Source organism: Actinomadura rifamycini DSM 43936 (assembly GCF_000425065.1).
Lineage (GTDB): Bacteria > Actinomycetota > Actinomycetes > Streptosporangiales > Streptosporangiaceae > Spirillospora > Spirillospora rifamycini.
Genome location: NZ_AULB01000003.1, coordinates 513,000 through 570,670 on the forward strand (window position 1 = coordinate 513,000; position 57,671 = coordinate 570,670).

General features: G+C 75.5%; 43 protein-coding genes and 1 other RNA gene (2 of these 44 cut by a window edge). 18 read left to right on the forward strand and 26 right to left on the reverse strand.

The features are described from left to right. Positions 1–213, reverse strand: the start of a protein-coding gene (locus tag H505_RS39390) for a HEAT repeat domain-containing protein (protein WP_051300045.1). The gene continues 3,930 nt to the left of window position 1, outside the view; only the first 213 of its 4,143 coding nucleotides appear in the window; its start codon is at positions 211–213; its stop codon lies beyond the left edge, outside the window. Positions 214–263: 50 nt separating this feature from the next. Here H505_RS39390 and H505_RS0102220 point away from each other — a divergent pair, with 50 nt between their 5' ends. After that, positions 264–965, forward strand: a complete 702-nt coding sequence (locus tag H505_RS0102220; RefSeq protein WP_026400660.1) for a PIG-L deacetylase family protein — start codon at positions 264–266, stop codon at positions 963–965. Between the two features lie 126 nt (positions 966–1,091). Here the strand turns inward: H505_RS0102220 and H505_RS0102225 are convergent, their stop codons facing one another. Beyond that, positions 1,092–1,928, reverse strand: coding sequence for a DUF3710 domain-containing protein (locus H505_RS0102225; RefSeq protein ID WP_026400661.1), 837 nt, complete (start codon positions 1,926–1,928; stop codon positions 1,092–1,094). A 17-nt stretch (positions 1,929–1,945) separates the two neighbouring features. After that, positions 1,946–2,407 (reverse strand): dUTP diphosphatase, encoded by a 462-nt coding sequence (gene dut, locus H505_RS39395; protein WP_034516383.1) that lies wholly within the window; start codon positions 2,405–2,407, stop codon positions 1,946–1,948. Positions 2,408–2,609: 202 nt separating this feature from the next. Between dut and H505_RS0102235 the strand changes: the two genes are divergently transcribed. Beyond that, positions 2,610–3,881: a cytochrome P450 gene (locus H505_RS0102235; protein WP_026400662.1), complete on the forward strand. Its 1,272-nt coding sequence runs from the start codon at positions 2,610–2,612 to the stop codon at positions 3,879–3,881. A gap of 78 nt (positions 3,882–3,959) precedes the next feature. On the opposite strand, the gene H505_RS0102240 is transcribed toward H505_RS0102235, so the two are convergent. Beyond that, positions 3,960–4,850 (reverse strand): metal-dependent hydrolase, encoded by an 891-nt coding sequence (locus H505_RS0102240; RefSeq protein ID WP_034516162.1) that lies wholly within the window; start codon positions 4,848–4,850, stop codon positions 3,960–3,962. A gap of 143 nt (positions 4,851–4,993) precedes the next feature. After that, positions 4,994–7,525, reverse strand: a complete 2,532-nt coding sequence (gene valS, locus H505_RS0102245) for a valine--tRNA ligase (RefSeq protein ID WP_026400664.1) — start codon at positions 7,523–7,525, stop codon at positions 4,994–4,996. A gap of 130 nt (positions 7,526–7,655) precedes the next feature. Here valS and H505_RS0102250 point away from each other — a divergent pair, with 130 nt between their 5' ends. Beyond that, positions 7,656–7,943, forward strand: a complete 288-nt coding sequence (locus H505_RS0102250; protein WP_026400665.1) for a DUF4235 domain-containing protein — start codon at positions 7,656–7,658, stop codon at positions 7,941–7,943. A gap of 183 nt (positions 7,944–8,126) precedes the next feature. Here H505_RS0102250 and H505_RS39400 read toward each other — a convergent pair whose 3' ends face one another. Continuing rightward, on the reverse strand, positions 8,127–8,951 hold the full coding sequence (locus tag H505_RS39400; protein ID WP_425248238.1) for a hypothetical protein: 825 nt from the start codon (positions 8,949–8,951) through the stop codon (positions 8,127–8,129). 15 nt (positions 8,952–8,966) lie between these two features. Next, entirely contained in the window at positions 8,967–9,260 is a 294-nt protein-coding gene (locus tag H505_RS0102260) for a DUF4193 domain-containing protein (protein WP_026400666.1), read from the reverse strand. Positions 9,261–9,783: 523 nt separating this feature from the next. Between H505_RS0102260 and H505_RS0102265 the strand changes: the two genes are divergently transcribed. Further along, complete coding sequence (locus tag H505_RS0102265; protein ID WP_026400667.1) at positions 9,784–11,514, forward strand: serine/threonine-protein kinase; 1,731 nt, start codon at positions 9,784–9,786, stop codon at positions 11,512–11,514. Positions 11,515–11,583: 69 nt separating this feature from the next. Then, on the forward strand, positions 11,584–14,514 hold the full coding sequence (locus tag H505_RS47220; protein WP_051300046.1) for an ABC transporter substrate-binding protein: 2,931 nt from the start codon (positions 11,584–11,586) through the stop codon (positions 14,512–14,514). A gap of 30 nt (positions 14,515–14,544) precedes the next feature. On the opposite strand, the gene H505_RS39410 is transcribed toward H505_RS47220, so the two are convergent. Further along, positions 14,545–15,831: a sensor histidine kinase gene (locus H505_RS39410; RefSeq protein ID WP_034516165.1), complete on the reverse strand. Its 1,287-nt coding sequence runs from the start codon at positions 15,829–15,831 to the stop codon at positions 14,545–14,547. Then, positions 15,828–16,481: a response regulator transcription factor gene (locus tag H505_RS0102280; RefSeq protein WP_026400668.1), complete on the reverse strand. Its 654-nt coding sequence runs from the start codon at positions 16,479–16,481 to the stop codon at positions 15,828–15,830. Before H505_RS0102280 ends, H505_RS39410 begins: the two co-directional genes overlap by 4 nt. Before the next feature lie 195 nt (positions 16,482–16,676). On the opposite strand from H505_RS0102280, the gene H505_RS50490 reads away from it, so the two are divergent. Continuing rightward, positions 16,677–16,853, forward strand: a complete 177-nt coding sequence (locus tag H505_RS50490) for a hypothetical protein (protein ID WP_158079106.1) — start codon at positions 16,677–16,679, stop codon at positions 16,851–16,853. Positions 16,854–16,985: 132 nt separating this feature from the next. Here H505_RS50490 and H505_RS0102290 read toward each other — a convergent pair whose 3' ends face one another. The 3 genes from H505_RS0102290 to H505_RS39420 all read right to left on the reverse strand — a co-directional run bounded on the left by H505_RS0102290 (position 16,986) and on the right by H505_RS39420 (position 20,026). Then, the gene (locus H505_RS0102290; RefSeq protein WP_026400669.1) at positions 16,986–17,798 is read right to left on the reverse strand and encodes an inositol monophosphatase family protein; all 813 of its coding nucleotides are present in this window, start codon (positions 17,796–17,798) and stop codon (positions 16,986–16,988) included. Further along, complete coding sequence (locus tag H505_RS39415; protein WP_034516168.1) at positions 17,795–18,709, reverse strand: ferrochelatase; 915 nt, start codon at positions 18,707–18,709, stop codon at positions 17,795–17,797. Before H505_RS39415 ends, H505_RS0102290 begins: the two co-directional genes overlap by 4 nt. A gap of 111 nt (positions 18,710–18,820) precedes the next feature. Beyond that, on the reverse strand, positions 18,821–20,026 hold the full coding sequence (locus tag H505_RS39420) for a lytic transglycosylase domain-containing protein (RefSeq protein WP_084549738.1): 1,206 nt from the start codon (positions 20,024–20,026) through the stop codon (positions 18,821–18,823). Positions 20,027–20,304: 278 nt separating this feature from the next. Here H505_RS39420 and H505_RS0102305 point away from each other — a divergent pair, with 278 nt between their 5' ends. After that, positions 20,305–21,615: a D-arabinono-1,4-lactone oxidase gene (locus tag H505_RS0102305; RefSeq protein ID WP_026400670.1), complete on the forward strand. Its 1,311-nt coding sequence runs from the start codon at positions 20,305–20,307 to the stop codon at positions 21,613–21,615. Between the two features lie 56 nt (positions 21,616–21,671). On the opposite strand, the gene H505_RS0102310 is transcribed toward H505_RS0102305, so the two are convergent. Further along, a complete protein-coding gene (locus H505_RS0102310; RefSeq protein ID WP_026400671.1) occupies positions 21,672–22,712 on the reverse strand; it encodes a hypothetical protein in 1,041 nt (346 codons plus the stop codon). Between the two features lie 439 nt (positions 22,713–23,151). On the opposite strand from H505_RS0102310, the gene sepH reads away from it, so the two are divergent. After that, positions 23,152–24,903: a septation protein SepH gene (gene sepH / locus H505_RS0102315; protein WP_026400672.1), complete on the forward strand. Its 1,752-nt coding sequence runs from the start codon at positions 23,152–23,154 to the stop codon at positions 24,901–24,903. A 54-nt stretch (positions 24,904–24,957) separates the two neighbouring features. On the opposite strand, the gene H505_RS39425 is transcribed toward sepH, so the two are convergent. Both H505_RS39425 and H505_RS0102325 read right to left on the reverse strand, forming a co-directional pair. After that, positions 24,958–26,340, reverse strand: coding sequence for a PH domain-containing protein (locus tag H505_RS39425; RefSeq protein WP_064743444.1), 1,383 nt, complete (start codon positions 26,338–26,340; stop codon positions 24,958–24,960). A 116-nt stretch (positions 26,341–26,456) separates the two neighbouring features. Continuing rightward, positions 26,457–27,017, reverse strand: coding sequence for a PH domain-containing protein (locus tag H505_RS0102325; RefSeq protein WP_034516174.1), 561 nt, complete (start codon positions 27,015–27,017; stop codon positions 26,457–26,459). Between the two features lie 218 nt (positions 27,018–27,235). Between H505_RS0102325 and H505_RS39430 the strand changes: the two genes are divergently transcribed. Next, the gene (locus tag H505_RS39430) at positions 27,236–28,240 is read left to right on the forward strand and encodes a daunorubicin resistance protein DrrA family ABC transporter ATP-binding protein (protein ID WP_034516176.1); all 1,005 of its coding nucleotides are present in this window, start codon (positions 27,236–27,238) and stop codon (positions 28,238–28,240) included. Further along, the gene (locus tag H505_RS0102335; protein WP_026400674.1) at positions 28,237–29,046 is read left to right on the forward strand and encodes an ABC transporter permease; all 810 of its coding nucleotides are present in this window, start codon (positions 28,237–28,239) and stop codon (positions 29,044–29,046) included. Before H505_RS39430 ends, H505_RS0102335 begins: the two co-directional genes overlap by 4 nt. Before the next feature lie 101 nt (positions 29,047–29,147). Here the strand turns inward: H505_RS0102335 and H505_RS0102340 are convergent, their stop codons facing one another. Continuing rightward, complete coding sequence (locus H505_RS0102340) at positions 29,148–30,455, reverse strand: NAD(P)/FAD-dependent oxidoreductase (RefSeq protein WP_026400675.1); 1,308 nt, start codon at positions 30,453–30,455, stop codon at positions 29,148–29,150. Between the two features lie 449 nt (positions 30,456–30,904). Between H505_RS0102340 and H505_RS0102345 the strand changes: the two genes are divergently transcribed. The 3 genes from H505_RS0102345 (at position 30,905) to H505_RS0102355 (ending at position 36,149) form a co-directional block, all read left to right on the forward strand. Further along, entirely contained in the window at positions 30,905–31,489 is a 585-nt protein-coding gene (locus tag H505_RS0102345) for a YbhB/YbcL family Raf kinase inhibitor-like protein (RefSeq protein ID WP_026400676.1), read from the forward strand. Positions 31,490–31,702: 213 nt separating this feature from the next. Continuing rightward, positions 31,703–33,700, forward strand: a complete 1,998-nt coding sequence (locus H505_RS0102350; protein WP_157432862.1) for a hypothetical protein — start codon at positions 31,703–31,705, stop codon at positions 33,698–33,700. Positions 33,701–33,887: 187 nt separating this feature from the next. Continuing rightward, the gene (locus H505_RS0102355; RefSeq protein ID WP_245592410.1) at positions 33,888–36,149 is read left to right on the forward strand and encodes a SulP family inorganic anion transporter; all 2,262 of its coding nucleotides are present in this window, start codon (positions 33,888–33,890) and stop codon (positions 36,147–36,149) included. An 81-nt stretch (positions 36,150–36,230) separates the two neighbouring features. Here H505_RS0102355 and H505_RS39435 read toward each other — a convergent pair whose 3' ends face one another. From H505_RS39435 to H505_RS0102375, 5 genes are all read right to left on the reverse strand, one after another. Beyond that, complete coding sequence (locus H505_RS39435) at positions 36,231–36,464, reverse strand: hypothetical protein (RefSeq protein ID WP_034516179.1); 234 nt, start codon at positions 36,462–36,464, stop codon at positions 36,231–36,233. Between the two features lie 237 nt (positions 36,465–36,701). Beyond that, an RNA gene (gene rnpB / locus H505_RS47240) (RNase P RNA component class A) lies at positions 36,702–37,093 on the reverse strand. A 66-nt stretch (positions 37,094–37,159) separates the two neighbouring features. Further along, positions 37,160–38,248: a bifunctional RNase H/acid phosphatase gene (locus H505_RS0102365; protein ID WP_026400679.1), complete on the reverse strand. Its 1,089-nt coding sequence runs from the start codon at positions 38,246–38,248 to the stop codon at positions 37,160–37,162. Beyond that, a complete protein-coding gene (locus H505_RS0102370; protein WP_026400680.1) occupies positions 38,245–38,988 on the reverse strand; it encodes a zinc ribbon domain-containing protein in 744 nt (247 codons plus the stop codon). The genes H505_RS0102365 and H505_RS0102370 overlap by 4 nt, the downstream gene beginning before the upstream one ends. Then, entirely contained in the window at positions 38,985–39,800 is an 816-nt protein-coding gene (locus tag H505_RS0102375; RefSeq protein ID WP_026400681.1) for a Nif3-like dinuclear metal center hexameric protein, read from the reverse strand. Before H505_RS0102375 ends, H505_RS0102370 begins: the two co-directional genes overlap by 4 nt. 111 nt (positions 39,801–39,911) lie before the next feature. Here H505_RS0102375 and H505_RS0102380 point away from each other — a divergent pair, with 111 nt between their 5' ends. From H505_RS0102380 to H505_RS0102390, 3 genes are read left to right on the forward strand one after another with little or no spacing between them, the layout of a single operon-like run. Next, positions 39,912–40,436: a pyridoxamine 5'-phosphate oxidase family protein gene (locus H505_RS0102380; RefSeq protein WP_026400682.1), complete on the forward strand. Its 525-nt coding sequence runs from the start codon at positions 39,912–39,914 to the stop codon at positions 40,434–40,436. A 45-nt stretch (positions 40,437–40,481) separates the two neighbouring features. Continuing rightward, positions 40,482–40,850 carry a DUF6191 domain-containing protein gene (locus H505_RS0102385; RefSeq protein ID WP_026400683.1) on the forward strand — a complete coding sequence of 123 codons (369 nt, stop codon included), beginning with the start codon at positions 40,482–40,484 and terminating at the stop codon, positions 40,848–40,850. Positions 40,851–40,887: 37 nt separating this feature from the next. Continuing rightward, on the forward strand, positions 40,888–41,277 hold the full coding sequence (locus H505_RS0102390; protein WP_026400684.1) for a hypothetical protein: 390 nt from the start codon (positions 40,888–40,890) through the stop codon (positions 41,275–41,277). Between the two features lie 28 nt (positions 41,278–41,305). Here H505_RS0102390 and H505_RS0102395 read toward each other — a convergent pair whose 3' ends face one another. The 4 genes from H505_RS0102395 to H505_RS52260 form a co-directional block, all read right to left on the reverse strand. Beyond that, complete coding sequence (locus H505_RS0102395; RefSeq protein WP_084549740.1) at positions 41,306–42,535, reverse strand: glycosyltransferase; 1,230 nt, start codon at positions 42,533–42,535, stop codon at positions 41,306–41,308. 126 nt (positions 42,536–42,661) lie between these two features. Then, complete coding sequence (locus tag H505_RS0102400; protein ID WP_051300048.1) at positions 42,662–43,045, reverse strand: acyl carrier protein; 384 nt, start codon at positions 43,043–43,045, stop codon at positions 42,662–42,664. Continuing rightward, positions 43,042–47,448: a type I polyketide synthase gene (locus H505_RS39440; protein WP_051300049.1), complete on the reverse strand. Its 4,407-nt coding sequence runs from the start codon at positions 47,446–47,448 to the stop codon at positions 43,042–43,044. Before H505_RS39440 ends, H505_RS0102400 begins: the two co-directional genes overlap by 4 nt. Further along, complete coding sequence (locus tag H505_RS52260) at positions 47,445–55,736, reverse strand: type I polyketide synthase (protein ID WP_051300050.1); 8,292 nt, start codon at positions 55,734–55,736, stop codon at positions 47,445–47,447. The genes H505_RS39440 and H505_RS52260 overlap by 4 nt, the downstream gene beginning before the upstream one ends. Before the next feature lie 210 nt (positions 55,737–55,946). On the opposite strand from H505_RS52260, the gene H505_RS0102415 reads away from it, so the two are divergent. Beyond that, complete coding sequence (locus H505_RS0102415) at positions 55,947–56,426, forward strand: universal stress protein (protein WP_026400687.1); 480 nt, start codon at positions 55,947–55,949, stop codon at positions 56,424–56,426. 71 nt (positions 56,427–56,497) lie between these two features. After that, on the forward strand, positions 56,498–57,304 hold the full coding sequence (locus H505_RS0102420; RefSeq protein ID WP_026400688.1) for a hypothetical protein: 807 nt from the start codon (positions 56,498–56,500) through the stop codon (positions 57,302–57,304). Here H505_RS0102420 and H505_RS39450 read toward each other — a convergent pair. Beyond that, positions 57,285–57,671, reverse strand: partial view of a hypothetical protein gene (locus H505_RS39450; RefSeq protein ID WP_125613525.1) — the 3' portion only. It continues 195 nt past the right edge of the window; only the last 387 of its 582 coding nucleotides appear in the window; its start codon lies off the right edge, out of view — the gene reads right to left on this strand; its stop codon occupies positions 57,285–57,287. The two genes, H505_RS0102420 and H505_RS39450, sit on opposite strands and share 20 nt — an antisense overlap.

The following is a 57,671-nucleotide window of genomic DNA, read 5'->3' on the forward strand; positions in this document are numbered from 1 at the left end:
GACGACCCGGAACGCCTCGGCGCGCAGGACGGGGTCGGGGCGGGCGGCCAGTTCCCGGGCGAGCCGGCCGGGGTCCGCGACGGCGCCGGCGGCGAGCCCGCGGACGGCCTGGTACAGCGGCTCCCCGGCCGGTTCGTCCCGGACCTCGGCGGGACGGGCGGCGATCGCGCCGCGCAACCGCTCGATCCGGACATGCATCGCCGTTTCGGTCACGGCGCGATCCTAGGCGGCGGCGCGGTGCGCCGCTCGGCGATTATGGGGGCATGGAAGCGGTACCTGAGGACTGGGAGCGGGCCCTCGCGATCGTCGCGCACCCCGACGACCTGGAGTACGGGGGCTCGACGGCCGTCGCCAAGTGGACGGCCCAGGGCAAGACGGTGACGGAGGTGCTCGCCACGCGCGGCGAGGCCGGCATCGACGGGATGGATCCGGAGGAGGTGGCCCGCGTCCGGACGCTCGAGCAGATCGAGGCGGCCCGGATCGTCGGCGTGGAGACCGTCGAGTTCCTCGATCTCCAGGACGGGGTGCTCGAGTACGGGCTGCCGCTGCGGCGCGTCCTGGCGGCGGCGATCCGGCGGCACCGCCCGGAGGTGGTGGTCTCGGTCAACTTCCGGGAGTCGTTCCCGGGCGGCGGGTTCAACATGGCCGACCACCGGGTCCTCGGGCTCGCGGTCGCCGACGCGATCCGGGACGCCGCCAACCGGTGGGTCTTCCGGGACCTGGGCCTGGAGCCGTGGCAGGGGGTGCGGTTCGCGCTGTTCGGCGGGTCGCCGGAGGCCGGGCACTACGTGGACGTCACCGGCCACCTGGAGACGGGCATCGCGTCGCTGCGCGCGCACGAGGTGTACTTCTCGAACCTGGGCGCGGACTTCGACGCCGCCGCGTTCCTCACCGGCATGGCGGAGCCGGCCGGACGGGCCGTCGGCGTGGCGCACGCGATGCCGTTCGAGCTGATCGAGACGTGATCCGGGCGCGGCCGTCCGGGCGCGGCCGTCCGGGACGCGCCGACCGGGCGGCCGGGCGGGACCCGGCCCCGCGGCGGGCGGCCGCACGGCGCCCGGCCGCGGGTCGGGCGGCCGGGCGGGGACGGGTCAGCGCACCTCGGTGATCTCGGGGCCGCGCTCGAACGGCTTGAACTCCTGCTCGGCGGGCTCCTCGTCCTGCGCGTCCCCCTCGGACTCGCTGAACTCCTTCGGGATCTGCAGTTCGAGGAGTTCGCGGGGCGGCATCGGGGCGTCGCCGCGCACGACGACCACGCCGCGCAGCACGTCCTCGAGCACCTGCCACTGCTCCTCGTCCTCGATGGCGGCGCCCTGCACGACCGCCTGCAGGAACCAGCGCGGGCCGTCCACACCGAGGAAGCGGATGATCTGCGGCGCCCAGCCCTGCTCGACGAACTCGGCGGGGATCTGCTCGCGGACCTCCTGCGGCATCTCCGCGAGGACCTCCTCGGTCAGCGCGGCGGGCACCATCGCGAGGAGCTCGGCGCCGAACGGGCCGTCGCCCTCCTGGGTCTGCCCCTTCGCCTGCTCTTCGATGTCCTTGGCGGTCTCGGCGCGCACGTCGTCCCAGATGCCGCTGCGCTTCGGCGCGGCGAAGACCTGGAGCTGCATCGCGCTCTCCTGGTGCTGCACCAGGACGGCGACGGGACGGCCGTCGAGCGGCTTGCCCTGGTCGTCGACCCGGGTCGCCTCAAAGTTGACCTGGAACCCGAGGCCGGGCGCGACCGGCACCTGCAGGGACCCGAAGTCGAGGCGCTGCATCTCGGGGAAGGAGTCCTCGGAGTCCCAGGGACCGCCCGAAACGGCCTCGGGCTCGGCGGCGGCGTCCTCCGCGGCGGCGTCCTCGGCGTCCTGCTGCGCCGGCTCCTCGGTCACCTCGGGCTCCGCACGGCCCTCCTCGGCCCGTCGGCGACGTCCAAAAGCCACGACTCACACTCCTTCTCTCAACCTTCATCGGGGTGGGAGTACCCACCCGTGGAGCCGAACCCGCCGGTTCCGCGCGCCGATCCGGGAAGGGCGGCGACCTCGTGGAACACCGCCGTCTCCACCCGCTGCACGACCATCTGCGCGATGCGGTCGCCGCGCCGCAGCCGGACCGTGGCGCGGGGGTCGGTGTTCAGCAGGGTCACCTTGATCTCACCCCGATAGCCGGCATCGACGGTACCGGGTGCGTTGACTATGGTCACCCCCAACCTAGCGCCCAAACCGGACCTCGGGTGAACGAAAGCGGCGTAGCCGTCCGGCAGGGCGATCGCGATCCCGGTGGGGACGACCGCGCGCTCGCCCGGCGGCAGTTCGACGTCCTCGGCGGCGACGAGGTCGGCCCCGGCGTCCCCCGGGTGCGCGTAGGAGGGCAGCGGCAGCTCCGGATCGAGCCGTTCGATCAGTACGTCGACCTTGCCCACCGTCCACCTCGCGCTCGCGTCGAACCGCCTCGGAAACCACCTGACAATACCGACTCCGCGCACCCGTCCCGGCGCTGAAACGCCGCCGCGACACGGCTCCGGCCGGGTAAGTGATCCTTGACGTCGCCCGGCGACCTCGCTTCCATGGAAACCGAACTCCATTCGGAGACGAGCCCCCCAAGGACGGTGCGAAGTGGCGACGATGACGCGGGACCCGGCGACCGACCTGTCGGACCTGGAGTTCTGGTCCCGGCCGCAGCGCGAGCGCCTGGCGGCGTTCGCCCGGCTGCGGGAACGGGAGCACCCCGAGTTCTTCCCCGAACTGGGACTGCCGTTCATCAAGCAGGGCCCGGGCTACTGGGCGCTCACCCGGCACGCGGACGTGGTGGAGGCGAGCCGGACGCCGCAGGTGTTCAGCAGCGAGCCCACCTCCACCACCATCCCCGACATGCCGGGGTACATCGCCCGCTACCTCGGCTCGATCATCAACATGGACGACCCGCGGCACGCCAAGATCCGGCGGATCGTGTCGCGCGCGTTCACCCCGCGGGTCCTGGAGAAGCTGGAGACCGACATCCAGGCGACGGCGACCCGGATCGTGGACGACGTCCTGGAGCGCGGGCCCGGCGACTTCGTCACCGACGTCGCGGCCCGCCTCCCGCTGACGGTCATCTGCGACATGGTGGGCGTGCCGGAGCCGGTGCGGCCGATGGTCTTCGACCGGACGAACACGCTGCTGGGCATCGGCGACCCCGAGTACACCGCGGGCCGCGACTTCCGGGGCGAGATCACGCGCATCGGCGCGCTGTACGTCCTGGTGCGGGTGGTGACGGCCGCGTTCGAGCTGAACCACCTGGCGATGAAGCTCGCCCGGCGCCGCCGCCGGTACCCCGCCGACGACCTGATGTCCGCGCTCGTCACCGCCGAGGTGGACGGGGAGCGGCTCACCGACAAGGAGATCGGGTCGTTCTTCATCCTGCTCGTCGTGGCCGGGAACGAGACGACCCGGAACGCGATGTCGCACGGCCTGAAGCTGCTCACCGACAACCCCGAGCAGCGGGCGCTGCTGGCGGAGGACTTCGAGGCGCACATCCCCGGCGCCGTCGAGGAGATCGTCCGGATGGCGACGCCCGTCATCCAGATGCGCCGCACGGTCACCCGCGACCACGTGATGAACGGCCACACCTACCGGACCGGCGAGAAGGTCCTGCTGTTCTACAACTCCGCCAACCGGGACGCCGAGGTGTTCGAGAACCCCGACGCCTTCGACATCACCCGGTCGCCGAACCCGCACGTCGGGTTCGGCGGTCCCGGGCCGCACTTCTGCCTGGGCGCGAACCTGGCCCGCCGGGAGATCACGGTGATGTTCCGGGAGCTGTTCACGCGGGTCCCCGAGATCCGGGCGAACGGGCGCCCCGACCGGCTCTACTCGAACTTCATCAACGGCATCAAGCACCTGCCGTTCACCTACTGAGCCGCGCTCCGGAACGTTCCGGAGCGACGGTCCCGGACGTCGCGGGCGCGTCGTCGCGGCGCCCGGGACCGCCGCGGCTCAGGACGCCCGGCGCCCGGCGGCGGCGAGCGCGGCGGGCGAGGCCGCCAGGTACTCGGCGGCCCGCCGGGTGGAGCACTCGCGGGACGGGTGGTAGTCGCGCCGCAGGTAGGTGCGGGCCGCGGCGATCATGAACCGGTTGCCCGGGAACAGGCCGCGGCGCACGGCCCGCCGGTAGTCGCGGACGCGCGGCCGGACGCCGTGCAGGGTCGGGTCCGCGCGGCACAGGTACGCGGCGCCGACGTACACCGCCAGCGGCATCGCGACGAGGCCGATGGCGAACGAGCGCACCCGCTGCGCGTACCCGCCCGCGACGTGGTCGTACACGTCGAACGCGACGGAGCGGTGCTCGACCTCCTCGGCGCCGTGCCAGCGCAGCAGGTCCAGCATCGTGGGGTCGGCGCCGGCGTCGTCGAGCGCGCGGGCGTCCAGGATCCACTGGCCGAGCACGGCGGTGTAGTGCTCGATCCCCGCGATGATCCCGATCCGCAGCGTCAGCCAGCGGCGCCGGGACAGCCCGGGGACCGGCGGCCGGTCGCCGAGCAGGTTCTTGAACAGCCACTCGATGCGGCGGGTCAGCGGGCGCGGGTCGAGCCCCCGCTCGCGCATCTGCCGGTCGAGGACGCCCTGGTGGGAGTAGGCGTGCACGGCCTCCTGGCCCATGAACCCCTTGACCTCCCGGTACAGGCGCTCGTCGTCCTCCACGAGCGGCAGCGCCTGCTTGTAGACGTGCACGAACCAGCGCTCCCCGGCGGGGAGGAGCAGGTGCAGCACGTTGATGAAGTGCGTGGCGACCGGCTCGCCGGGGATCCAGTGCAGCGGCGTGTCCGCCCAGTCGAACCTGACCCGCCGCGGGGTGATCTCGGGGTGCCGCTCGTCGGTCCCGGTCATGCGCGTCCTCCCCGGCCCGCCCAACAATTAGATTCGACGTCTAATATCTGGAGCGGGCCGGGGGAAGTCAAGGCCGCGACCGTGTGACGGCCGTTACGCGGAACGCCCTCCGGACGGGCCGCGGACGGCCGCGCCGAGCGGTGCTACGTGGCGGGCGCCAGCTCGACCTCGACCGTCAGCGCGGCGGGCGCGGCCTCGAGGGTGAGGTCCGCGATCCGCCCGGCGGCGGCCAGGTCGGGACGGGCGACGCGCACCGCCTCCGCGCCCCGGACGACCGCGCGCGCGACGTCGGCGCGCATCGACGCCCGCGCCTCCGACTTCGCCTTGCGGACCTGCCGCAGCGCCTCGCCCGTCGCGGCCAGCACCGCCGGGTCGCCGTCCAGGGGCAGCTCGGCGGGCGTCGGCCACGCCGCCGCGTGCACCGACCCCTGCCGCCACCACGACCAGACCTCCTCGGTGACGAACGGCAGCACCGGCGCGAACAGCCGCAGCAGCACCGACAGGGCCGTCCGCAGCGCCGCGCGCGCCGACCGCGCCTCCGGCCCGTCCCCGTACGCCCGGGACTTCACCAGTTCGAGGTAGTCGTCGCAGAACTCCCAGAAGAACCGCTCCGTCCGTTCGAGGGCGCGCGTGTAGTCGTAGCCCTCGAACGCCTCGGTGGCGTCGCGCACGACGCCCGCGAGCGACGCCAGCATCGCCCGGTCCAGCGGCTCGGTGACCGCCGCCGGCCCCTCGTCCTCGACACCGCCCAGCCCGAGCACGAACTTCGACGCGTTCAGCACCTTGATCGCGAGGCGGCGGCCGACCTTGATCTGCCCGGTGTCGAACGCGGTGTCGGTGCCCGGCCGCCCGCTCGCCGCCCAGTACCGGACGGCGTCCGACCCGTACTCGCGCAGCAGGTCGATCGGCGTGACGACGTTGCCCTTCGACTTCGACATCTTCTTGCGGTCGGGGTCGAGGATCCACCCGGACAGCGCGGTGTCGGTCCACGGCAGCGACCCGTGCTCCAGATGCGAGCGGACGACCGTGGAGAACAGCCAGGTGCGGATGATGTCGTGCGCCTGGGGCCGCAGGCTGTAGGGGAAGACGCGGCCGAACAGGTCGGCGTCGCGCTCCCAGCCGCCCGCGATCTGCGGGGTCAGCGACGACGTCGCCCACGTGTCCATGACGTCCGGGTCGCCGGCGAACCCGCCCGGCACCCCCCGCTGCTCCTCGGTGTACCCGGGCGGGACGTCGGACGACGGGTCGACCGGCAGCGCGTCCTCGGCCGGGACGATCGGCTCGTCGTAGACCGGTTCGCCCGCCGCGTCCAGCCGGTACCAGACGGGGATCGGCACGCCGAAGAACCGCTGCCGGGAGATCAGCCAGTCGCCGTTGAGGCCCTCGACCCAGTTGTCGTAGCGGGCCCGCATGTGCGGCGGGTGCCAGTTCAGCTCGGCGCCGCGCGCGAGCATCTCGGCGCGCATCCCCGCGTCGCGGCCGCCGTTGCGGATGTACCACTGCCGGGTCGTGACGATCTCGAGCGGCTTGGCGCCCTTCTCGTAGAACTTCACCGCCCGCGTGACCTTGCGCGGCTCGCCGTCCAGGTCGCCGGACCCGCGCAGCATCTCCACGATCCGCTCGCGCGCCGAGAACACCGTCTTGCCCGCCAGCTCCGCGTACGGCTCGGCGGGGACGCCGCGGGGCGGTTCGGCGGCCAGCCGCCCGTCCCAGCCGATCACCGCGCGGGTCGGCAGGTCGAGCTCGCGCCACCAGGTGACGTCGGCGACGTCGCCGAACGTGCAGATCATCGCGATGCCCGAGCCCTTGTCGGGCTCGGCGAGCCGGTGCGCGAGGACGGGCACCTCGACCCCGAACAGCGGCGTGCGGACGGTCGTGCCGAACAGCTCCGCGTACCGCTCGTCGTCGGGGTGCGCCACGAGCGCGACGCACGCGGGCAGCAGTTCGGGCCGCGTCGTCTCGATGTAGACGGGCCGCTCGGGCGCGTGGAAGCGGAGCCGGTGGAACGCCCCGGGCTGCTCGCGGTCCTCCAGCTCGGCCTGCGCGACGGCCGTGCGGAACGTGACGTCCCACAGCGTCGGCGCCTCGGCGACGTACGCCTCGCCGCGCGCGAGGTTGCGCAGGAACGCGCGCTGCGACGCCGTGCGGGACTCCGCGCCGATCGTGGTGTAGAGGTGGTTCCAGTCGACCGACAGGCCGACGCGCCGCCACAGCTCCTCGAACGCCTTCTCGTCGACCTCGGTGAGCCGCTCGCACAGCTCGATGAAGTTCCGCCGCGACACCGGGACCTGCCGCTTCGGGTCCGGCTTCGCCGGGGGCTCGAAGGCGGGGTCGTACGGCAGCGACGGATCGCAGCGGACGCCGAAGTGGTTCTGCACCCGCCGCTCGGTGGGCAGGCCGTTATCGTCCCACCCCATCGGGTAGAAGACCGCTCGACCGCGCATGCGCTGGAACCGTGCGACGGCGTCGGTGTGGGTGTAGGAGAAGACGTGGCCGACGTGGAGGGAGCCGCTGACCGTGGGCGGGGGCGTGTCGATCGAGAACACCTCGGCGCGCGGCCGGGTGCGGTCGAAGCGGTGGACGCCCTCCTCCTCCCACGCGCGTACCCACGTGTCCTCCAGGCCGTCGAGTGAGGGTTTGGCCGGAACATGCGGGGTACGCGGACGCTCTGTCATGCGCCAATCGTATTGACATCGCCCCCGGGCGCATGCGCATTTCCCGGCGCGCCCCGACCGCGTCGACCGCCCGGCCGGGGCGGGCACGGTCCGGTAGCGTCGGAGACGACAGGACGACTGGAGGACGAACATGGCGGACAAGGGCGAACTCGGCTGGCGGCTGACGGCCGGGGCCGCGGCCTTCGCGGGCGGTTTCGTCGCGAAGAAGGTCATCACGATGGCCTGGAAGAAGAGCACCGGCAAGGAGCCGCCGACCAACCCCGAGTCGCCCGACGTGGCGCTCGCCGAGGCGATCGGCTGGGCCGTGATGATGGGCGTCGGCATGGAGGTGGCGCGCCTGCTCGCCACCCGCGCCGTCGCGCACCAGTGGGCCAAGGGCACCGGTGCGCCCCCGTCCCACTTCAAGGTCGAGGGCTGACGGCGGCGGGCGCGGCGGGCGGCGCACGGCGTCCCCGCCGCGCCCGCCGTCCGCTCGTCGGCCGGGGGCTGGATCGGGCCGGGGCCGAGGTTCGGCTTCGGGCGCGGTCTGGCTCCGGGTTCGGGGCCGGCTCCGGTCACGAGGGGGGCGTGTCCGGAACGGGCCCGCGCCGGTCGTCCCGGGTCAGTCCCCGGAGGGCAGCCGCGGCCGGTCGCCCGGAAGCGGGGGCGGCACGCCCGCGGACGCGCGCAGGTCGGTGCGGATCGTGTTGGCCAGGGCCTTCGTCGCGCTCCGGTTGAGCGCGGCCCCCGCCGCCGCTCCGGTGAGCAGCGGCCCCATGGTGGTCATGCTGCGGCCGAACAGCCTCAGCATCCGCTTGCGCAGCGCGGCCTTCGCGGCCGAGCCGAGCGCGCTGCCGAGGGTGCCCGCCTCCAGCGGGTTGATGCCGCGCTGCCGCGCCCAGGACACGACGAACGCGCGGCCCCGCACGGTGCCGGAGCCCTCGACGCGGACGCCGTACACCTCGTGCAGTTCGGCGATCAGCTTGACCTCGATCGCCGCCAGGATCAGGGTCTCGGCGGCGAGCTGCGCGGGGGCGGTCAGCAGCAGCGGCGGTGCGGTGAACTGCACCGCGGCGAGCGCGCCGCCGGCGGCGCCGACGCCGGTGGTGGCGTTGCTCGCGACCCGGACCAGGCTGTCGGCCAGCGCCTCACCGGTCAGGCCGTGGTGGTGCGCGCTCAGGGTCTCCCGGTCGCGGATGGGGATGTGCGGCGCCACCTCGACGAGCAGGTCGCCGAGCCAGCGGCCGCGCGCGATGCCCGCGGCCCCCGCCCTGCGGGCGTTCTGGCCGAGCAGTTTCGCCAGTCGCCCGAGGAGGCGGCCGCGGGTCTCGCGGTCCATGTCCTCGTCGGCGGTGAGCCGGCCGACCAGCTCACCGAGTTCGGCGGAGCCGCCGACGTGCGCCGGCTCCACCTCGTCGTCCCGCCGTTTCTCCAGGTCTCCCGTCACCGGCCCGCCCCCGGGTCAGGCGCACTCACGGCAGATGGGCTGGCCGTTCTTCTCCTTGGCCAGCTGGCTGCGGTGGTGCACCAGGAAGCAGCGGGTGCAGGTGAACTCGTCCGCCTGCCGCGGCACGACGCGGAACGTGAGCTCCTCGTTCGACAGGTCCGCGCCCGGCAGGTCGGCGACCTCACCGGCGTCGAGGTCCTCGTCGATGATGCTCGCGGCCTTGTCGGCGCGACGGGCCTGGAGCTCCTGGAGGCTGTCCTCGTTGATGTCGTCGTCTGTCTTGCGCGGGCTGTCGTAGTCGGTCGCCATCTTCTATCTCCATCCCCCTCAGTGCTTTATGCGCCCCGTCGCGCGGAACTAACGCTCGAGGGACCGTTCTTGTGCCCGATCCGGGCGGGAAATTCTGTCACGGTTGGTGACGTGCGACACACGAGGCGCGACCGTTCCCACGAGTGACACCGATCACCCGCTTCTCTTCCTCGTGATGTGTCTTCCGTCACACGCCCGGCGGGCGTCCACGGCACGGCGAGCACTGCGTTTCCGTACCGGACGACGACCATCGGGGTTCCCGCGGCGGCGGGGATCATACCGGTCCCCGGAGCCGGGCGCGCACCGACCGGCCGCGGCGCGCCGCCCCGTCCGCGGCGGACGGCCCGGACACTGAACCGGACGGGCCGGTGAAACGTCTGAACTAACGCGATATGGTGCCCGCTCGGAGAGCTGGGGGCGGACCCCCGCGCAGGGGCGTCCGGCACACGGCCGGGAGGTGACCTCGCGGCCGGGTCCGGCGCACAATATCGCGGAACGACACCGCGGGTCACGGGAGGGTCAGATGCCGGATGCCGCTCCGCTGGAGCCAGGCGATCCCCGGGCACTGGGACAGTACGAGGTCATCGGGCGGCTCGGCGCCGGTGGGCAGGGCGCGGTCTTCCTGGGGAGGGCGCCGGGGAGCGGCGAGTACGTCGCGGTGAAGCTGCTGCACGCGCAGACGGCGAACGACCCGTCCGCGCGTGCCCGGTTCGTCCGCGAGGTGTCGGCCGCCCAGCGGGTGGAGCCGTTCTGCACCGCGCGCGTGCTCGAGGCCGACGTCCACGGCGACCAGCCCTACGTGGTCAGCGAGTTCATCGACGGCCCGTCCCTGCACGACGTCGTCGCGCACGAGGGCCCGCGCAACGCCGCCGACCTGGAGCGGCTCGCCATCGGTACCGCGACGGCGCTCGCCGCCATCCACGAGGCGGAGATCGTCCACCGCGACTTCAAGCCCAACAACGTCATGCTGGCGGCCGACGGCCCGCGCGTCGTCGACTTCGGCATCGCCCGGACGGTCAACTCGCAGGAGAGCGCCGTCACCGCGACCGGCATGGTCGTCGGCACCCCCGGCTACCTGGCGCCCGAGCAGCTGACCGGCGGCGCCCTCACCCCCGCGGTCGACATCTTCGCGTGGGGCGCGACGATGGTGTTCGCCGCGACCGGGCAGTCGCCGTTCGAGGCGGACACCCTCCCGGTGATCATCAACCGGATCCTGAACGAGGACCCGGACCTGTCGGCGCTGCCCCCCGGTCCGGTCCGCGATCTCGTGGGCCGCTGCCTGAACAAGGACGCCGGCCTGCGCCCGTCCGCCCCGCAGCTGCTGCTCAACCTGCTCGGGCACGTCGGCGCGGCCCCCGGGACGGGCGAGGCGAACCTGCTCGACCAGGGCACCCGGATCGCCGCGCAGCTCCCGGCGCCGCCGCCGGTCCCGCCGGCGCGGCAGCCGCAGCAGCAGATCACTCCCCCGCCGATGCCCATGCACCAGGCCGGGATGCCGGGCGCGCACGGCGCGCAGGGGCCGTCGACGCCCCCGGCGCAGCCGATCACGCCGCCGCCCATGCCGATGTACCAGAACGCGGGGATGCCGCCCGGGCCGCCGCAGCCGCAGCCGGGGATGCAGCCGCCGCCCCGGCCGCCGGGACCGCCCGGCCCGCCGCACGGCCACGGCGCCGTCCCGCCGGGGCAGCAGTACGGCCGGCAGAAGTCGAACGCGGGGCCGATCATCGCGATCGGCTGCGGCGCCCTCGCGGTCATCCTGATCCTGGTGATCGTGTTCGTCGTGGTCGCCGCGAACTCCGACGACGACGACTACGACCCGCCGACCACCCTGCCGACGTCGCGGACGGAGGAGCCGTACACGCCGTCGAGCGAACCGTCGAACGAGCCGTCGACCCGGTCCTCGCCGGGCTCCCGCGAGGGGCTCGTCGGGGTGTGGAAGGGCAACGGGAGGCAGCCCGCGGCGCCCGCGGACGGCCGCAACTTCACGGTGCAGTTCGCGCTGATCTACTCCAGCGGCACCGCCAAGTACACCTACGGCTCCTCGCACCCGACCTGCTACACCCGGCTCGAGCTGCTGAGCGAGTCCGGCACCAAGGTCGAGTACCGGGAGAGCCCGATGGCCGGGCAGGAGAAGGAGGACTGCGCCCCCGGATACGTCACCTTCAACCTCACCGGCGACCGGTCGGCGCGGTGGGAGTGGCGCCAGGAGCGCTCGGCGGCGAGCCCGTCCGCGTACGGCACCGTCTCCAAGTGATGATCGTCCGAATGATGATCGCGTAAAGTCGCGAGAAGGACGTCGCCCTCCTCCCCCGAAGGACTCCACATGCCCGAGGCCGCGCCCCTCCGACCGGGCGATCCGGAGCACCTGGGTCCGTACCGGCTGACCGGGCTGCTCGGGGAGGGCGGGCAGGGCGCCGTCTTCCTCGGCGAGGACGAGGAGGGCGGCGCGGTCGCCGTCAAGCTGCTGCACGCCCGGTTCAGCGGCGACCCGAAGGCGCGCTCCCGGTTCGCCGCCGAGGTCGCGGTGGCCAAGCGGGTCTCGCCGTTCTGCACCGCGCGCGTCCTGGACTCCGACGTCGAGGGCGACCGGCCCTACATCGTCAGCGAGTTCATCGACGGCCCGTCGCTGTCGATGGTGCTCGCCGAGGACGGCCCGCGCCGCGGCGCCGACCTGGACCGGCTCGCGATCGGCACGATGACGGCGCTGGCCGCCATCCACCAGGCCGGGGTGGTGCACCGCGACTTCAAGCCCGGCAACGTGCTGCTCGCCCCGGACGGCCCCCGCGTCATCGACTTCGGGATCGCGCGGGCGCTGGACGCCACCGGGACGATGTCGAGCGTCGCGGTCGGCACCCCCGCCTACATGTCGCCCGAGCAGATCTCCGGCAACCAGGTGGGGCCCGCCGCCGACGTCTGGTCGTGGGGCGCGACGATGGCGTACGCGGCGAACGGGCGCCCCGCCTTCGGGCAGGACTCCATCCCCGCGGTGATGAACCGCATCCTGAACCTCCCGCCGGACCTCGGCGGCCTCCAGGAGCCGCTGCGCGGGCTCGTCCTGGCGTGCCTGGCCAAGAACCCGGCGCTGCGGCCCGCGTCCCAGCAGGTCCTGGCGCACCTGCTGACCCTCGCCGGGAGCCTGCGCCGCCCGGGGTCCGCCCCGGCGGCCGGGGACGCGGAGATGCTCACCAGGGGCGCCGAGACGGCCGCCGCGGAGTCGGCGCCGCGGCTGCGGTCGGGGCCGACGCCGCCGCCCGGGTCGCCCGTCCACCCCGGCGCGTCCACACCACCGCCAGGGTCGCCCGTCCACCCGGGCGCGTCGACGCCGCCGCCGGGGTCGTCCGCCCATCCGGGCGCGTCGACGCCGCCGCCCGGGTCGTCCGCCCACCCGGGGGCCGTGCCCGGTGCGCTGCCCGCGCTGCCCGCGCCGGGTCCGGCCCCGCAGCCGCCCGCCGTCCCGGGACGGCCGGGCGCCGCGCCCGGCTGGCCCGGCGCGCACCCGCTCCCGGCGGGCCCGACGGCCGGACGGCCGGGACCGGGCGGCACGTGGCCGGGCCGGGCCGCCCCCGCCGGGCAGGGCGGCGACCCCACCGAGCCGGTCCGGGGAGGCCGCGGACGGTCCCGGATGCGCGTGCTCGCGGGCGCCGGCGGCGCCGCGTTCGTCGCGCTGGTGCTCGTCGGCACCGTGGTCCTCGTGCGGATGGGCGGCGACGGGGAGGAGACCGGTCCGCCGACCGGGCGGACGGGCGGCACCCTGGCGATGTCGGCGCCCGCCCTGCTCGGCTCCGGCCGCGGGATCGACCCCTCGCACAGCTACGGCGGCACCGAGCGGTTCCTCGGCAAGCAGCTCTACACCGGCCTGACCGCCGTCGGTACCGACGGCCGCGTCCGCAACATGCTCGCCACCGAGATCCGGCCCGAGGAGAGCTGCCGGGAGTGGCACATCGTGCTGCGCGACGGGACGACGTTCAGCGACGGGCAGCCGGTGGACGGGCAGGCGTTCGCCCGCGGCTGGGCGCGCGCCGCGGCCACCGAGGAGGGCGCGGGCCCCTACCTGATGGCCGACATCGAGGGGTTCGACGCCGTGGCGAGCGGCGACGCGGACGCGTTCTCCGGGGTCAAGACGACGCCGAACGGCCTGTCGCTCCGGCTCACCTCGCCGAACTGCGACTTCCCCGCGCGGCTCGCCGACCCCGTCTTCGCGCCCCTGCCGGCGTCCGCCGGCGAGCCCGACAACGAGGCGTTCAACCGGCGCCCGATCGGCAACGGGCCGTTCCTGCTGGAGAGCTACACCCCCGGCAAGGAGGTCGTGCTCGCCCGCAACGAGACGTGGGCGTTCGGCGAGACCAAGCTGGACCGCGTCGAGGTCCGGCTGGCGCCCGACTCCGCCCTGTCGCGCGGGCTGTTCCAGTCGGACGAGATCGGCTGGGGCCACCTGGCCGGCATGACCGACTTCGGCTCCGTCGCCGACGACCCCGCCTTCACCACGCGGCCCGTCCCGTACGTCCGGATGCTGGTGCCGATCACGGCGCGCGGGCCGATGAAGTCGCGGGAGGCGCGGCTCGCGGTGTCGTACGCGCTGGACCGCGCCGCGCTCGCCCGGCTGACCGGCGGGGGCGACGTCCCGGCGCGCGGCCTGGTGCCGCAGGCCCTCCCCGGGTTCGGGCGGCCCGGCGTGTGCGCGTCCTGCGACGCGGCGGACATCACGCGGGCGAAGGCGCTCGCCGCGGAGGCCGACCTCGGCTCGGACACGACCGTCCGGCTGTCGTACCGGACCACGGGCGACGAGCAGAAGCTCGCCGAGGCGATCAGGCGGCGGCTGGAGCAGGTGCTCGGCTGGAAGATCGAGATGAAGGCCACGCCCGTCACCGAGTACGCCGAGTACCGCGACGGCCTGGTCGGCGACGACGCGTCCGGGCTGGCCCTGTTCTCCTGGGGCCCGGACTACGCGAGCCCCTACACGATGCTGTGGCCGCTGCTCGGCGGGACGCTCGTGGCGACCGACGACAACGACTACAACAACCTGTCCGGCTGGAAGAGCGGCCGGTTCGACGAGGTCATGGGGCAGGCGGTCCGCACGGCCTCCGGGCAGGAGCGCACCGGCCTGTACAAGCAGGCGGAGAAGACGGCGCTGGACGACATGGCCCTCGTCCCGCTGATCAACGAGGGCGCCGCCGCGCTGGTCGACGACCGGTACGTCAACCTCGAGATGGACTACGACGGCGACCCGACGCTGGCGACCGCCGCCCTGGAGTGACCCGGCGGGCGGCGGTCCGCGCGGCGGCCGTCAGCCCGGGGGCAGGCGGACGGTGACGATCAGCCCGCCACCGGGGCGGGGCGCGGCGTACACGGCGCCGCGGTGCGCCAGCACGACCGACCGGACGATCGACAGGCCGAGGCCCGCGCCCTTCGCCGACTCGACGCGGTCGGCGTTCAGCCGCCGGAACGGCTCGAACAGCCGCTCCACCTCGTACGCGGGCACCACCGGGCCGGTGTTCTCGACCTGGACGGTGGCGTAGCCGTCCAGCAGCCCGGTGCGGATCCACAGCTCGCCGCCGTCCGCGTTGTGCTTGATCGCGTTCTCCACCAGGTTCGACACCAGGTGCTCCAGCAGGACCGGATCGCCCGACGCGGTGCCGGACGTCAGCTCCGGGTGCACCGCGACGTCGTTGTCGTGCTCGCGGCGCCCCGAGTGCTCCAGGACCGTCGACGCCACGTCCGCGAGGTCCACCGGCGCGCGGGTGGTCAGCTCCCGCTCGCTGCGGGCCAGCAGCAGCAGGCCCTCGATCAGCCGCTCGTGCCGCGCGTTGGTCGCCAGCAGCGTCCGCCCGACGGCGCGCAGGTCGTCCGACGCCTCCGGGTCGCCGAGCGCGACCTCCAGCAGCGTCCGGTTGATCGCGAGGGGCGTGCGCAGCTCGTGCGACGCGTTCGCGACGAACCGGCGCTGCGAGTCGAACGCCTCCCCGAGCCGCTCCAGCATCGCGTCGAAGGTGTCGGCGAGCTCCTTGATCTCGTCCTCGGGGCCCTCCAGCGCGATCCGCTCGTGCAGGGTGCTCTCCGACAGCCGCCGCGCCGTCGCGGTCACCCGCTGCAGCGGGCTGAGCGCCCGGTCGGCGACGAACCAGCCGAGGACCAGCGTGATGATCCCGACTCCGGCGAGCGCCACCAGCGACCGCCCGACGAGCTGCTTCATCGTCTGCTCGACGAACTGGCGCTGCAGCGCCGCCGCCTCCTCCTGCGAGATGCCGAGCCCGATCACCTGGACGTTGCTGAGGATGTTCGCCATCAGGATCGAGACCACGAACAGCAGCAGCGCCCCGGCCATAAAGAACAGCAGCCCGTACAGCAGGGTGAGCCGCAGCCGGACGCTCATCCGGCTCGGCAGCGCCTGGACGGCCGAGGCCCCGTCGCCGTCGGCGCGCCACACGCCCTTGGGGCCGGGCGGGGGCGGGACCTGCTGCGGCCCCGGACGCCGCCAGGGGCCGGTGCGGCGCACCGGCGAGGGCTGCGTGTCCGTCGCGCCGGCCGCGGTCGCGCCGGGGCGGTCCCCGGCGTCTCCCTCGGGCGCCGTCACAGCCGGTACCCCACGCCCGGCACCGTCTCGATGACCGGCGGGTCGCCGAGCTTCTTGCGGAGCGTCATCATCGTGACCCGCACGACGTTCGTGAACGGGTCGATGTGCTCGTCCCACGCCTTCTCCAGGAGCTGCTCGGAGCTGACGACGGCGCCGTCCGCGCTCAGCAGCACCTCCAGGACCGCGAACTCCTTGCGCGTCAGGTCGACCTGCCGGCCGTCCCGCGCGACCTCCCGCCGGCCCGGGTCCAGGCGGACGCCCGACCGCTCCAGCACGGGCGGCAGCGGCGCCGCCGCGCGGCGGCCCAGCGCCCGCACCCGCGCGATCAGCTCCGCGAACGCGAACGGCTTCGCCAGGTAGTCGTCGGCGCCGATCTGCAGGCCCTCCACGCGGTCGTCCAGCTCGCCCGCCGCGGTCAGCATGATGATCCGCGCGGGGTACCGCTGGGCGACGAGCTGCTTGCAGACGTCGTCGCCGTGGACCTTCGGCAGGTCGCGGTCCAGGACGATCACGTCGTAGTCGTTCACGCCCGTCCGCTCCAGCGCCCCGGCGCCGTCGTAGGCCACGTCCACCGCCAGCGCGTCCCTGCGCAGGCCGGTGGCGATCGCGTCGGCGAGCACCCGCTCGTCCTCGACGACTAGAACACGCACTCGTTCCCCCTCCGGTCGGACGGGCCCTGCCGCCCCGCGTTACAGATATGCCATGCGCGCCGTAAGACCCCCGTAAGCAGGCGTTCAAGAGGCCGCCGGGTCCCGTACGCAAGAATCCGCGAAAATTGCATCGGCGAACAGGTTTGCTTCAAGCGTACGTGTGGGTAGGGATGGGCAGGATCCGGGAGGAGGCTCATGGGCGAGTTGACGCGCACTATCCAGCAGCGGCTCGACGACGCGTACGCGTCGCTGCGCAGCGCCCACGCAGATGGGGACACCTACCTGGCGGACATCCGCCGGGAGGAGATCAGCGAACTGCGCCGGATCGCAGCGAACCACGACATCGGGATCGAACCACCCCGCTGCGACTGATTCCCTGCGACTGGTTCGCCGGGGACTCCCCCGGAGGCCATCACTGATCGAAACCCCCGCCGCACGGCCCGGGACCCCACGGTCCCGGGCTCTTCACGTTCCGGGGGCCGACCCCCGCGCGCCGGAGGCCGTTCAGTCGCGGGCGGGGTCCAGGGGCGCCAGGAGGCCGTCGTGGAGGGCTTTGAAGACGTCCGGGGCGGCGGCCAGCGTGAACTCCGGGCCCGGGGGCGTGCCGTGCATGCCCTCGACCCGGCCGCCCGCCTCCTCGACGATCAGCGCGCCCGCGGCGATGTCCCACGCCTGGACGCCGCGCTCGTAGTAGGCGTCCACCCGGCCCGCGGCGAGGGAGCACAGGTCGACGCAGCAGGATCCGCCGCGGCGGATGTCGCGGACGTGCGGCAGGATCCCCGTGAGCATCTCGGCCTGGCGGGCGCGGCGGGCGGCCGAGTACCCGAACCCGGTCGCGACGAGCGCGCGGCCGAGGGGGACGCCGGTGTTCACGCGCAGCTCGCGGGTGCCCGAGGCGGTGTGCAGGAGCGCGCCGCCGCCGCGCACGGCCGTGTACGTCTCGCCGCGGCGCGGCATCTCGACGGCCCCCGCGACGGCCCGTCCGTCCACCTCGGCGGCGATGCTGACGGCCCAGTCCGGCAGGTCGTACAGGTAGTTCACGGTGCCGTCGATCGGGTCGATCACCCAGCGGACGCCGCTGCCGCCGGCCCGGGTGCCGCCCTCCTCGCCGAGGAAGGCGTCGTCCGGGCGGGCCTCCCGGATCCGCTCGATGATGAGCTGCTCGGCGGCGCGGTCCATCTGCGTGACGACGTCGGTCGGGCTCGACTTGGTCTGCACGACGTCCGGCCCGTCGGCGGGGCGCTTGTCGACGAGCATCCGGCCGGCCTCGCGGGCGGTCGCGAGGGCCAGGTCCAGCAGTTCCTCGGGCAGGCTCATGCGTTCTCCCGTTCGGTGAGCAGCTCGCGGGCCAGCGCGGCGAAGCGGCGGTCGCCGCCGGGCGTGGCGGCCCGCGCGAACGCCATGCCGAGTTCGGCGGCGCGGTCGGCGGCCTCCACGTCGAGGTCGAACTTGACCTCCATGTGGTCGGAGACGAACCCGATCGGGACGGCCGCGACCGCGCGGACGCCCGCGCCGTGCAGGGCGTCCAGGTGGTCGGTGATCTGCGGCTCCAGCCACGGCTGGGACGGGGGGCCGCTGCGGCTCTGGTAGACGAGGTCCCACGGCCTGCCGGGCGCGGCCGCCGCGGCGACGCGGCGCGCGGCCTCCTCGAGCTCGGCGACGTACGCCTCGCGGTTCGGCTGCGCGAGGGGCACGCTGTGCGCGGTGAAGACGAGGCGCGCGTCGTCCGGGAGCTCGCTCAGGGCGCTGATCGCGGCGTCCGTGAACGGGCCGAGGAAGCCGGGGCGGTCCCAGTAGACCGGGAGCTTGTCGATCTCAGGGGCGCCCGGGACCTCCGCCCGCGCGCGCGCGATGTCTTCGAGGTACTGGTCGTTGGTGGAGTAGCCGCTGTAGGCGGACGTGACGAACGCCGCGGCGCGCCGGATCCCGTCGTTCTTCATCTGGCGGACGGTGTCGGCCAGGTACGGGGTCCAGTGGCGGTTGCCCCAGTAGACCGGGATGTCGACGCCGTGGGCCGCGAGGTCGGCCTCGATCGCGGCCTTCAGCTCGCGGCAGAGCCGGTTGATCGGGCTGACCCCGCCGAAGAGGTAGTAGTGCTCCCCCACCTCCTTCAGGCGCTCGCGCGGGATGTTGCGCCCGCGGGTCACGTTCTCGAGGAACGGGAGCACGTCGTCGGGCCCTTCCGGCCCGCCGAAGGAGATCAGCAGCAAAGCGTCGTACGACGTCATGCCTCCATCCAACCAGCCGCCTTCCGGTGGCCGGTTCCGGCGGGGCCACGTGTCGCCAAAGCCACACGGGCCGCCCGGAGGGGATGTCCGGGCCCGATCGTCCGGGCGGGCTCAGGAGTAGGCGTCCGCGTACGCCTTGGCGAGGTTGAGCACCTTCTGCACGTACCAGTCGGCGTGGTTGTAGTGCCAGACGGCCCGGTAGAGCTGCTGCCCGCCCTGCCCGGCGCCGTTCGCGCACAGGTACTTCGCGGCGCCCGGGATGGCGTCGTAGGGGTTCATGATGTCGGCCTTGCCGTCGCCGTCGCCGTCCACCCCGTACGCCTTCCAGGTGGCGGGCATGAACTGCATGGGTCCGAGCGCCCCGGCGCTGGACGGGCCGACGTTGCGCCCGTGGCTGCTCTCGACCTGCCCGATCGCGGCGAGGACCGTCCAGGACAGGCCGGGGCACGTCGTCGCGGCCCGCTTGTACAGGTCGAGGTAGTCGGTCGCCCGGCCGCTGCCCGGCGCCCGGTGCTGGCTCGCGTGCAGGTTCACGACCTCCACGCCGCCGCCGAGGATCTGCTTCACCGCCTTGACGGTGGTCGCCGGGTCCACGCCGGGGGCGTTGACGAGGACCGCGACGTTCGGGACCAGGCCCATGTCCACGCCGGCCTTCTCGCTGACGAGCATGTTGACGCCGGGGAGCCCGAGCTCGCCCGATCCGCCCATCACGAGGTTCGGCATCGTCCGGCCGACCACCGGGTACCGGGTGCCGCGGGCGAGCCGGAGCTCCTCGGCGACGTCCGGGGTGGTGACGAACTCGTCCGCGGCCAGCGCCGCCCACAGGGCCGTGTTCTTGGCGGTGCCGGGCGGCGTCCACGAGCGGAACGCCGACGGGTCGACGGCCAGCGCGTTCACCGCCCGGTTCTGCAGCTGGATCGCGCCGCCCGCGACCGCCGTGACCTCGCCGACCCGCTTCAGCTTCGCCAGCCGCTTGATCTTCGCCTGCGGGATCGTGGCGGTGCCGACCGCGAGGACGTCCGGCGGCACCACGCGGCGCAGCGGCGCGACGTCGCCGCCGTCGGCCACGGTCACCGGCTTGCCGCGGGCCGCGCTCGGCGGGACGACCGTGCGCCCGCCGCCGTCGCCGTCCGGCCGCTCGGAGCCGCTCTCGGCCGCCGTCATGGCCGCGTACACACCGCCGGACGTGGTGCCGACCGCGAGGACCGCGATCCCCGCGATGATCAGGGGAAGGCCGCGGAGCGCCCGTCCGGGGGGCCGGGCCCCGGCGCGGTCCCGCTTCTTCTTCTCCGGCCTGCGCTTCGGCGGGCGTGTCACGGATGGAGGAGCCACAACATTTCCCAACGAGCGTCACTAGCGGTCGGTTACACGTCTGCGCACTTCTTGCCCGGACATACCCCGGTCAAGGGGGTGACGTCGCGGAATGTTCACCGCGAGGCCCCGGATCCCGGTGCGGGACCGCGCCCGCGGTTACCGGATAGTACGGTATCGCCCCTTCCGTCCCAGCGAGGGTCCTCCCGGGACGCCCGGACGGCCGGCGGACGATCAGTAAACGTGAACTTTCCTCACGATCGATTGCCGAGTAGAGTCGCCGCATGTCACCCGTGAGCAACCAAACGTGGCGGAACTGGGCCGGAAACCAGCAGGTCCGCCCGCACCGCGTCACGACGCCGCGGACGGCCGACGAGGTCGCCGCGGCCGTCCGCGCGGCGGCCGACGAGGGCCGCACGGTCCGGATGACCGGGACCGGACACTCCTTCACCGGCGCGGCCGTCGCCGAGGGCGTGCTGCTGCGCCCGTCCGCCCTCACCGCGGTCCGGTCCGTCGACACCGCGACCGGGCTCGTGACCGTCGAGGCGGGCCTCCCGCTGCACCGGCTGAACCGGCTGCTGGACGACCACGGGCTCGCCCTCGCCAACATGGGCGACATCCAGGAGCAGACCGTGGCCGGCGCGATCCAGACCGCCACGCACGGCACCGGCCGCGACGCCGCCGGGCTCGTCTCCCAGATCGCCGCGCTGGAGCTGGTGCTCGCCGACGGGACGACCGTGACGTGCTCGCGGGACGAGCGCCCCGACCTGTTCGACGCCGCCCGCGCGGGCCTCGGCGCCCTCGGGATCGTCACCGCCGTCACGTGGCGGACCGTCCCCGCGTTCCGGCTGCGTGCGCGGGAGGAGCCGATGGAGTGGGACGAGGTCCTCGCGCGGATCGACGAGTTCGACGAGGCCAACGAGCACTTCGAGTTCTACTGGTTCCCGCACACCGACGGCTGCCTCACCAAGCGGAACAACCGGGTCGAGGGCCCCGCCGAGCCGCTGTCGAGGTTCCGGTACTGGCTGGACGACCGGTTCCTGTCCAACACCGTCTTCGGGGCCGTCAACCGGCTCACGCACGCCGTGCCCGCGGCGACCCCGTTCGTCAACGGCATCTCCGCCAAGGCCCTGGGCGCCCGCACGTACACCGACACGTCCTACAAGGTCTTCACGAGCCCGCGCACCGTCCGCTTCAAGGAGCAGGAGTACGCGATCCCGCGCGAGGAGATCGTCCCGGCGCTGCGGGAGATCCGCGCCCAGTTCGCCCGGCGGGACTGGCGGGTCAGCTTCCCGATCGAGGTGCGGCTGCTCCCGCCCGAGGACGCCTGGCTGTCGATGGCGCACGCCCGCCGCACCGCGTTCATCGCCGTCCACGTGTTCAACCGCGACGCCCACGAGGACTACTTCCGCGGCGTCGAGGACGTCCTCACCGCGATCGGCGGCCGCCCGCACTGGGGCAAGCTGCACACCCGCGACGCCGCGTACCTGGAGAAGGCGTACCCCCGGTTCGCGGACTTCCGCGCGCTGCGCGACGAACTCGACCCCGACCGCCGCTTCGCCAACCCCTACACCCGGCGGGTCTTCGGCGACTGAGCCGGTTCCCGGCGACCGCGCCGGAACCGGCCCCGCGCCGATCCCCGGCGCCCGCGTCAGTTCCCGGTGTCCGCGTCCGTCCCGTTCTGCTGCTCCTGGCCGCCGCCGGACGGCGGGGACGCGGTGGGCGTGTCGGGGGTTTCGGGCGCCGTCGTCGGGGGCGGTCCGGTCGGCTCGTCCGTCGTCCCGCCGGTGGGCGCGTCGCCGGACGGTCCGGGCGTCGCGCCGCCCGTGGAGTCCGTCCCGGTCTCGCCGCCGGACTCGCCGGTGCCGCCGGTCGGCGCCTCCTCCGCCGGGCTCTCGGCGGGGGCCTCGGCGGGCGCGGTGCCCCCACCGGTCGGCGCGTCCGTCGGGGTCTCCTCGACCCGGCCGCCCGACCCGTCGCCGTCGCCGCCGAGGACGTGCGTGACGGTGAGGCCGCCGCCGCTGCCGCCGCCGATCGGTCCGCCGGTGGTCGCCTCGTAGACCGTGATCCCGCCGAGCACCACCGCGAACACCGCGGCGGACGACGCCGCGAGCTTCACCCAGTTCTGCTTCGCCCACGCGAGCGTCTCGTCCAGGGCCGAGCGCCGGGCGACCCGCCGCCGGGCGTCCTCGCCCGCCTCCGCGGCGAGCGCGCCGGCGACCGTGCGGGACGGGTCGACCCGCGTCGCCCCCGGGTCGCCGTGCGGGCCGTCGAGCCGGGTGGCGTTCGGGTCGCCGTGCGGGCCGTCGAGGAGGCCGGCGCCCGCGTCCAGCCGCGTCGCGTTCGGGTCCCCGCCGGGCGGCCGGACCATCGTGCGGGCCGGGTCCGCGCCCGCGGGCCAGACCGCGGTCCGGGTCGGGTCGGCGCTCGTCGCTTCCTCCGCCGCGTCCTCGGCCGTCTCCCGGCGGCGCGCGGCGCCGTGCACGTGGGACATGTCCCGGATCTGGTCGCGCCCCTGGTCCAGGTAGTGCTTGCAGACGGCGGCGCCCGCCGTCGAGATCACGCTCATCAGCGCGGTGCCGATGACCGTCCCGTACACCCCCAGGAAGGACGCGCCGATCGCGGCGACGGCCGTCGCGACCCCGCTCGCGATCACCTGCGTCGTGCTCAGATCGGGAAGCTTGCGGCGCATTACCCCGATTCACCCCCGTTGAATCCCCCAAAGTCTCCGGAATCGAAACTAACCGGACGATCACGGTGTTCCGAACCGCAACGTGACGCTCGCTACGCGAACCGGGTGGAGACGGGCGTTCGGGTGCGGCACAGTGGGGAAAAGGTTCCTCAAGTTTCAGACAGAGGGCCTTCGGCCGGACCCGGGCACCGGCAAGCTTGGTCAGGCGCCTCCTTCCTCGACGTGGAGGGGGCTTCGAGAGCGGCGATGTTCGGACATGCCGGGTACGGTGCTGGCAGCAGGTGTGTCCGGAAGAGAGACTCGGGAACCCGGGGGAAGGGCACGCATGCGCCCTCGGCGGGCAACGGACGGCCGGGCGGTGCGGGAGCGGTGACGCGCTCGCATCCGGCTCGCGGTCCGGCGCCCTCCGTGCCGTCAGGACAGGGCAGGAAGGACACGCATGCAGGAGCTGCGCCTCGTCGCGGTCAGCGAGGACGGTACGTACCTCGTCCTGGCCACCGCGGGCCGAGGCACCCGGTTCACCCTGCCCGTCGACGACCGGCTCCGCGCCGCGGTCCGTGGGCACTTCTCCCGCCTCGGCCAGTTCGAGATCGAAGTGGAGAGTCCCTTGCGTCCCAAGGAGATCCAGGCCCGCATCAGGTCCGGCGAGACCGCGGAGGAGATCGCCGAGTCCGCGGGCATCCCCGTGGAGCGGGTCCGCTGGTTCGAGGGCCCGGTCCTGCAGGAACGCGAGTACATGGCGCAGCAGGCGCAGCGCGTCACCGTCCGGCGGCCCGGCGAGTCCACGCCCGGCCCGCCGCTCGGCGAGACCGTCGAGGAGCGCCTCGGCCGCGGCGGCGTCGACCTCGAGGACGTCGAGTGGGACGCCTGGAAGTGCGACGACGGCACCTGGCGCGTCCGCCTCTCCTTCTTCGACAACGGCCGCCCGCACGCCGCCGAGTGGGCGTTCGACCCGCGCCGCCGGAACGTCTCCCCGCTGGACGAGATCGCCGCGCGGCTCAGCGCCGGCGACTGGGACGACGATGACGACCTCTCCGACACCGTCACCCCGCTGGTCCCCCGCCGCCCCGCGATGAAGGTCGTCACCGACGGCCGCGACGTGGGCCGCGAGATCCGCGAGGTGGGCCCGCGCGACTTCGGGCGCGGCCTGCCCGCCGACCCCGAGCCGCCGCTCGAGCGCGCGTCCGAGCCGCCGCTGCGCGCCGCCGAGCCCCGCGAGTACATCGTCGAGCGCGGCCGCATCGTCGACCCGCGCCCCGCGTTCCCGGGCGGCCGCGACCCCGGGCGCCCCCGCGAGGCCGCCGCCGGCCGCGAGCCCATCCGCCCGTTCGACGACGCCGAGCCCGAGGCGCCGTCCGCCGGGACGCGCCCCGAGGCCCGCCCCAGCGAGGCGCCGTGGCGCCGCGCGCCCGAGCCGTCCCTGGAGGAGCTCGGGGGCATCGAGGGCATCGAGGGCCTCACGGCCCCGGCGGAGGCCGCGAAGCCGGCGGACGCCCCGGCCGCCGAGGACGAGCCGGCGGCCGACGAGACGCCGCGGGAGCGCGCCGGCGAGGACGAGAAGACCCCCGAACCCGCCGCCGAGGCCGCCGAGACGGACGAGGACGCGCGCCCTGACACCGCCCACGAGGCGGCCGAGGCCGACGCCGACGAGCCTGCCGCGGAGCGGGACGACGCCGAAGCCGACGCCGACGCCCGTCCGGCCGGCGAGCCGGACGAGCCGGACGAGCCGGAGACGCACGCGGACACCGCGGACGAGACGCCCGCGGACGAGCCCGCGGCCGAGGCCGCGGCCGAGCCCGCCGCCGCGGCCGAGGAGCCCGCCGACGAGCCCGCTCCCGCCCGCCCGGAACCCCGCGACGAGCCCGCCGCCCGCGAGCCCGCCGCGCGCGAGCAGGCGCCCGCCGAACCGGCGGCGGCCCGCGAGCAGGCGTCCCGCGAGAAGGCCAAGCCCGCGCCGCCGCGCGCGCCGCGCCGCGAGCCCGCCCGTCCGGCCCCGAAGAAGAAGCCCGCGACGCGCCCGACCATGCCCGCCGCGCAGGACAAGCCCGTCACCGGGCCCCCGGCGGCGGCCGCCGCGGACGCCTCACCGGCGACGCAGCGACCGGCGCGCGCGCGGCGCAAGTCCAAGGGCAAGCGGGCCTCCGTGCCGTCCTGGGACGAGATCATGTTCGGCGCCCGGCGTCCCGAGTGACCCCCGCCCCGCGACCGGGCCACGGCGCGGACGCCCGCCCCGCGGGCGGGGCGGTCACTTCTCCAGGAAGGGGCGGACCCAGTCGGGCGTGATCTCGGCGGCGAACGCGACCGCGTCCTCCTCGGACATGTCGATCGCCGGGTAGCCGCCGTCGCCCGCGCCCACCGCGACGTCCAGGGTCGCCAGGCCCAGCCGCCGCTGGAACAGCGTCCGCCGGAACCGCCAGCCGACGATCGCGCCGTGCTCCACCACCACCTGGCGCCGCTTCAGCGATCCCGACCGGACGCTCAGCCGCTCGCCGTCGGTGACGTGCCCGAGCTGCCGGTACCGGTCGAGCCCCAACGGCACCGCGAGGAGCGCCAGGACCGCGCACGCCGCCGCGATCCACGGGCGTCCCGCCGCCACCGCCAGCACCCCGACGGCCCCCGGCGGCGCGACCGCCCGCACCACCCGGCGTCCGCGCGCGGCCCGCGGATGGCGGCGCAGCGGGCCGGGCACCGCGCCCACCACCCGCGCGGCCAGCTCCTCCGCGACCGGACGGGGCGCGGCGGGCAGCAGCCGGCCCCGGTGCGCCGCGTCGCCGAGCCCGGTGACGAGCGCGCCGAGCCGCCGGACGCCGCCGAGCCGCTCCAGCGGGTTGTCGGCCAGCTCCACCCCGCGCAGCCTGCGGCGCTCCAGCGTCACGCTGCGCCGCGTGGCCAGCCCGCGCTCCGCGACGATCGAGCCGTTCCGCTCCGCGACGGTGAAATCCCAGTTGAACAGGCTGAACGCGATCACCGACATGACCGGCAGCGCGAACAGCGCCAGCACCGCGAGCGCCACCACGGCCGCCGCCGGCAGCCCCACCACCTCGTGCCCGACGGTCTCGACGCGCTCCCGGGTGATCAGCCCCAGGTCGTCGCCGAGGTTGTAGAGCGTCCCGAGGAGGCTGCCCGCCAGCGCGAACGGCGTCAGCAGGTACGCGCCGCTGAGCGGGGCGTACACGAACCAGCGGCGCCGCATCCGGGCCAGGACGCGGCGCGGCGGCGCCCCGCCCCCCGCCGGCTCGTCGGCCGCCCGGTCCAGCAGCACCCGCCGCAGCCGCTCGGCCTCCCGCCGGGAGACGGCGTTCAGCGTCCCCTCCCCGCCCTCCGAGCCGGCGTCGACATGGACGACCGCGAGGCCCAGCGTCCGGTGCGGCAGCGACGTGCTGACGTCCACGCCCCGGATGCGGTCGCGCGGGATGCTCTTCACCGACCGGCCGATCAGCGTGCGGCGCAGCTCGATGCGGTCGTCGCGGACCGCGTACGTGAACGTCGCCCAGCCCGCCACGTGGAACACCAGGCCGATCCCGAGGCCCGCGAGGGTGAAGTAGAACGCCGTGGACAGCCCGCCCACCACCAGGCCCGTCGCCCCGGCCGCCAGCAGCGCGATCAGCTCCCGGACGGCCCCGACCACGAACGTCAGCGGATGCAGCCGCCGGACCCCCGTCTCGCCGGACGCCGATGAGTCCGGGACGTCCGGCGAGTCGGAGACATGTGGGGTTTCCGCTTCGTCAGGTGTTCCGCGCGGCGTCACGTGGCGTCGTCGCGGAGGTCGTGGGCCCGGTGGGCCAGGTCGTCCGCCAGCCGGGTCGCGACGCCCGCCGGCAGGCCGGAAACCTCGGACGAACCCGTGTGGGAGGCGGTGTTGATCTCGATGGTGGCCAGGCCGAGCAGCCGCTCGATCCAGCCCTGCTCGGTGTCGACGGTCTGGATGCGGCTCACCGGCACCAGCAGCCACTCGCGGCTGAACCAGCCCGTGCGGGTGTACACGACGTCGGCGCTGACCTCCCAGCGGTGCACGCGGTAGCGCCAGACGGGCGCGACCGTCACCATCAGCAGCCCGGCGGCGCCCACGCCCCAGGGCAGGACGCCGACGCGGTCGGACAGCCAGCCGGGAAGCCACTCGGCCTGCGCGTCGCCGAGCCAGGCCGCCACGCCGAGCGACAGGCCGAATCCCAGCCCCCACAGCAGCAGGTACTCGATCGCCCAGTGGGCGATCGCGCGCCGGGACACGCGGTGCGCGGGCGCCCGCAACCGCGGCGGGTGCGGCCTCCCGCCGTCCCCGTGCAGGTCGCGCCGCACCGACGTCACACCGCGAGTGTAAGGGCCCCGGCGCGTCCGGGCGCGGGTGCGCCGGGGCGATCAGCGCCGTGTCAGCGTTCTGTCAGACCCGGATGCGAAGGTGAAGGGACGCCGAGCGCAGGCGGCGGGGCGGCGAAAACCGAATGCTTCCGGCTCGGGGCAGGTCGTAGGTTGGCGTGTCCGCGCGCGGGGCACAGTCCGGCACACCACTTTTCCTAGGAGACCTCATGTCCTACGCGATCCAGGCCGAGGGCCTGGTGAAGCGGTTCGGCGACACGCAGGCGCTGGCGGGCGTCTCGCTCACCGCCCAGACCGGAACGGTGCTGGGCGTGCTGGGGCCCAACGGCGCCGGCAAGACCACCACCACGCGGATCCTCGCCACGCTGATCGAACCCACCGAGGGCAGCGCCCGGGTCGGCGGCTTCGACGTCGTCCGGGAGGCGCACAAGGTCCGCCAGCTCATCGGGCTGACCGGCCAGTACGCCGGGGTCGACGAGATGCTCACCGGCACCGAGAACCTCGTGCTGATCGCCCGGCTGCTCGGGATGTCGCGGCGCGACTCCAAGGCCCGCGCGGCGGAACTGCTCGACCGCTTCCAGCTCACCGACGCCGCCGAGCGGGCCGCGAAGACCTACTCGGGCGGGATGCGCCGCCGGCTCGACCTGGCCGCGAGCCTCGTCGGACGGCCGCAGATCCTGTTCCTGGACGAGCCGACCACCGGCCTCGACCCGCGCAGCCGGAACGGCCTGTGGGACATCGTCCGCGGCCTGACCGACGACGGCGTCACCGTGCTGCTCACCACGCAGTACCTGGAGGAGGCCGACCAGCTCGCCGACGACATCATCGTGATCGACCGCGGCACGGTGATCGCGCACGGCACGTCCGACATGCTGAAGGCGCAGGTCGGCGGGCAGGTGCTCGAGGTCCGCCCGATCAAGGAGAGCGACGCCGACGCGGTCGCGCGGATCGTGGGCGAGCTGGCCGAGACCGCCCCCGAGTTCAAGGACGGCCTGGTGGCCGCGCCGATCACCGACCCGGGCCTGATGCCCGCCGTGGTCCGCCGCCTCGACGAGGAGGGCGTCACCGTCGGCGAGATGTCGCTGCGCAAGTCGAGCCTGGACGAGGTGTTCTTCGCCCTCACCGGCCACCACACCGACGACGCCGAAGCCGAGGCGCAGGACGCGGCGGGCGACGCCGGCCGGGCCGCGGAGAAGGAAGGGATTTCCCGATGAGCACCGCGACCGCTCCCCCGCCGAACCTGTCGAAGCGGGTCTCGCCCGGCACCGGCGCCCGCAACGTCGCCACGCTGGCGTGGCGGAACCTGGTGCAGATCAAGCACAACCCGATGGAGCTGCTGGACCTGTCCATCCAGCCCATCATGTTCGTGCTGCTGTTCGCCTACGTGTTCGGCCCCGCGATGGCCGGCAGCGTCGAGGCGTACCTGCCGGTGGTCATCCCCGGCATCATCGCGCAGAACGCCCTGTTCGCCGGGATGAGCACCGGGTTCGGGCTCAACACCGACATCACCAAGGGCGTCTTCGACCGCTTCCGGAGCCTGCCGATCTCGCGCCTCTCCCCGCTCGCGGGGCGGATCATCGCCGACACCGCCAAGCAGGCGTGGTCGATGGCGATCCTGCTGCTGGTCGGCTTCGCGATCGGGTTCCGGCTCGAGACGGGCGTCCTCGCGCTGCTCACCGCGTTCTTCCTCCTGCTGGCGTTCGCGGTGCTCTTCTCGTGGATCTCGGTCTTCATCGCGATGATGGTGAACGAGCCGGAGAAGGTGCAGATCTTCGGATTCGTGGTGATCTTCCCGCTGAGCTTCCTGAGCACCGCGTTCATCCCGACGACCGAGGGCATCCCCGGCCCGCTCGCGTTCTTCATGCGCAACAGCCCGGTGACGCAGCTCGTCGAGGCGATGCGCGGCCTGCTCGTCGGCGGCCCCGTCATGGACCACGCGCTGATCGCGCTGGCCTGGGGCGTCGGGTTCTCGCTGGTCTTCGCCCCCCTCTCCCTCCGCGCCTTCAAGAAGCGGGCCTGAGGCACGGCCGCCCGCTCGGATCGGGGTGCAACGCCGGACGCCCCGGCGGTCGATCGACCGCCGGGGCGTCCGGCATTCGGGTCCGCGCTGCGCGGGGCGGGTCAGGCGGCGTTCTCCTTCGCCTTCGCCTCGCGGAGCTTCTCGTCGTCGAGCGCGGCGAGGATGAAGTCCGCGCGCGGCTGCTCGACCGTCGCGAGCGAGACGGTCTCGCGCTTGAGGAACAGCGCGAGCGTCCAGTCCGCGATGACGCGGATCTTGCGGTTGAAGGTCGGGACCATCGCGCCGTGGTAGCTGCGGTGGAAGAACCACGCCGGCCAGCCCTTGAGCTTGAAGCCCATCGGGTTCGCGACGCCCTTGTGCAGGCCGAGCCCGGCGACGGCGCCGAGGTTGTTGTGCACGTACGGCTTGAGCGTCTTGCCGCGCAGCGACCGGACGATGTTGTCACCGAGCAGCTTCGCCTGGCGCACCGCGTGCTGGGCGTTCGGCGGGCAGAACTGCCCCTCCTGCGTCAGGTCCGGGATCGCGGCGTTGTCGCCGGCGGTGAACGCCCGGACGAGGCCCTCGACCGTGAGGTACTCGGTGCCCTTGACGCGGCCGCGCTCGTCCACCGGCAGGTCGCCGCTGCGGACGACGGGCGACGGCTTGACGCCCGCGTTCCAGACGAGCGTCCCGGCCGGGAAGCGGCTGCCGTCCGACAGCTCGACGATCTCGTCCTCGGCCGACTGCAGGAACGTCTTCATCTTCACGTCGATGCCGCGGCCGCGGAGCTGCTCGGCCGTCCACTTGCCCATGTCCGGGCCGACCTCCGGCAGGATACGGTCGGCGGCCTCGACGAGGACGAACCGCAGGTCCTCCGGGGTGACCTTGCGCATGTACTTGGTGGCGTCGCGCGTCATGTCCTCGAGCTCGGCGACCGCCTCGACGCCGGCGAACCCGCCGCCGACGAAGACGAACGTCAGCGCCTTGCGGCGCAGCTCGACGTCGTCGGTCGACTCGGCGATCTCGAGCTGCTCGAGCACGTGGTTGCGCAGGTGGATCGCCTCGCCGACCGTCTTGAGGCTGATCCCGTGCTCGGCCAGGCCGGGGATCGGCAGCAGCCGCGGCACCGCGCCGGCCGCCATGACCAGGTAGTCGTAGGAGATCCGCTCCGGCGGCCCCGCCAGCGGCTGGACGATGGCCCAGCCCTCGTCGTGGTTGAGCTCGGTCACCCGGGCCTTGCGCACCGTGCACTTCGGCAGGACGCGGCGCAGCGGGACGACGACGTGCCGGGGCGAGATGTTGCCCGCGGCGGCCTCGGGAAGGAACGGCTGGTACGTCATGTACGAGTTGGGGTCAACGATGGTGACCTTGACCTCACCCCGCTTCAGCTCCTTGCGGAGCTTCTTCTGCAGGCGAAGCGCGGTGTACATGCCCACATAGCCGCCACCCACGATGAGGATGTGGGGAGCGCCAGGGGTCTCCTCGGCGGTCCTGGCCATTGCGGCCCTCCAATGTCACGGTCGGCTTGTGAAGACATTCACAAACTACTCGATGAATGCTCCTTGCACCAACCCGCAACCAGGAAAGATCTACAGAACTTCCCGGTACGGCAAACTAGACCGCTGCAAGGGCTGTGAACTTCACCACTCCTTCGCGCGGTTCTCGACGATCGGGCATGAAGTACGCATGACGCACCTCACATCCGTCCGACCGGTGGACGCCTCCGCCTCGCGGCCCGAAAGTCCCGACCCACCGCCGCCGAACCCCTAAGGTTGGGGCGGACGAGGGAAGGGAAGGGGGCGCCGCCCGCGCGGGCATCCGGCCGGGACGAAGTCGGACCGGCGGAGCGCGCCGTGCGAACTCGCGCGGGAGCGTATCGATGATGAGCAGAAAACGGCGTCCGGTCCTGGCCGCGGCGGCCGCGCTGGCGCTCGCGGGCACGCTGAGCGGGTGCGGGCTGATCGGCGGCCCCGAGCAGGAAAGCGCCGAGCTGTCGGAGTGGTTCACCGTGACCAGCCCGGTCTTCCGCGATGGCGGCGTCTTGCCCACGCGGTACGGCTGCACGACGTACCCTGGCGGGCAGGGCAAGACCCCGCCGCTCATCTGGTCGGGGGCGCCGGCGAACACCCGGTCGTTCGCGATCGTCGTGGACGACCCGGACGTCGAGGGCTCCTACGTCCACTGGGTGATCGCGGGCATCGACGGAACCACGCACGAGATCGTCGAGGGCGCCAGGCTGGACAACGCCGTCGAGGGACTGACCACGGGAGACAAGGTGGGCTACGCACCGCCGTGCCCTCCGCGCGGAGAACGGCACCTGTACCGGTTCACCATCTACGCGCTCGACAGCGAAGCGCCGTTCGACGAGAGCGCGCCGCTGGACGAGTCGCTCGGCGCCATCGCCGAGCACACCGTGGGCCGGGGCCGGATCACCGGGAACTTCGGCGCCGAACGGGCGCGTTGACCGTGGGACCTGGCGGCGGGTCGACGACCGGCGGGTTCGACCGATCGGTGCGGACCGTGTGAGGGTGTCTATGAGCACTAAGGGTGTGACAACGGTCATAGCGGTCGGACAGAATCGGACCGGCTCCGAGGACGGCCGGCCGTCGGCGGCGATCGGGACGGACCACGCGTCCGCGCCGGCGGCGCTCGCCGGGCCAAGGCATTGGGTGGTGGCATGACTTCAGCAATCGTGGTCTTCGGCCTCTTGGTCGTCGTCGTCCTCGTCGTCGTCCTTGTGGTCCTGGGTCTGCGGGCGAGCAAGGCGGGTCGCGACGACGACGACTGGATGGACGACGAGCAGCCGCAACCGCGCGGCCGCCGCGGCGCCGCGCAGCAGGACGAGATGAACGGGCCGGACGACTACGGCTACGACGACGGCGGTTACGGTGCGCCCGCTCCCGGCCCCGACCGCCGCGTCGCGGGCGCGGGTGCCGGCGCGGGCGGCCCGCTCGCCGCGCCCGCGGGCCAGCAGGGCCCCCCGGCTCCCCCGCCCTCCGGTCAGGCGTCCGACGAGATGGAGGACGACGACTACTGGGCGACGATCACCTTCGACAAGCCCAAGTTCCCCTGGCAGCACAACCAGGAGGGGCAGCGTCCCGACGGCGACCACGCCGCCGACCCGCTGCACGCGCAGGGCGGCGACGACGGTTACGGCGACCAGTACGGCGACCAGCAGTACGGGGACCAGCAGTACGGCGACCAGTACGCGGACCAGTACGGCGACCAGCAGTACGCGGACCAGCAGCAGTACGGGGACCAGTACGGCGACCAGTACGCCGAGCAGGACCCGCAGGTCCCCGACCACGGGATGAACCAGACGGTCACCCTGGGCCAGGAAGGCGGTGCCTTCGGCGCCCCGGGCGGCCCCGGGCAGGGCCCGCCCAACCAGGGCCCGCCCGGCCCCGGCGGCCCCGGCCAGACCGGCGGCCAGCCCGCCCCGACCGGCCCGCAGCAGGCCCCCGGCGGCCCCGGCGGGTTCCAGGGCGGCTCCCCGTTCGGCGGCGGCGACCCGGGCGCGACGGCGCTCGACCCGATCCCCGCCGACCTGGCCGGCGGCCCCGGCATGCAGGGCGGTCCCGGCGCGCACGCCCCGTTCGCTCCCGGCGGGCCCGACCAGCACGTCTACGGCGGCCAGGACGCCCAGCCCGCGTACGGCTCCGCCGAGCCGCCCTTCGGCGGGCCCGAGCAGCAGCCGCCGTACGGCGGCGACCGGCAGCAGCCCTACGCCGAGCCGCAGCAGCCCGGCATGCCGCCGGAGCCGGCCCCGTACGGCCTCCCCGAGCAGCCGCAGCCCTACGGCGGCGACCCGCTCGCCTCCGGCGGCCGTCCGACGCCCGCGTCCCCGCCTCCGGGCCGTCCGGACGCCTTCGACATGCCGCTGGGCGCCTCCGGCCCCGGCTCGACCGGCCCGAACCAGGGGCCGGGCTCCACCGGCCCGAACCAGGGCCCGCCCGCGCCGCCGCCGTCCGACCCGCTGGGGCTGCCCCTGGGCCGCACCGACGAGCCCGCGGCGACCCCGCCGCCCGCGCCCGCCGCGCCGCCGCCCGCCGCACCGCCGGCGCCCGCCGCACCGCCCGCACCGTCCGCTCCGGCGGCGCACGGCGGCTCGGGGCCCGATACCGACAACCACAAGCTGCCGACGGTGGACGAGCTCCTCCAGCGCATCCAGAGCGACCGGCAGCGCTCCTCGGGGCCCCCGTCCGGGGACTCGGGCGGCTCGTCCTACGGCGGGCCCCTGGGCGACCCGCTCAGCGACCCGCTCGCCACCGGTTCCTACGGCGGCTCCACCGGGTCCGGCCCCGGGACGGGCCAGGGCTCGTCGACGGGTCCCTGGTCCCCCGGCGGCGGCCTCGGCAACTCCGGCGGCTACCCGCAGGGCGGCCAGAGCGAGGGCTACCCCGCGTCCCCGTCGTACGGCGAGGGCAACCGCTACGACGACCCGCTGAGCGGCGGCCGCGACGCCTACGGCGGCGAGTCCGGGTCCGGCGGCGCCGGCGCCTACGGCGACTTCAGCGGGAGCAGCTACAGCGGCAACGACCCGCTGTCCGCCCCGCACGACCCGGGCGCCCAGAGCGGCGACCCGAACTCCACCCAGGCGTACGACCCCGGATTCGGCCGCCAGGGCGGCTACCAGGGCGACGATTGGGAGAACCACCGCGACTACCGCCGCTGAGGGCGCCCGCCGCGTTGCGAGGGCCGTCGGACGAACCGTCCGGCGGCCCTTTCGCGTTGCCGTGACGTACCCCACTTAACGGCGTAACGGTACGTAAGGGATGTCTACCCTCACTGTGTCGGAGTGCGAGTCGATATCGCGCTTCAACGCTGGTTATATACGTTGAGTGACATCAAACACACTCAACGTGTCCACTTTGCGGCGCGACGTGCTCGCGTCGTTCGTGGTCTTCCTCGTCGCACTGCCGCTGTCCCTCGGCATCGCGGTCGCCTCCGGCGCCCCGGTCGCGGCCGGGCTCGTCGCCGCCGTCGTCGGCGGTGTCGTCGCCGGCGCGCTCGGCGGGTCCCCGCTGCAGGTCAGCGGTCCCGCCGCGGGCCTGACCGTGATCGTCTTCAGCCTCGTGCAGGAGTACGGCTGGCGCGCCACCTGCACCATCACGCTGCTCGCCGGGGCGCTGCAGCTCGCGCTCGGCGCCGCCCGGGTCGCCCGCGCCGCGCTCGCGATCTCCCCGGCCGTGGTCCACGGCATGCTGGCGGGGATCGGCGCGGTCATCGTCCTCGCCCAGGTGCACGTGGTGCTCGGCGGCAACCCGCAGCAGTCGTCCCTGGAGGACCTGCGGGAACTCCCCGGGCAGCTCGCCGCACCGCACACCCACACGACGCTGCTGGGCGGCCTCACCATCCTCATCCTGCTCTGCTGGAGCCGGCTGCCGAAGCGCGGCCGGTTCGGCGCGCTGCCGCGACTGGTCCCCGGCCCGCTGCCCGCCATCGCCGCCGCCACCGCGGCCGCGTGGGCGCTCGGCTGGGAGACGGCCCGCGTCGACCTGCCCGCCTCGCTCATGGAGGAGTGGGCGCCGCCGGTCCTGCCGCACGGGCCGCCGGGCGGGATCGCCGGCGCCGTCGTCTCCGTCGGCGTCGTCGCCGCCGTCGCGTCGCTGCTGTGCGCCGTCGCGGTCGACCGCCTGCGGCCCGCCGGCGTCCCGCGCTCCGACCTCGACAAGGACCTGCGCGCCCAGGGCATCGCGAACATGGTGTCGGGCTTCCTCGGCGGCCTGCCGATCGCGAGCGTCATCGTCCGCAGCACCGCCAACCTCCAGGCGGGCGCCCGCACGCGGCTGTCGTCCGTCCTGCACGGCGTCTGGGTGCTGGTGCTCGCCCTCGCCTGCGGGCCGATCATCGAGCAGATCCCGCTGTCCGCCCTCGCCGCGCTGCTCGTCGTGCTCGGCTGCCGGCTGATGGACCTCGCGCACGTCCGCGACCTGCGCCACCACCGCGAGGCCCCCGCCTACTTCGCCACCCTCGGCGGCGTCGTCCTCCTCGGGCTGGGCAAGGGCGTGCTGCTCGGCATCGGCGTCATGGCGGTCCTCGCGCTGCGCCGGCTCACCGCCCTGACGGTGCGCTCGGAGCAGCTCGTCCCCGCCCCCGGCGACGGCCCCGCCCCGCCCCGCTGGCACGTCGTCGTCCAGGGGACGTTCACGTTCCTCGGCGTCCCGAAGGTCACCGCGCGGCTCCAGGAGATCCCCGCGGGCTCCAACGTCGACCTCGACCTCAACGTCGACTTCATGGACCACGCCGCGTTCGACGCCGTCCACCAGTGGCGTCTCGCCCACGAACGGCAGGGCGGGAGGGTCGACATCGACGAGGTTCACGAGGCTTGGTATGAAAGAGCGGTGACAGGAGACACGACCCCGCCCGGCAAGACCCCGCCGCAGACGCCCTGGTGGGCGCCGTGGGCGGACCGGCCGAGCTCCGATTCCCCGTCAGATTCCGGGCACCTCCCGGCGAGCGACCTGCTGCTCGCGGGCGTCCGCAGGTACCACGACAGCACCGCCCCGCTCGTCCGTCCGATCATGGCCGAGCTGTCGATGGAGCAGAAGCCGCAGAACCTGTTCATCACCTGCGTCGACTCGCGCGTGGTGCCGAACATCATCACCGCCAGCGGGCCCGGCGACCTGTTCATCAACCGGAACGTCGGCAACCTCGTCCCGCGGCACGGCGCCTACCCGGCGGACGACTCGGTGATGGCGACGGTCGAGTACGCCGTCAACGTCCTCGACATCCGCACCATCACGGTGTGCGGGCACGCCAACTGCGGCGCCATGGCCGCCCTGCTCGCCGGCGGCACCGAGGTCAAGCACCTGCACCACCTCACCCGGTGGCTGGAGCACGGCCGGCACAGCATCGCCCGCTTCCTGGGCACGGAACTCGCCGCGAACCAGAGCCCGCTCGTCCACCTGTGCAAGATCAACGTCATCCAGCAGCTCGACAACCTGCTCACCCACCCGTGGCTGGAGCACCGCGTCGAGTCCGGCGAGATCGAGCTCGTGGGCCTCTACCTGGACCTGCCGACCGCGAACGTCGAGATCCTCGACCGCGCGACGGGGACCTTCGCCCCCGTCCCGGGCGAGGTCCCCGCCGGCGACCGGCAGGACACGCGAACCCCTTCGTGACCCTGCACGCATGGGCCGTCCCGCGCGGGCGGCCCATGCCCTTCGGCGCCGCACCGCCACGCGGCGCCCTCACCATCGCCTTCAGCGCCCGACGAGCTCGCCCTCGCGCCCGGCGTCCCGTCCTTGCCGCTGGTCCCGTCCTTGCTGGTCGTCCCGCACGTACATCCCCGTCACCCGGCGCGCCAGCCGCGCGCTCCGGTCGCTCGCGGGCAGGAACAGCGCGTCCCGCCGACTGGCCCGCGCGAAGCTCCACAGCACCGCCGCCACCGTCACCGCCGCCGCACCGAGCACGAAGATCGTGAACGCGATGAACATCTGCGCTCCTCTCCACGGGACCCGTCCCCGCGGCCCCGCCGCCTGTCGCCGATCGAGGTCGACCGGCTCCATACCAGGACGTTAAGCGCGCTGTTTCCGCCCCACTGTGTCGTGTGACCCTAAACCGTCGGTTTCTTACATCCCCACCCGATTCCCCGCACATCCCAGCCCCGGGCAAGCCAACGCCCCAGGCCGGCCCCACACGGGCCGACCTGGAATTTCACGAACAGCGGGGGGTGGACGAGTCGGCCTGTAAGCCGGGTTTTGTGCCCGCCGCGAGGGGCGGCGGGTGACGGCCATCCATCTCGGGCCGCCGTTGCCGGCGGCCTCCAGCGGTCTACCCGCAGGCTCGGGCGGGCCGCCCTCGAACGCCTGCGCGGGGATCCTGCCGGATCCCCTTCTTGACCTTGCTCCGGGTGGGGTTTACCTAGCCGCCCACGTCACCGTGGGCGCTGGTGAGCTCTTACCTCACCGTTTCACCCTTACCACCGGCGGACCGGTGGCGGTCTGCTTTCTGTGGCACTGTCCCGCGGGTCGCCCCGGGTCGGCGTTACCGACCACCCTGCCCTGTGGAGCCCGGACTTTCCTCGACGGGGATCGCTCCCCGACGCGGCCGTCCGGCCGGCTCGTCCACCGCACCCAAGGATAGACCGTCCGCGGCGCCCGGACGGCAGGCGGGCGGCGGGCCCGGAGGGTCAGCGGTTCGCGTGGTGGGCGTCGTTGAAGGTGCGGAGGGTGGCGGGGCCGTCGTCGTACCAGTCGATGGTCGTCAGGGACGCGACGTCGAGGTGCATGCGGTAGATCGCGGGCATCGGGGCGCCGAGGGCCTCGCGGACGAGCAGCTTGATCGGCGTGACGTGGGAGACGACGAGGACGGTCTGGTGGCGGGCGCGGACCTTGAGCTTGTCGAGGGCCGTGCGGACGCGGCGGGACACGGCGGCGAAGCTCTCGCCGCCGGGCGGGGCGGCCTCGGGGTCGGCGAGCCAGGCGCGCAGTTCGGCGGGGTGGCGGTCGCGGGCCTCGGCGAACGTGAGGCCCTCCCAGGCGCCGAAATCGGTTTCGCGGAAGCCGTCCTCGACGCGGACGTCCAGGCCGGTGACGGCGGCGACCTCGGCGGCGGTGTCGCGGCAGCGCGCGAGGGGCGAGGTGACGATCGCGTCGAGGCCGCGGTCCTTGAGGGCGAGGGCGGCCGAGCGGGCCTGGGCGAGGCCGGTGGCGGTCAGCGGGACGTCGCCGACGCCGGCGAACCGCTTGTCGACGGAGTACGGCGTCTCGCCGTGCCGCAGGAGGACCGTGGTGGTGGGGGTGGTGGACGGCGGGACGGGCGGGGGTTCGGGCTCCGGCGGCGCGGCGGGCGTCCACTGCTCGCCGCGGGCGGCGGCGTCCATGGCCTCGTTGGCGAGGCGGTCGGCGTGCGCGTTGCGGTTGCGCGGGATCCAGCCGTAGGAGACGGCGCCGAGGTCCTCCGCGAGGCGGCGGGCCCGGGTGGCGAGGGGGATCATGTCCGGGTGCTTGATCTTCCAGCGGCCGGACATCTGCTCGACGACGAGCTTGGAGTCCATCCGGACGTCCACGCGGGCGTCCGGGTCGATCGAGGCGGCGGCGGTCAGCCCGGCGATGAGGCCCCGGTACTCGGCGACGTTGTTGGTCGCCTTCCCGATGGCCTCGGCGGTCTCTGCGAGGACCTCGCCGGTGAGGGCGTCGCGGACGACAGCCCCGTACCCGGCGGGTCCCGGGTTGCCGCGGGAGCCGCCGTCCGCCTCGACGACCAGTTTCCGGCTCACAGGCCCGACTCGGGGGTGCGGACGAGGATGCGGCGGCACTCCTCGCAGCGGACGACCTCGTCCTCGGCGGCGGCGCGGATGCGGTTGAGGTCCACGGTGTTCAGGGCGAGGTGGCAGCCCTGGCAGGAGCCGCGGAACAGCTTGGCGGCGCCGACGCCGCCGAACTGGGCGCGCAGCTTCTCGTAGAGGGCGAGGAGGTCGTCGGGGACGTCCTTGGCGACGGCCGTGCGGGCGGTGGTGGTCGTGCCGGCCTCGCCGTCGATCTCGCGCTGCGCGGCGTCGCGGCGGGCGGTGAGGTCGGCGAACTCCTGCTGCGCCGCGGCCTGCTCGGCGCGCAGCTCGCCGACGCGGGTCTCGGCGGCCTCGCCGCGCTCCATGATCTCCAGGACGACCTCTTCCAGGTCGGACTGGCGGCGCTGCAGGGACGCGATCTCGGTCTGGAGGCTGCTGAGGTCCTTCGCGGACGTCACCTGGCCGGAGTCGAGGCGCTTCTGGTCGCGCTCGGCGCGGGTGCGGACCTGGTCGACGTCCTGTTCGGCCTTCTTCTGCTCCCGCTGCAGGTCGCCGGCCTCGGTCTCGGCCGCCACGATCGCGTCGCGCAGCTCGGCGAGGCGGCTCTCGGCCCGCTCGATCTCGGCCAGCTCCGGCAGGGTGCGGCGGCGGTGCGCCAGCCGGTCCAGCGAGCTGTCGAGCTCCTGCAGGTCGATGAGGCGAAGCTGGGCTTGCGGTGCGGCTTTCACTGTGCTCCTTCGTCGTGGAGGCGCCACGCGTCGGTGACGAGCGTGGACACCCGGGTCTGCAACGCGCCCCCGGCGGCGGCGCGGAGGCGCCGTTCCGCGTCGGCCAGCCACGGCCACTCGGTGGCCCAGTGCGCGGCGTCGATCAGCGCTGGGCCGGCGTGCTCGGCGAACTCCGACGCGGGGTGGTGCCGCAGGTCGGCGGTCAGGTAGACGTCGACGCCCGCGGCGCGCGCGGTGTCGAGCAGCGAGTCGCCGGCGCCGCCGCACACCGCGACCGTCCGGACGGGACGGTCGGGGTCGCCGGCGGCGCGCACGCCCCAGGCGGTGGACGGCAGGCCCGCGGCGACGCGGGCGGTGAACGCGCGGAGCGCGACCGGCTCGGCGAGGTCCCCGATCCGGCCGAGCCCGCGGCGGGGGTCGTCGGCGGCGGGGACCATCGGGCGCAGGTCGCCGGTGAGCCCGACGGCGCGGGCGAGGGCGTCCGACACGCCCGGGTCGGCCACGTCGGCGTTGGTGTGCGCGGTGTACAGCGCGGTCCCGTTCCGGATCATCCGGTGGATCATCCGGCCCTTGGGGGTGGTCGCCGCGACCGAGTGGACGCCGCGCAGCAGCAGCGGATGGTGCGTGACCACCAGGTCGGCGTTCCAGCCGAGGGCTTCGTCGGTGACGGCGGCGACGGGGTCGACGGCGAACAGCACCCGCTCGACGTCCTGGTCGGGGTCGCCGCAGACGAGTCCGACGGCGTCCCAGGACTCCGCCCACGCCGGCGGGTAGAGCTCCTCGAGGGCCGCGATGACATGGGAAAGACGCACGTTCCGCAGGCTACCGCGCCGGGACGCCCCGCCGCGGTCACCGGACATCGCCACGGGAGGGTCGCGTCTGAAACGATACGTGGGCAGTGCCCGCACCGGAGGGAGAACGTCATGTCGGCTTCCGACGCCCAGTCGGAACCGGAACCCACGGCAGAACGTCCGTACATGCCGGGCTACGGCATCCGGGGTCCGCACGAGGGGAGCGGCCTGCTCCCGTGGTCCTGGGCCGTGGAGCGGATGCGGGCGGCGCGCAACTTCTGGCTGTGCACGGTCCGCCCGGACGGGCGGCCGCACGCGATGCCGGTCTGGGGCGCGTGGTCCGGGGAGGCGCTGATGTTCAGCAGCGCCGTCCCGTCCCGGAAGATGGTGAACCTGCGGGCCAATCCGGACGTGGTGGTGACCACCGAGGCGGCCGAGAACCCGGTCGTGATCGAGGGGCGGGCCGAGGTCGTCACCGAGCCGAGGACGCTCCAGCGGTTCATCGACCTGGTGAACAGCAAGTACGCCACCCGCTATCGTGTGGACTTCCTGGACCCGGAGGTGAACGCGACCGTCGCGGTGCGGCCTCAGCGGGCGTTCGGGTTGCGTCAGGGGGATTTCACCGGTTCTCCCACCCGGTGGAGGTTCACGCCCTGAGTCGTCGCCGGGATTTATCTGGCCATTCATCGCGTTGGAGAGTGTGTGAAGTCACCCTTTCGCCGCCGTAAGCGCGTCAAGGGCCGCCCGCTGGGCAACCGGCCCGAACCCGCCGAGCCCGAAGTCGTCGACTGGCCCCACGAGGGGACCGGCAAGACGTCCCTGATGGGCGCCATCCGCGGTGACGGCGAGACCGGCGCCGGGTTCGGCGGCGCCATGTTCGACGAGCTCGGCGCCATGTTCGAAGGCTCCCGGAAGGTCAAGCAGGAGGAGCAGGAGCGGCAGCGCCTGCTCCGGGAGGACGACCACAAGCAGGCGGGCTCCGGGCGCGACGACCTCGACTCGGGCAAGATCCGCATCCGCCGCACGCCGCCCGGCGAGCCGGGTCCCGCCGGGCCGCCGGCCCCGGAGTAGATCGAACACGCTTTCGACGCGGAGGTATCCTGGGCGGGTGAGCAGCTCCGTTCCGCCGGGCTGGCCCGTGCAGGTGCACCCGCCGGGCACCGAGCGCTTCGAGGACACCGCGCTGGCCTGGCTGCTGGACCTCGTCCCGCCCGAGTACCGGCGGTACGGCGTGCTGCGCCGCTACCCGCCGGTGCTGGCGCGGATGGCGCGGCACCACGTCGACGCGTCCGTCGAGGCGGCCCGCGAGGGCTACCGGACGGCCCGCGTCGACCTCGGCGCGGTCGTCCCGCCGCACGGCATCGAGGCCGTCCTGGAGGCGTACCGGCGCGAGGGCGCCCGGCTGGTCGAGCTGCGGCGCGCGGTCCGGCTGGTCGAGGCCGCCCTGCAGAACCGGGCGGGCCCCGCCGCGACCGGCGGGGGTCCCGTCCCCGGCTGACGGCCGGGCCGCCCGGGGCGGCCCCCGGTCAGGCGAGCTTCTCCAGGCGGTCGGCGGCCTCGGCCATGCCCCCGGCGGCGGCGAACGAGTCGCGGACGCGCGCGGCGGCGTCCCGGTACGCCGGGTCGGTGAGGACCTCGCCGAGCGCCGTGCGCAGCTCGCCGGGCGTGACCCGCGCGAACCGGACCGGGATCCCGGCGCCGGCCCGCTCGACCTGCCCGGCGACCACCGGTTCGTCGTCCCGCGCCGGTGCGAGCACCATCGGCACCCCCGCCGCGAGCGACTCGCCGACGGTGTCGGAGGCGCCGCGGCAGACGACCGCCGACATCCGCTCCAGCAGCTTGACCTGCGGGACGTGCTCGCGGACCAGGACGTTCGGCGGCGGGTCGGCGATCGTGCCGGGCGGCGCGACGAGCACCGCCTGGACGTCCAGGTCCCGGACGGCGTCGGCGGCGGCGCGCAGGAACCGCGCCTCCGCCGGGCCGGTGGGCGTTCCGGGCGCGACCAGGACGGCGGGACGCCCGTCCAGGCGCTCCCACGGGAACGCGCCGGCGGCGGGACGGCCCGGCGCGGGGCCGACGAACGCGAAGTGGTCGGGGAAGAACGAGACGTCCCCGACGAGCGCGCCGGTCGAGAACACCAGCACCAGATGGTCGGAGAACCGCAGGTCGAGCACGTCCTCGATGCCGTGGTCGAACTGGAAGTCGCCGATCTGGTCGCGCACCCACCGCTCCAGGAGCGGCGTCCCGGCGAGCGGGCGGGCGAACTCGGCGGGCGACGTCGCCGCCGTCGCCCACGGCAGCCCGCGCAGCCGCGCCGCGACGGGCCCGGCGAGGACCTGCTGGTCGCAGATCAGCGCGTCCGGGCGGAACCGGTCGATCGCCGCGTCGACGCCGGGCAGCATCGCGTGGCCGAGCGGGACGACGACGTCCTCCCAGTGGGAGCGGAGCGCGGCGGGGCCGCGCAGCCGCGCCCGCCCCTCGCGGGTCTCGCGCAGGTGGGCGGTGCACGCGTCGTCGGCGGCGGAGTAGATCCGGGAGCCGGGGCGCAGCAGCGGTTCGAGGACGGCGCGGTCGCCCGTCCAGGCGACCTTGTGGCCGCGCCCGGCGAGTTCGGCGGCGAGCGCGGCGGTCGGGGCGACGTGCCGGGCGACGGGCGGCACCGCGAACAGGAAGCGGCGCTTGGGCGTCTCGGCGCGGATCCCCTGCTCGCCGAGTAGGGACGGGACCTGCATGCGGCGGGCGCGGCGGGCGCTCATCGGGCGCCTCCCGTCCGGGGCGTGCGGATCGGCCGGGGCATCGTGACCTCCAGGTGGTCGGGGGCCCCCGCGCGCGGCGGGGCCGAGGCGTTCGGGCGAGCGGTGCTCGGGGCGGGCGGGGGCGGGTCAGCCATCGGCGTCCTCCCCGGCCGGGGCGTGCCGCGCCACGGCGATGTGCCGGGCGAGGTCGGCGACGGTGAGGTCCGCGAACTCGTCGACGTCCAGGTCGGCGACGATCTCGGTGAGGTCGACCCGGTCGCCGTGCCGGGCGCGGATCCGGCCGGCGAGGGCGGCGAACTCGATGCTCTCCAGGCCGATGTCCTCGAAGAAGGTGCTGCCGGGGCCGATCGGCGCGTCCGGCGGCTCCGCGCCGAGCACGACGACGAGGTCGTCGGTCAGCACGCGGACGACCTCGTCCACCTCGGCCTCGTCCACCTCCGCACCGGTCTCCGCGTCGGGCCCGTCCTCCGGCGCGCGCTCGGGCGCCTCGGCGTCGAACTCGTTCGTCATGTGGTGCACTCCTCCGTGTCGGGGGCGTCGTCGACCGTCCAGGCGACGACGTGTCCGTCGATCTCGCGGGTCTCGACCGTGGTGAGCGTCCCGTCCCCGGCGAGCAGCAGCCGGCGGGGATCGGACGCGGCGACGACCAGGGCGGACCGGTCCGCGGCGGGCAGCGCCCGCAGCACGGCCTGCTTCGCCGCGCGGACCCGGCCGTCCCCGTCGTGCACGGCGAGCCCGATGCCCGCCGGTGCGCCGCCGGGACGGACGAGCGCCACGCCCAGCTCGTCGTCGGACGCGATGCGGACGGTCAGCGGCTCGTCGAACGGGCCGGTGACGGCGTCGCCGGGCCCGACCGCCAGCTCGGCGGGGAACAGCGGGCCGTGCCCGTCCCGCCAGAGGCGGTCGCGGACGGCGTCCTTGGCGGCGATCCGGCCGAGCAGCCACGCCCCCCGCTCGGCCTCCGGGAGCCGCTCGTACTCGGCGCGCTCGGCGGCGCGCAGGTACCGGCGCATGAGCAGGTCGCGGGACGCGGCGCCGCGCCAGCGGCGCCGCGCGAGGCACCAGCCGCCGGGCTGCGGCTCGCCCGTCCCGGACACCTCGGGCGTGAACCTCATGCGCCAGAGGGCCTCGTCGGTGTAGAAGCGGCGGGCGGTCCAGCCGTCGAGGCGCGCCCACACCGTCCCGTCGGGCCGCACGAGTTCGGCGTCGCAGCACACGGTCGTGTCGGTGAGGGACGTGTTCCACACGGTCGCCGCGAGCGCCTCCCCGTCGGGCGGCCGCGGCCCGTAGAGGGAGACCGTGTCGACGCCCGTCGGGACGACGGTCTGGTCGGCGTCGCCGTAGACCTGCATCCAGTGGGCGCACAGCTGCCCGGCGGCCTCCACGAGGGCGCCGGGCGCGGGCAGGGACGTCAGGACGCCGCGGGCGCCGTCCTCGGCCAGCGCGGTGATCTCGGCGATGCCCCGGAACCGCGGGCCGTGGAACATCCACCGCTCCTCGTAGAGCCGGGCGGCGGACACGATGGGCGGGTTCTCCACGGTCAGCGCCGTGCCGTCCGGGCGCGGCGGCGCCGGGTGGCGGTCGGCGAGCAGGACGGTGCCCTCGGCGTGCCCGGCGACGACGATCCGGACGCGGCGGACGCCGCGCGGGGCGTCCGGCCGCCGGGACGCGCGGATCTCGGCGGTCGTGGGCGGCGCGGCCACGAGCCGGCGGACGGCGCGAACGTCCTCGAGGCCGATGACGGCGAGGCCGGGGAGCAGCTCGCGGGCGGTGTCCGCCATGACCTCCAGCAGGGTGCCGAGCGGGACGACGGGGAATCGGTCCGACATGTCGGGCCACCCGGGGGCCTGCGGGACGACGCAGTGGTCGTACAGGAACGGCATCGCGTCGAGGGAGAAGACCCGGGAGACGACGAGGTCGGCCGGTTCCGCCGCGCCGCCGTCGGCGGCGCCGCCGTCCGGCTCGGGGTCCGCGAACGCTCTGCCCTCCTCGGAGCCCGCGCCCGTCCGGCCCGGATCGGCGTCGCGGAGCCCGCTCGATCCCCCATCATCGCAGGTCTCAGGGCCCGCCTCGCTCCGGGCGTCCGCGCCGGACGGGTCGTCGCCGGTGCGTCCGGCGGGCTCGTCGAGGGCCACGCCGCCGTCCGCGGGGTCGGGCGGCGCGGCGCCCAGAGCGTCCGCGACCGACTGCGCGCCGGCCGCCGCGTCGTTGAGGAGCGCCTCCAGCTCGGCGATGATCGGGTCGTCGTCCGGCAGCGGCGGGATCGACGGGGCGAGGCGGACGGGCGGCACGGCCCCGGCCAGCCGGACGATCGGCGTGCCCAGCTCCAGCCGCATCCCCGACCGGGGCGGCGCCGCCGGGGACGCGCCGTACCCCTCGGCCCACAGGGCGGCCACGACGCGCCGCAGCTGCGCCGTCCCGTCCCGCTCGGGGACGGTCGCGGCCAGCGCGAGGTGCTCGCGGTCGCCGAGCCGGTCCCCGACCAGGCCGGTGAGCCCGCCGGGCCCGACCTGCACGAACGCCCGCACGTGCGCGGCGCCGTACAGCTCCTCGATCAGCTCGCTGAACCGGACCGGCTCCAGCAGGTGCCGGACGGCCAGCTCGCGGACCGCGCCGGGCGTGCGGGGGAACGGCGCGACGGTCGTCGCCGACCACACCGGCACGCGCGGTTCGCGGACGTCCAGCGCGTCGAACGCGTGCCGCAGCGCCTTCTCCCGCGCCTCCGCGTGCGGGGTGTGCAGGCCGAGCCCGAGGGGCAGCTCCCGGCCGAGGACGCCCTCCGACTCGAGCCGTTCGAGCACGTCCCGCACGTCCCGCGCCGGGCCGCAGACCACCGACCGGTGCGGGCCGTTGTCGTGGCTGACGAACACGCCGGGGCGGCTCCCGGCGGCCTCCTCGGCGCGGGCGGCCCCGCACCCGAGCGCGCCGTACACGAGGTCCGAGCCGTCCGGTCCGAGGGCGGCCGGGAGGGCCGCCGCGCCGTCCGCGTCCCACATCCCCGCGGCGACCAGCGCGGCCCACTCCCCCGGGCCGTGCCCCGCCGCCACGTCCGGCTCGACGCCCGCCTCGGCGAGCGCGGCCGCCAGCAGCGTCCCCACGGCCAAGACGTCCGCCGCGCGCCCGGCCGTGTCGGCGCGGCCGGTCAGGACCGGTTCGGGGAGGCCGAAGCGCGCCGCGACGTCCGCGACGCGCGGGGCGAAGGCGGGCTCGAACCCGGGGAACAGGAACGCGACGCGGCCGCCGTCGGCGAGCAGCGGCCGCGGCGCGAACCACACGTCGCTGCGGCCGCGCCACGGCGTCCCGCGCTGCACGACGGCCCGCGCCAGATCGAGGCGGCGCGGCGTCGGCGCCACGACCGCCACCCGGCACGGCAGGTCGGGGACGTCCCCGTGCGCCCCCGCGATCAGCTCGTCGTCGGGGGCCTCCAGCGCCGCCGCGAGCTCGCCGGCGGTGCGGGCCGCGATCCGCAGCACCGCCTCCTCGGCGCCCGGCGGCTCGATCCGCCGCCGCGCGCGCCGCACCCGCGCCCGCCCGGACGGCGCCTCCTCCAGGACGACGTGCGCGTTCGCGCCGCCGTACCCGAACGCGTTCACCGCGGCGCGCCGCGGCGCTCCGCCCCACTCGGCCGTCGCCCGCACCGGGCGGAGCCGGCCGCCGTCGAGCGCCGGATGCGGGTCGTCCACGTGCAGGGTCGGCGGCAGGACCCCGTCGCGCAGCGCGAACGCCGCCTTGATCAGCCCGGCGATCCCCGCGGCGGGCATCGCGTGCCCGATCATCGACTTGACCGTGCCGAGGCCGATCGGCGGCCCGTCCGTCCCGAACACCCGGCGCAGCGTCGCGAGCTCCGCCTCGTCCCCGGCGGGCGCCCCGGTGCCGTGCGCCTCCACGAGCCCGACCGCGCCGGGCGCCGCCGGGTCGAGGCCCGCGTCCCGCCAGGCCCGCTCCACCGCCCGCACCTGCCCGTCCACCAGCGGGCTCAGGATCCCCGCCGCGCGCCCGCCGCTCGCCGACCCCGCCCCGACGATCACCGCGTGCACCCGGTCGCCGTCCCGCTCGGCGTCCGCCAGCCGCTTCAGCAGCACCGCCCCGGCGCCCTCGGCCAGCAGCGTCCCGTCCGCCGCGCGGTCGAACGGGCGGATCGTCCCGCTCGGGCTCAGCGCGCGCAGCCGGCTGAACGCGCTCCACACCGTCGGGTGATGCCCCACGTGCACCGCGCCCGCCAGCATCGCGTCCGCCTCGCCCCGCCGCAGCGCCCGCACCGCGTGCTCCACCGCCACCAGCGCCGACGCGCACGCCGCGTCCACCGTGTACGCGGGGCCGCGCAGGTCGAACCGCTCCGCGACGCGCGCCGCCGCCGAACCCGCCGGCACGTCCGGGCCGTCCGGTCCGAGCCGCGCGCGGAACGCCCGGCGGATCTCCGCCAGCCGCTCCGCGCCGAGCTCCGGCACCAGCTCGGCCAGCACCCCGGTGAGCTGGTGCGCCGTCATGACCCGCTGGTCGGCGCGCGCCGCACCGGGCGTCAGATGCCCGCCCCGGCCGAGGACGACGCCGACCCGCTCGCGGTCCGGGAACCGGTCGTCGCCGCCCGCGTCCGCGACCGCCTCCGCCGCCGTGCGCAGCGCCAGCAGCCGGTCGGGCTCCATCGCCGCCACCGCCGCGGGCTCGATCCCGAACCGCTCCGGGTCGAACGTCGCGACGTCGTCCACGAAACCGCCCCGGCGGCAGTAGAAGCGGTCGTCGTCCGGACGGCCGTACGCGCCGGGGTCGTAGAACAGCGCGGGGTCCCACCGGCCGGGCGGCACGTCGGTGATCGCGTCGAACCCGGCGAGCACGTTGCGCCACAGCTCCGCCGCCGACCCGGCGCCGGGGAACACCGCCCCGGCGCCGACGATCGCGATCGGCTCCTCCGTCACCGGACCGGCCCCGCGAACACCACCCGGGCCTCGTCGCCGCGCGCGATCTCGCGGAACAGCGCCGCCACCGCGGGGTCGCCGTCCAGCGGCGGCGCCAGGTCGGCGACGAGCACCCGCCCCCGCAGCCGCGCGCGCCACCCTCGGGCCAGCGCCTCGCAGGCGTCGTCGGCGGCCGCGCGGTCCGCGGGCACCCGGCCCCCGGCGGCGGCCCCCAGCACGACGAGGAACCCGACGTCCGGCCGGACCGCCGCCGCGAGCGCCGCCGCCCCGTCGACCTTCGTCCGGTACGCCCGCTCGAACGACTCGGGCGACTTGTCCCGGACGAGCCGGTCCTCGGCGATCCCGGCGCCGTGCACGACACCGTCCAGGCGCCCGTGCCGCGCGTACACCTCCTCGACGACGTTCCGGACGAACCTCGCATCACGCACGTCCCCCGCGTGGTAGCGGACCGACGCGGCCCGCACCCGCAGCGCGTCCAGGTTCTCCTGGACCTCCCGCTCCGCGAGGATCCGCCGGATCGTCTCCTCGATCTCCTCCGGCCCGCGCGTCCCGTCCGCGACCAGCGCGCGCCGCAGCGCCGCCTCGTCCAGCGCCTCCGAGAACACCGTGCGCCCCACCGGCTCCGGTGTGCGGCCCACGACCTCCAGGTGGCACCCGGTCGTCCGCGCCAGCTCCCGCGCCACCCGCGCCGGCACGCCCCGCGCCCCGCCCGTCAGCAGCACCACGCCGTCCGCCCCGACCGGGACGCCCGCGTCCCCCACCGGCTCCGCGGCGACCAGCGCCGGCGTCCGCCGCCGCTCCCCCGCGTACCCGACGGTCACCGGACCGTCCGGCGCCAGCAGCTCCGCCATGATCCGCAACGCGATCATGCGCGGCGTCTCGCCGGTGTCGACGTCCACCGCCCGCACCATCGTCTCCGGGAACTCCCGCGCGACCGTCCGCGCCAGCCCCCGCAGCCCCGCGCCCGGCCCCGGCTCCCCGGCCCCGCCGCCGAACCGCCGCTCGGACGTCCCGCCCGCGCCGCCGACCGCGACGAACCACCGCAGCCCGTCCAGCAGCGCCCGGCGGACGCCCGCGTACGCCTCCGGCAACACCGCCGCCCCCGCGGGCCGCAGCGCCCCGAGATGCACGAGCCCGTCGCACGCCCCGTCCACCTCGAGCGGCGTCCGCACCTGCGCGCCGAACCGCTCCAGCGCGTCCGCCAGCTCGACCGCCACCCCGCACCCGTCGTCGACGATCACGAACCGGCGCCCCGCGAACGCCGTCCCGGAGTCGGGCGGCAACGGAAGCGGCTCGAGCACGCTCTCCCGAACGACGTACCGAACGACCTCCCCGGCCGACCCCCCGTCCGCCGCGAGAGCCCCATGCCCCCACTCGCCCGCAGGCGCCGCAGGGACCGAGGACGCCCCTCCGCCAACCGAGACACCCCCGGGCGCGGGCGCCATGCCCGAGCCGGGCCCCCGCTCGCCCCCCGGCGCCGCACCGGGCACGGGTGCTACGGCCGAAGCAGACCCACGCTCGTCCACCGAAGCCGCGCCGGGCGCGAACGCCCCCCCGCCCCCATGCGCTGCACCACTCACGCGCGCTGCGCTCGAGGCGTGCCCACGCGCGTTCCCCGGCACCCCGCCGGTAGAGGACGCCCCGCCATCATCCGAGCCGCCTCCGGGCGCGGGTGCCATGCCCGAGCCGTGCCCCTGCTCGCCCCTCGGCGCCGCACCGGGCGAGGACACCCCACCAACCCCATGCGCTCCGCCGCTCACAGGCGCTGCGCCCGCAGCGTGCTCCGACGCCCCACCGGGGGAGGACGTACCTCCGCCAACCGGGACACCGCCGGTCCCGGGCGCCATGCCCGAGGCGTACCCCCGCTCGCCCCTCGGCGCCGCGCCGGGCGCGGGTGCTTCGGCCGAAGCAGACCCACGCTCGTCCACCGAGGCCGCGCCGGGGGAGGACGCGCCTCCACCAACCGGGACACCGCCGGTCCCGGGTGCCATGCCCGAGGCGTGCCCCCGCTCGCCCCTCGGCGCCGCGCCGGGCGCGGGTGATTGACCCGAAGCGGGCCCACGCTCGTCCACCGGAGCCGCGCCGGGCGAGGAGGCCCCGCCCGCCGCATGCTCTTCGCCGCTCACGGGCGCTGCGCCCGCAGCGTGCCCCGACGCCCTACCGGTCGAGGACGTACCTCCGCCAACCGGGACACCGCCGGCCTCGGGCGCCATGCCCGAGGCGTGCCCCTGGTCGTCCCTCGGTGCCGGGCCGGGCGAGGGCGCCCCGGCGACCGCATGCGCTGCGCCACTCGCGGTCGTTGCGCCCGAGGCGTGTCCACGCTCGTCTACCGGAGCCGGGCCGGGCATGGACGTCTCGCCAGGAGGGGAGGCTTCGGCGGGCGCGGGTTCCGGGCGCGGGACGTGGTGCCGTTCGTCCATCGGTGCTGCGCAGGGTGTGGGTGCCTTTCCGTCGGCGGGTGCGCCGTCCGCCGCGAGGGCCCTGGCAGAGGCGTGTCTCTGCTCGGTCGCGGGCGCGGTGTCGGCCTCGTCCGTCGCGTCGGGCTCACCGGCCGGGCTCGTCTGGGCTTCTGCGTTCGCGGGGTTCCGCTCGGCGGTTCCGTTCGTCCCGCGCGTCGCCTTGGAGCGCGGCGGGATCACCCGGACGGACTCGCTGTGCACGACCGGCGCCTCCGGCGTCCCGGCGGCGCGTCCGTCCCGGTCGCGGAAGGCGGCGCCGGCCACGACCACGTCCGGCGGGCCGTCCGCGGCGGGCTCCGCGCTCCGCCGGCCGCTCGGCCGCTCGCCCGGGGGGATGATCCGCACCGACTCGCCCACGAACTCGTCGGGGTCGGGCCGTCCGTCCGACGCACGGCCCTGTGCGGTCCTCTCCTCGGCGCGGACGGGCGCGGCGGCCTTCCGGTCGGGGCGCTCACCCGGCGGGACCACCCGCACCGACTCGCGCACCAGGTCATCGACGTCCCGCGCGGCCGCGTCCGCCGTGCGGGGCCGCTCGCCCGGCGGGATCACCCGCACGGACTCCTCGACCTCCGCCGGCGCGTCCGCGTCTGCACCGGCCGGGGACCGTCCCGGACGGCGGGCGTGCAAGCGCCGCCGTCCCGCGGGCGCGGAGCCGTTCTCGCCCCGCGGACGCTCGCCCGGCGGGATCACCCGCACGGACTCGACGTCCTCGGCTTCGTCGGCGCGCGTCATCGCCGGCGGGCGGGCCTCCTCGGTCGCGGCGTCCGCCGCGCCTTCCCCGCCTGCGTCCGGAGCCGGGTGCCGCTCGGGGTCCGCCGAGGCCGTCTCGTCGGCCTCGGGCGCCGGACGGTCGTCCTCCCCATCGGCAGCCGGCGCGTCGTCCGCGGCGGGTGCGGGTTCGGCCGGGGGGCGCGGGGACGGGGGCGTCGGGCCGCCGGACAGCGCGGACGTCCCCACGTGCGCGGTCGGGACGGGCGCGGCGCGGTGCAGGCCCTCGAGCCAGGCGACGGCGTCGCCGATGGTCGCGACGCCGGACGGTTCGGCGGGGCGGGGCACGGCGCCCGCGCGTGCGGCGAGGTCGTGCAGGAGCGCGGTGCGTTCGGCGGGGTCGATGGCCAGGTCGGCCTCAAGGTCGAGCTCGTCGTCGAGGCGGGCCTCGGGACGGCCGGTGCGGGCGGCGACGGCGGCGTGCACGGCGGCGCGGGCGTCGAACGGGCCGTCCGGCAGGGCGGGCAGGGTCTCCCCCGGCAGGATGGGGCGCGGCGGCGGGACGGGCGCGTCGCCGCCGTCGAGGTGCCGGAGGATGACCTCGCGCTGGGCGGCGATCAGCTCGCGGCCGGCGCGCAGGTACTCCAGGACGGCCGCGTCGGAGCGGCGGCGGTCGCCCGCCGGGCCGTCGAGGCGGGTGGCGGGCCGCGGCGCGCCGGGCGGGACGTCGCCGTCGGCGGTCGTGACGGTGTGCCCGTCGACGAACCAGGCCGGTGCGGGCGCGGGCGCGTCGACGGGACGGGCGTCGCGGCCGGCGAACAGCGGCAGCGGGTCGACCGGGACGCCCGCGGCGGCGAGGCGCGCGAGGGCGTCGAGGAGGCCGTGCAGGCCGTCGCAGCCGACCGCGGTGTGCGGGCGGTCGCCGAGGACGGCGCCGACGAGCCGGGTGAGGACGCCGCCGGGTCCGGCCTCGACGAAGGTGCGGGCGCCCGCGGCGTACATTGCCTCGATCTGCTCGGCGAACCGGACGGGCGCGGCGAGCTGGCCCGCGAGGGTCGCGGCGAGGTCGGCGGGTTCGGCGTCGTAGGGCGCGGCGGTCGCGCCGGACCACACGGGGAACGCCGGGGACCGCAGGTCGCGGCCGGCGAGCGCGGCGCGGAGGCTCCCGGACGCGGCGGCGACGAGCGGGCTGTGCAGGGCGCAGCCGACGGGCAGGCGCTCGGCGGGCAGGCCGCGGGCGGCGAGGACGCCGAGGGCGCGGTCGACGCCCGCGGAGGTCCCGGCGATCACGGTCTCGCGGGGCGCGTTCTGCGCGGCGACCGCGATGTCGGACACGTCCGACAGGACGTCGCGCACCTCGTGGAGCCCGGCGGCGACGACGGCCATCGCGCCCGGGTCGTCCCCGGCGGCGGTGAGGATCGCGTCGGCGCGGGCGGCGCTCAGCTCGATCAGGTCGGCGTCGTCGAAGACCCCGGCGGCGCACAGCGCGACGATCTCGCCGTGCCCGTGCCCGGCGGCGAGGTCGGGGTGGACGCCGACGGCGGTGAGCAGCCGGTGGACGGCGAGGCCCGCGAGCCCGAGGGCGGGCTGGGCGACGCGGGGGTCGGCGAGCGCGGCGCGGCGGCGGCGGACGTCCTCCGGCGTGAACGCGGCGGGCGGGAACATCGCGGGCGCGTAGTCCCGGCCGAGCCGCAGGAGCCGCTGCAGGCGGGGGAACGCGATGAACAGGTCGGCCTGCGCGCCCGGCCGCGGGCCGAGCAGGCCGGGGAACAGGAACGCCACCTGGCCGGGGTCGCTCCCGGTCTCGGCGGCGCCGTCGAGCCGTGCGCGCAGGTCGTCGGGGGAGGTCGCGGCGAACGCCGCCGCGACCGGGCCGTCGTCGGCCGCGACGGTGCGGGCGAGGTCGCGCAGCCGGTGCCCGGACGCCGCGAGGGCGCGCAGCCGTTCGACGTCCGTGCCCGCGCGGATCACGAACAGTTCGGCGGGCCATTCGGCGAGCCCCGACACCGGTTCGGGCGCGCCGCCGTACCCGGACAGGACGGCGTGGTAGCGGGTGCCGTCGCCGGTTGCGGCGACGGCCGCGTGCCGGTCGCCGGGCGGGACGGCCCACGGGCGCGGGGACGTCCCGAACGCGAGGGGCCCGCCGGCGTCCCACGCGTCGTTCGGGCGGGCGAGGTGCGGGGTGCCGGGCAGGACGCCGGCGTGCAGGGCGCGCGCGGACTTGATCAGCCCGGCGAGCCCGGCGGCGGCGCCGGTGTGCCCGATCTGGGACGTCGCCGAGCCGAGGGCGACGGAGCCGGGCGCGGCGCGCGCGAACAGCGAGGCCAGGACGCGAAGTTCGGCGCCGTCGCCGGGCACGGTCGCGTCCCCGGACGTCTCGGCGAGGCCGGTGCGCTCGGGGGCGACGCCCGCGCGCTCGTGCGCCCGCAGCGCCGCCCGCGTCCGCCCGTCGGCCCCGGCGACGCCCTTGACGACCGCGTAGACGCGGTCGCCGTCGCGTTCGGCGTCGGCGAGCCGCTTGAGGACGACGCAGGCGACGCCCTCGCCGGGGGCGATCCCGTCGGCGGCGGCGTCGAACGGGGCGCAGCGGCCGGACGGCGACAGCGTCCCGGCGGCCGCGGCCCGCAGGTAGTCGTGGATCGCGGTGCGCAGGTCGGCGGCGCCGCACAGGACCATGTCGCTGCCGCCGGAGGCGAGCTCCCGGCACGCGGCGTCGAGGGCGGCGAGCGACGACGCCCCGCCGGCCGCGACGGTGTGCGCGGCGCCGCCGAGGCCGAGCCGGGCGGCGATGTCGCCGGGCCGGACGCCGACGAGCGACGCGGCGGTCGGGGCGGGCAGCCGTTCGGCGATCTCGGGCGGGACCTCGCCGAACCAGGCGGGGAGGGCGGCGCGGAACGCGTGGGCCGCGGCGAGGTCGCCGCCGCCCTCGGTCCCGAAGACCACCGAGGTGCGGGCGCGGTCGAAGGCGCGGTCGCCGTAGCCGGCGTCGTCCAGCGCCCGGGACGCGACCTCCAGCGCCAGCAGGTGCGCGGGGTCGATGCCGCCGAGGTCCGCCGCGGGGACGCCGTGCGCGTCGGCGTCGAACGGGGTCTTCGGCAGGAGGCCGCCCCACTTCGACGGCGTCTTCCCGTCCTCGGCGGCGCCGTGGTAGACGTCCGGGTCCCAGTGGGCGACCTCGGTGACGGCGCCGGACCCGCGCAGGACGTTCGCCCAGTACCGGTCGGCGTCGCGGGCGCCCGGGAGCACGCAGTCCATCCCGACGATCGCGATGTCGGCGGGGCGGGGCGCCGTGCCGCGCCCGTCCAGTCCGAGTTCGGCGGCGCGGCCGGCCAGCAGGGCGGTGGCGCCGGACGTCACCTGCTCGTGCAGGACGGCGACGCCGGTCTTCGCCGACCGCAGCGCGGCGACCTGGCCGAGCAGGTAGAGGCCCTCGGCGCGCTGCTCGTCGGTGTCGACGGGCGCGCCGCGGCGCAGGCCCTTCCCGGCGATCCGCAGCCGCGCCAGGTTCAGCTTCTCCAGCCGCCGGAACGCCTCGTGCCGCGACATGCCGGTGCCGAGCAGTTCGGTGCGGGTCTCCTCGAACGTCCGCACGTACGGGGTGACGGCGCAGCGGGTCGCGTGGCCGGGGGACGTCTCGAGCAGCGCGGTCGCGGTGCAGTCGAGCGCCGTCTCCTGGTAGCCCGGACGGACGGCGCCCGCCGCGACCGCCTCGGACGTGAACAGGTACGCGGTGCCCATCAGCACGCGGACGTCCGCGCCGCGCTCGGCGAGCGGCCCGGCGAGCGCCGCGACCATCGCGGCGGACCGCTCGTCGTGGATCCCGCCCGCGAACATGACCGACAGCCGCGGGGCCTCGCCGGGGTGCACGGCGCAGAACGCGTCGAGCCGGTCGAGCTGCGCCTCCCACAGCGGGAAGCTCGGGAGCGGGCCGACGGGCCCGCCGCACTCCATGCCCGCGAACACGAACCGGCGGGTGCCCTCGGAGAGGAAGCGGTCCAGCTGCTCGGGCGCCGGAACGTACAGGTACGTCCGGGTCCCGACCTCTTCGAGCGGTTCGGCCTGCACGGGCAGGCCCCCGGCGAGGAGCGCGTACGGGGGCGCCGCGGCGCGGACGGCGGCGAGCTGCTCGGCCCGCAGCTCCGGCGGGACGAACCCGACCATCCCGACGCCCCAGGGCCGCCCGCCGAGCCGGTCGGCGGTGTCGCGCAGCAGCTCCGCCACCGCGTCGCCGCCCATCGCGCCGAGCGCCAGGAACGGCAGCCCGCCGTCCTGCGCGACCGCCGCGGCGAACGCGGACGTGTCGCTGACCTCCGCCATCGGCCCCTGCGCGACCGGGTACTCGCCGCCGTGCGGGCCGTCCTTCGGGGCGAGCGGCGCGACCCGGACGGCCGCGCGGATGTGCTCGGCGATCCCCCGCCGCACGGCCTGCACCACGCCCCCCGCGGTCTTGTACCGCGCCGCGAGCGTCCCGTCCGGGGCGTCCGGCGCGTCCGTCTCCGCGACACCGTCCAGCTGGGCGTCCAGCACGACGCCCGCGGCGCCCCCGGCGACCGCGGCGGCCGCCGTCCGGGGCCCGATCCCGCCCGCCGCGTACGCGGGGACGCCCAGGGCCAGCAGATGCTGCAGCAGGACGAACGTCGTCGCGTCGTCCGCGCGGCCGCCCGCCTCGCGGCCCCGCGCGACCAGGCCGACGCCGCGCGTCCCGTCGATCCCGCGGGCCGCGTCCAGCGCCGCCGCGGCCTCGGCCGGGTCGACGACCTCGACCAGCAGCCGCCGCCCGCGCGCGAACGCCGCGACGTCCGGGCCGTCCGCGGCGCCGAGCAGCGGGGCGTCCACGAGGACGGTGCCCGCCGCGTCCGGCAGCTCCTCCGGCCGGACCCGGCAGCCCGCCGGCACCCGGACCCCGAACGGGCCCGGCCACCAGCGCACCACCTCGTCCAGCGCGGCGAGCCCGGACGCGCGGTCGGCGCCGAGGTCCAGCACCCCGAGTCCGCCCGCCCGCGCGACCGCCACCACCGCGCGCGGCGCCGCGCCCCCGGACGGGGCGACCCCGATGATCTCGGCCTGGGGGGCACCCCCCGGCCCGCGCCCGTACCGGTTCCCGCCCCTGTCCGCCGTCATGAACTGCCCCCCGACGTCCCGCGCCGTGACGGGCGCGGCTCGACAACGATTCGTCACACTACGTTCGGCAACCGAGCGAATACCGGGACGACACACCCGAGGGCGCGCCCATGGCGTCACCGCAAAGGAGATTGGGACGTCCCTTGACGGATCCGAGACCGGGGCCGCGTCCCGCCCGGCCGCCGCGGCACGGCCGATACCCTTGCTCGAATGACCGCCGAAGGACGGCCCGGCGAGGCCCCGGACGCGGCGCCGTTCGAGTACGGCGCCGACGGGCCCCGGGTGATCGTGACGGGCGTGGACGGATCGGACACGTCCCTGCGGGCCGCCGCGTACGCGGGGGGCCTCGCCCGCCGCGGCGGCGCGCGGCTGATCCTCGTGCACGCCACGCCGATCGCCGCGCTGTCCATGCTCACCCCGGGCGGCGCGGCCGTCATGCAGGAGGCCGCCGAGGAGATCGTCGGGGAACTCGAACAGGAGATCGGCCGCGCCTACGCGCAGGCCCCCGTCGACTACGAGATCGTCACCGCGCAGGGCGACCCTTACACCGTCCTGGCGCGCGTCGCCGACCGGTCCCGCGCGGACGCCGTCGTCGTCGGCGCGTCCACGCAGGCGGGGCACCGGCTGGTCGGGTCGGTGGCCGTCCGGCTGGTGCGCGCGGGCCGCTGGCCCGTCACGGTCGTCCCCTGACGGGTAGGACGACCGGTTCGCGGGGAAGGCTCCCGAGTGCACGGTTCGGGGCGTCCGGGAGGCGAGCGGCGATGTCGGATCCCTACCTGACCGAGATCGGCTGGACGGGCTCGGCCCTGCGGCTCGCCGGACGGCTCGAGCACCGCGGGACCCCGCGCCTCGAACTGCTGCTCCGCGAGCGCGGCGGCGAAGCCGTCGTCCGCGTCCCCGCCACCGCCCGGACCGACGGCCCGCACGTCGCGTTCGAGGCGCGGATCGACGTCGCCGCCGTCGCGGGCGGCGCCCCGCTCCCCGGCGGCGTCTGGGACGCCGGCCTGTCGGTCGACTCGGCGGACGCGGTGCCGCTCGCGCGCGCCCCCGGCCTCGACGCCTCCCCGCAGCGCGGGTTCCTGGACGGCGGCACGACCGTCGCGGCCTACATCAGCCCCCTCGGCACCCTCGCGATCGACGTCGGCGGGCGGACGCACCCCGCCGGCTCCGTCCGCGCCGACGGCCTCCGGTGGGACGAACGCACCGAACACGTCGAGGTCAGCGGACGGCTCGACGTCGCCGGGCTCGCGACGCCGATCTCCGCGACGCTGCACCTGCGGGAGCGCCGCGGCCGCGCCTACGAGGTGATCTGCATGCTCGACGACCGTCCCGAGGGCCTGCACTACACCGCCGTCCTGCCGGTGACCAGGACGTTCATCGACGAGCCGCTGCCCCGCGGCACCTGGGAGGTGTGGCTGCGCCTCGGCTTCTCCGGGATGCACCGCGAGCTGCGGGTGCTCGCGCCCGCCGAACCCGTCGACGTCCGGGTGTGGCGGCGGCTGTGGCACGTGCGGATCGCGTCCACGGCCGCGCCCGACCCGCTCACGATCACCGTCGGCCGGGCCTGAACGCCATCGACGCCGACACCACCGCGCACAGCAGCACCACCACGGCCGTCCCGCCCGCGAGGTTGATCCCGGCCGTGACGATCCGCGCGTCCAGCGGCCCGTTCAGCAGCAGCGGCACCACCGCCATCAGCGCCACCGCGAGCCCGCCGATGAACGCGAACGCCCGCACCGGACGCGCCGCACCCGCCAGCAGCAGATGCATCAGCGCGGTCCCCTGCACCGTCGCGGCGAGGACGCACAGCGCGTAGCTGGTCGCCGCGCCCTCCACGGCGACGTCCGTCCCCGCGAACACCGGGACCTCGATACCGAACATCGCCCGCAGGCCGAACACCGCCGCGAACGTCAGCAGCGACCCGCCCGCCGCGCA

Bases quoted from the DNA above. Each gene is read 5' to 3' on its own strand.
- H505_RS0102220 (WP_026400660.1), top strand. From the start codon at position 264: ATGGAAGCGGTACCTGAGGACTGGGAGCGGGCCCTCGCGATCGTCGCG.
- H505_RS0102235 (WP_026400662.1), top strand. From the start codon at position 2,610: ATGACGCGGGACCCGGCGACCGACCTGTCGGACCTGGAGTTCTGGTCC.
- H505_RS0102240 (WP_034516162.1), bottom strand. From the start codon at position 4,850: ATGACCGGGACCGACGAGCGGCACCCCGAGATCACCCCGCGGCGGGTC.
- valS (WP_026400664.1), bottom strand. From the start codon at position 7,525: ATGACAGAGCGTCCGCGTACCCCGCATGTTCCGGCCAAACCCTCACTC.
- H505_RS0102250 (WP_026400665.1), top strand. From the start codon at position 7,656: ATGGCGGACAAGGGCGAACTCGGCTGGCGGCTGACGGCCGGGGCCGCG.
- H505_RS0102260 (WP_026400666.1), bottom strand. From the start codon at position 9,260: ATGGCGACCGACTACGACAGCCCGCGCAAGACAGACGACGACATCAAC.
- H505_RS0102265 (WP_026400667.1), top strand. From the start codon at position 9,784: ATGCCGGATGCCGCTCCGCTGGAGCCAGGCGATCCCCGGGCACTGGGA.
- H505_RS47220 (WP_051300046.1), top strand. From the start codon at position 11,584: ATGCCCGAGGCCGCGCCCCTCCGACCGGGCGATCCGGAGCACCTGGGT.
- H505_RS50490 (WP_158079106.1), top strand. From the start codon at position 16,677: ATGGGCGAGTTGACGCGCACTATCCAGCAGCGGCTCGACGACGCGTAC.
- H505_RS0102290 (WP_026400669.1), bottom strand. From the start codon at position 17,798: ATGAGCCTGCCCGAGGAACTGCTGGACCTGGCCCTCGCGACCGCCCGC.
- H505_RS39415 (WP_034516168.1), bottom strand. From the start codon at position 18,709: ATGACGTCGTACGACGCTTTGCTGCTGATCTCCTTCGGCGGGCCGGAA.
- H505_RS0102305 (WP_026400670.1), top strand. From the start codon at position 20,305: ATGTCACCCGTGAGCAACCAAACGTGGCGGAACTGGGCCGGAAACCAG.
- H505_RS0102310 (WP_026400671.1), bottom strand. From the start codon at position 22,712: ATGCGCCGCAAGCTTCCCGATCTGAGCACGACGCAGGTGATCGCGAGC.
- sepH (WP_026400672.1), top strand. From the start codon at position 23,152: ATGCAGGAGCTGCGCCTCGTCGCGGTCAGCGAGGACGGTACGTACCTC.
- H505_RS39430 (WP_034516176.1), top strand. From the start codon at position 27,236: ATGTCCTACGCGATCCAGGCCGAGGGCCTGGTGAAGCGGTTCGGCGAC.
- H505_RS0102335 (WP_026400674.1), top strand. From the start codon at position 28,237: ATGAGCACCGCGACCGCTCCCCCGCCGAACCTGTCGAAGCGGGTCTCG.
- H505_RS0102340 (WP_026400675.1), bottom strand. From the start codon at position 30,455: ATGTACACCGCGCTTCGCCTGCAGAAGAAGCTCCGCAAGGAGCTGAAG.
- H505_RS0102345 (WP_026400676.1), top strand. From the start codon at position 30,905: ATGATGAGCAGAAAACGGCGTCCGGTCCTGGCCGCGGCGGCCGCGCTG.
- H505_RS0102350 (WP_157432862.1), top strand. From the start codon at position 31,703: ATGACTTCAGCAATCGTGGTCTTCGGCCTCTTGGTCGTCGTCGTCCTC.
- H505_RS39435 (WP_034516179.1), bottom strand. From the start codon at position 36,464: ATGTTCATCGCGTTCACGATCTTCGTGCTCGGTGCGGCGGCGGTGACG.
- H505_RS0102380 (WP_026400682.1), top strand. From the start codon at position 39,912: ATGTCGGCTTCCGACGCCCAGTCGGAACCGGAACCCACGGCAGAACGT.
- H505_RS0102395 (WP_084549740.1), bottom strand. From the start codon at position 42,535: ATGAGCGCCCGCCGCGCCCGCCGCATGCAGGTCCCGTCCCTACTCGGC.
- H505_RS0102400 (WP_051300048.1), bottom strand. From the start codon at position 43,045: ATGACGAACGAGTTCGACGCCGAGGCGCCCGAGCGCGCGCCGGAGGAC.
- H505_RS52260 (WP_051300050.1), bottom strand. From the start codon at position 55,736: ATGACGGCGGACAGGGGCGGGAACCGGTACGGGCGCGGGCCGGGGGGT.
- H505_RS0102415 (WP_026400687.1), top strand. From the start codon at position 55,947: ATGACCGCCGAAGGACGGCCCGGCGAGGCCCCGGACGCGGCGCCGTTC.
- H505_RS0102420 (WP_026400688.1), top strand. From the start codon at position 56,498: ATGTCGGATCCCTACCTGACCGAGATCGGCTGGACGGGCTCGGCCCTG.